Genomic DNA, 50,584 nt, shown 5'->3' on the forward strand with positions numbered 1-50,584 from the left:
GGGGGGGGCTGGCGCCGGGGCGTTGAGCCGTCGGGGAACTTGCTGGCCGGGGCGCCATGCCGTCGTGCGGCTCTTGTCGCCGGGGCGCCGGGTTGCCGGGGTATTGAGCCGTCAGGGCGCTGCGTTGTTGTGTTGCCGTGCCGTCCTTTTTGTCGGGTAGCTGCGCAGCCGGGATCTTCCCTCCGGGCAAAAAAAGAGAGCCGCGGCAGGGTGACGCAACTCTTTTCTCGCTTGAAATTACTCGCAATGAAGAAAATCCTGTCGGGCTCTTTTGGGGGTCGGATCGGAATCCGCAGGGCGGTCGCAGCAGCCGTCCTCTCTTATTTCTTGTTGAAGAAGTTCATCGTCATGGCGCATCCCTGCGTGGCAAACGAGCGGATGGCGTCGACGAAGACCTTCAGCCGTTCGGGCATGGCCGTCCGTTCCTCTTCGGTCCACTCGCCCAGGACGTAGTCCACCTGGTGCCCCTTCGGGAAATCGCCCCCGATGCCGAAGCGCATCCGGGCATACTCCTCGGTGCCGAGCAGTTCGGCAATGTTTTTCAGCCCGTTGTGGCCGCCGGCACTCCCTTTCGGACGGAGCCGCAGCGTGCCGAACGGCAGGGCGATATCGTCCGAGATGACCAGCAGATTTTCGCGGTCGATCTTCTCGGCATCCAGCCAGTAGCGCACGGCCTTTCCCGAGAGATTCATGTAGGTCGAGGGCTTCAGCAACAGCAGCATGCGCCCCTTGTAGCGGACCTCGGCCACATCGCCGTAGCGGGCTGTGGTAAAAACAGCGTTGGACGCCTCTGCAAGGGCGTCCAACACTTTGAAACCGATGTTGTGACGGGTATTGGCGTACTCGGCGCCGATATTCCCGAGCCCAACAATGAGGTATTTCATGACGGGTCAGCGACTATTTGACTGCGGCTGCATCGGCGCCACGCGAAGCACGCGTTACGCGGACTGCGCAGACGGCCGTCGTTGCGGGCGTCACGAACTTCAGGTTCTCGAACTTCAGGTCGCCGACGAAGATCGTCTTGCCTACACCGAGGTTCGTCACGTCCACGACGATCTCGTCGGGCAGATTCTCAACCAGGGCGCTTACGGTCAGCTTGCGGGCCGACAGGACGAGCTTGCCGCCGATCTTCACACCTTCGGCGTTGCCGGTCAGGCGCACCGGAATGGCGATCGATACGGGTTTGCCCTCGGCGATGCGGTAGAAATCCATGTGGAGGATCTCCTCGCGGACGGGGTGGAACTGGGCCTCACGCAGTACGGCGAGCTCCTTCTTGCCCTCGAAATCGAACTCGACGATGTAGGAGTTCGGGGTGTAGATCAGGGGCTTGATCTCGCGGGGATCCACGGAGAACATCTCCGTCTCACCGTTGCCGCACAGTACGCAGGGTATCAGACCCTCGCGGCGTACGCTCTTGGCGGCCTTCTTGCCGAAGTCGGCACGTTTTACGGCCTTTACCGAAATGGTTTTCATCTTGTTTGTGTTTTTAAGTGTTACCTGCGGCGGTTCTCAACACGGTCTCTGCGGGCCGCATCCCAGTTCCGCCTGTTTGGGGGTGCAAATTTAGGCAAATCCTTTCAAAAAAGAAAATTTTGTGGCAAAAACCTGCTGCGGAGGATGTTGGACGGCGAGTTTCCGGATAAAAAAAGGGGCGGAGATCCGGTCGATCTCCGTCCCTCTCGTTGCGGAATCCTTGCATGGGGCGCACCTGCAGTCTCCCTGTTTGCCTCCCTGTTTGCGGAGTGGGCGACGTCGGCTCCGTCTTCTCCGTTTGCGGCGCCGCCGGCTCCGGCTTTTCCGTCCGGAGTGCCGCCGGCTCCGGCTCCCGGCCCCTGTGCCCCACCCGGCGCTATTTCATGCCGCGCAGGTGCTTCTCCCAGGCCCAGGCCGAGGCGAGCGTCTGGTCGAGCGTACGCTCGGCCTTCCAACCCAGTTCGGTATTGGCCAGCGTCGGGTCGGCCCAGATGGCGATGATGTCGCCCTCACGCCGCGGCGCAATCTTGTAGTTGAGCTTCAGGTGGTTGACCTCCTCGAACTTGTGAACCAGCTCCAGCACCGAGACGCCGCGTCCCGTGCCGATGTTGAAGATCTCGTAGGTCTCCTTGTTCTTGTCCTCGATCATGCGGCGGATGGCGGCCACGTGAGCCTTGGCCAGGTCAACGACGTCGATGTAGTCGCGGATGCACGAACCGTCGGGCGTCGGATAGTCGTCGCCGAAGACCGAGAGGCATTCGCGGATGCCGGCGGCCGTCTGCGTGATGTAGGGCACGAGGTTCTGCGGCACGCCGCGCGGCAGCTCGCCGATCAGGGCCGACGGATGGGCGCCGATCGGGTTGAAGTAGCGCAGCGCGATGCCCTTCAGTCCGGCATAGGCCGTCACCGAATCGCGCAGGATGTCCTCGCACATCTGCTTCGTATTGCCGTAGGGCGAGGTGGCCGGCTTGCGGGGCGTCTGCTCCGTGACGGGCTGCTTCTCGGGCTCGCCGTAGACGGTGCACGACGACGAGAAGACGATGTTCTGCCGCCCGAACTCACGCATCAGTGTGATGACGTTCATGAACGACGTGAGGTTGTTGCGGTAGTACTCCAGCGGTTTCTGGACCGATTCGCCGACGGCTTTCGAGGCCGCGAAGTGGATCACCGAGTCGAACTCGTACTGCTCGAAGACCTTGCGGAAACCCTCCAGATCGCAGCAGTCGACCTTCACGAAGGGAATATCGACGCCCGTGATCTGCCGTACGCCCTCGACGGCCTTCATGTCGCTGTTCGAGAGGTTGTCGACGATCACCACGTCGTATCCGGCGTTGATAAGTTCCACGGTGGTGTGCGAACCGATGTAACCGGCTCCGCCGCTCACCAAGACACACGATTTTTTCATAGGATGCGGTTTGTTGTTTTGAGTAACAAAGATAGCTATTTTTTCGGAACATGCGGGGACGCCCGCGGAAAAATTGCGCTTCCCGGGCTGTGGCGAAAACTCTGCCGCCACACCCGGTGACGACGGAGTCGGTCTGTGAATTGCGGGGCGTCGTTCCGTTGTTTTCCGTGGCTGTCAGCTGGAGGGTCTGCTTGCCCGACCGGCCTCGTTGAGGCGTGACCGTCAGCCGGTCGCCCCGTTCGAACGTCAGCTCGGGTTCCGGTGCCGGAGCAACGGTCGAATCATGCTTGCTGCATCCTGCGGCTGCCAACAGCAGCGGGAGAATCGATAATAACACTTATTTCATGGAAAAAATAATTTAGGGCGTGCCCCTGGAAATCTCCGTATATTATAAAACCATTTTCTGGATTTTTGTTTTGTAAACCGGTCCGTCCATCCCGTCCCGATCCGGAGATTCGGAATGTGTTTGCGGCATGGAACTGACGATTCGTAACCCCGGACGTGAAAAATAAGCGCCGGCGAGTGCCTGTTTTCGGAAAAGTTTCCTATATTTGTAACAGTTTGATACCGCAACAGCGAATTTTCATCAAAAAATTAACACGATATGTACGGAAAAATGAAGGAGTACCTGCAACATGAACTCGCCGAAATCGAGGCTGCAGGGCTCTACAAGCACGAACGAGTCATCTGCTCGCCCCAACGCGCCGAGATCGAAGTTGCAGGTCGGAAGGTCCTGAACTTCTGTGCCAACAACTACCTCGGACTTTCGGACAACCCCCGTCTGATCGAGGCCGCCAAGCGCGCCATGGATGCCCGCGGCTACGGCATGTCCTCGGTCCGCTTCATCTGCGGCTGCCAGGACATTCACAAGGAGCTCGAGAAGGCCATTTCGGACTACTTCGGCACCGAGGATACGATCCTCTATGCCGCCTGCTTCGACGCCAACGGCGGTGTCTTCGAGCCCCTCTTCACGCAGGAGGACGCCATCATCTCCGATGCGCTGAACCACGCCTCGATCATCGACGGCGTACGCCTCTGCAAGGCCGTGCGCTACCGCTACGCCAACGCCGACATGGCCGAACTCGAAGAGTGCCTCAAGAAGGCTCAGGCCCAGCGCTTCCGCATCATCTGCACCGACGGCGTCTTCTCGATGGACGGCAACGCCGCTCCGCTCGACAAGATCTGCGCCCTGGCCGAGAAGTACGACGCCCTGGTGATGGTCGACGAGTGCCACTCGGCCGGCGTCCTGGGCAAGACCGGCCGCGGCATCACCGAACTCTTCAACCTGCGCGGACAGGTCGATATCCTCACCGGTACACTGGGCAAGGCCTTCGGCGGCGCCGTGGGCGGTTTCACGACCGGCCGCAAGGAGATCATCGACATGCTGCGCCAGCGTTCGCGTCCCTACCTCTTCTCCAACTCGCTGCCCCCTGCCGTCGTCGGCGCCGGAATCGAGATGTTCCGCATGCTCGCCGAGAGCAACGAACTCCACGACCGGCTGGTGGCCAACGTCGAGCACTTCCGCAAGGGGATGATGGCCGCCGGTTTCGACATCAAACCCACGCAGTCGGCCATCTGCGCCGTGATGCTCTACGACGCCAAGCTCTCGCAGGACTTCGCCGCCCGGCTGCAGGATGAGGGGATCTTCGTCACGGGATTCTACTATCCGGTCGTCCCGAAGGGGCAGGCCCGCATCCGCGTACAGGTGTCGGCCGGCCACACCTTCGAACAGCTGGATCGTTGCATCGCCGCCTTTACGAAGATCGGCAAGGAGCTCAATGTCCTCAAATAAAACCGATTTGTAAACCGTTAAATCTGTTCAAGCCATGGCTAAAACCGCGTTGGACGCGATTGACCGCAAGATTCTGAAGTACCTCATCAAGAATGCGCGCATGCCGTTTCTGGAGATCGCCCGTGAGTGCGGTATCTCGGGTGCGGCCATTCACCAGCGGATCCGCAAGCTCGACGAAGCGGGTGTAATCCGCGGCAGCCGGCTGATCGTTGACCCCAAGGTGATGGGATTCGACGTCTGCGCCTATATCAGCATCCTGCTCAAGGATCCGCAGCTGCAGGCCCATACGGTCGAGGAACTGAAGAAGGTCGACGAGATCGTCGAGTGTCACTACATTACCGGCAAGGGCAACATCCTCGTGAAGCTCTACTGTGTGGACAACGAGCACCTCATGCATACGATCTTCGACGGGATCCTGCGCATCCAGGGCATCGCTACCACCGAGACCAATATCTCGCTGCAGGAGGTTTTCCAGCGCGAGGTCAACATCGATTTCATCGAGGAGTAGCCGCCTCGCACGGCGGGATTCCCGAACGGATCGGAGCGGTGGTTTTCCACCGCTCCTTTTTTTGTGGGTGCCTTTCGGGGGGCGTTTGTTGGCCTCTTTCGGGGACGCGGCGGGTGCGGCGGCAGGGGTGGCGGTCAGTGTTTCGGGCTGAAGATCTCGCGGCGATACTCCGAGGGGGTGATGCCGCGCAACTGCTTGAAGGTCCGCGAGAGGTTCTTGATGTCGGAGAAGCCCAGCTCGATGGCCGCTTCGGAGACGCTCTTGCCGTCGCACAGCAACTGCGCGACCTTCTCGATACGGATCTGGAGGATGTAGTCGTAGATCGACGTCCCCATGCTCTTTTTGAACCGGGTCTCAAGCAGCCGCCGCGAGAGGGGCACCAGCCGGACCAGTTCGTCGACGGAGAGCTTCCGGCTGATATGCTCGTGGATGTATTTCAGGACCTTGGCGATATGCTGGTCGTTGTTGGCGTAGATGTCCGTTGACTGGCGGGTGATGATGTGCGTCGGCAGCACCTCAACATCCTCGCGGGGGGTGGCTGGGTCGTGGAGGATGCGGTCGATGAGCTGGGCGACGTCGTAGCCGCCCTGTTCGATGTTCTGGTTGAGCGACGAGAGGTTGGGGGTCGAGAGCCGGCAGATGGTCTCGTCGTTGTCCACGCCGAGGACCGCGATGCGGTCCGGGATGCGGAGGTCGCCGCTGCCGCCACCCCCCCCCTCGCTCTGCTGGCAGGCTTCGGTGATGTGGTAGGCGTGGTTGTCGTCGCAGGCCATGATGGCGACGGGTTTCGGAAGCGACTGGAGCCACGTCACCAGCTGGTGCGAGTCGTAGTCCCAGAGGGCGTTCTCGGCGGCCTTGCAGAGTGCCGAGAAGGTGTAGTCCGCGTCGGCCTGGCGGATGGTATCGCGGAAACCCTGCAGGCGTTCGTCGGACCAGACGACGTCGCGCGTGCCGTAGAAGGCGAAGTGGCGGAATCCCTTCTTGATGAAGTACTCCGCGCCCATCTTCCCGGCCAGGGTGTGCGGGCCGGTGATGTTGGGGATGGTCGTGAAGCGGGTCTTGAAGTCCTGGGCGATGGTGATGATGCCCTCGCGGGCGAAGAGCTCGACGTTGTCCGTGTTGTAAAACTGGCCGATGACGGCATCGGCGCGCGTCTTCCGGGCGAGGTCGAGGACGGCCTCGATGCCGAACTTGTCGCGGATCGACAGCGGCAGCCGGCAAAGGCTCCAGGCCTGCCCGACGGTGTGTGCGTAGCGGGCGATGCCGAGCAGCAGGTTGCGGGCATAGGCTTCCGAAAAGTCGGTCAGAAAGAGGATGCGTGCCATTTCGGGGGGGCTTTGTCGAGATAAAGGTAACTCTTTTTTCGGTAAAAACGGCTCGTTCCGGACAATTTTCCCCGCTCTTTTTGTCGCATGGTCCGGTCCCGGGCTGCGATGCAGGGGTGTGATCTGCGTGATTTGAGGAGCTAAAGACGCAAATCGCCACGGCTCTCCGGAGCATCTTTATTATTTTTGTAAAATCTGAAACCAACCGATCTTGTCCATAATGAAGCGAACCTTGGCTTTTGTCCTGCTGGCCGCTGCCGGTGTAGCCTGTGCGGAGAGTTCCGATCCGCTTGCGTATGTCGATCCTTTTGTCGGAACGGGATTCCACGGGCACACCTATCCCGGGGCTACAACCCCCTACGGCATGGTGCAGCTCAGCCCCGACACACGGTCAGGCGACTGGGATGCCTGCGCCGGCTATTACTACGAGGATACGACCCTCGACGGCTTTTCGCATACCCACCTCAGCGGGACGGGGTGCGCCGACCTGGCTGATGTGCTTTTCCGCCCGACGATGCGCCGGGCGGTGACCGGCGAGGGGGTGTATGCTCCCGAACCGTATCGTTTTTCCCACGACCGGGAGCGTGCGTCGTGTGGCTACTATGCGGTGACGCTGCCCGACGAGGGGATCGACGTCGAATTGACGGCTGCACCCCGCACGGGAGTCCACCGCTACCGCTTCTACGGCGAAGGGGAGCGCCGCGTGGAGATCGACCTGACCCATACGGTGGGCGAGGAGCGGATCGACCGCAGCGAACTGACTCCCTGCGGCCCGACGGAGCTCTGCGGCATGCGTCTGACGCAGGGCTGGACACCGGATCATCATGTCTTCTTCTCGGCGGAGTTCTCCGCCCCGTATGCCGACGCCGAGGTGCTCGACGGCCGGGTGGCCGTGCTGACCTTCTCGCCGGAGGTCGATACGCTGACCGTGGCCGTGGGGCTTTCGTCGGTGAGTTGTGAGAATGCCCGCGAGAACCGCCTCGCGGAGGTGCCGGAGCTCGATTTCGATGCCGTTCGGGCCCGGGCCGAAGCGCTGTGGCGCGAGGCGCTGGGCGGGGTGACGGTCACGGGCGGCAGCCGCGACGAACGCACGAACTTCTATACGGCACTCTACCATACGAAACTGACCCCCAACCTGATGAGCGACGTCAACGGGGAGTATCGGCGTCAGGACCAGACGATCGGACGCCTCCCGGCCGGCCGGCGCTACTATTCGACCCTTTCGCTGTGGGACACCTTCCGGGCCTGGCATCCGCTGCAGACGCTCGTCGACACCTGTTTGGTCAACGACATGGTGCGCAGCATGCTCGACATGTACGACTGCACGGGCGAGTTGCCGATCTGGCCCCTGGCTTCGGGCGAAACGCGGACGATGATCGGCTACCATGCCGTTTCGGTCATTGCCGATGCCTGGCTGAAGGGGATCCGCGGTTACGACGGCGGGAAGGCGCTTGAGGCGATGGTCCGCTCGTCGGAGGTCAACGCCAAGGGGGCGGACCTCTATGCGGCGCGGGGCTATATCCCCTCGGAGCTGCGCAACGAATCGGTCTCCTGTACGCTGGAGTACGCCTACGATGATTGGACCATCGCCCGCATGGCCGAGGCGCTGGACAACGACGACGTGGCCCGCACCTACCGGGAACGGGCCATGAACTACGTGAACCTCTTCGACGGCTCGACGGGCTTCTTCCGCGGGCGTCGCAGCGACGGCGGCTGGACCGTGCCGTTCGAGCCCTTCGCCACGGGGCGCGACTATACCGAGGCGACGCCGTGGCACTACCGCTTTTTCGTGCCGCATGATGTGAACGGGCTTATCCAGCTGCTGGGCGGCCGCGAGGAGTTCCTCCGGCAGCTCGACCGACTCTTCACGCTCGAATCGGAGGAGATGCGTCTCGATGTCTCCGACGTGACGGGGCTCATGGGGCAGTATGCCCACGGCAACGAGCCGAGCCACCATATGGCCTATCTCTACAGCTATGCCGGCCAGCCGTGGAAGACCCAGGAGCTGACCCGCCGCCTGCTTGACGAGATGTATGCCCCGACGCCCGGCGGCATCATCGGCAACGAGGACTGCGGGCAGATGTCGGCCTGGTACCTGCTCTCGTCGCTGGGCCTCTATGCCGTCTGCCCGGGCTCGAACGAGTTCGTGCTGACCACGCCGCTCTTCGAGCGGGCCGAGGTCCGGCTGGCCAACGGTCGTGTGTTGACCGTGACGGCCAACGACCCCGCGCACAACCGCTACATCCGCTCGGTGACGCTCAACGGCGAGCCCGTTGCGGAGAACTTCATCCCCTACGACCGCCTGATGGAGGGCGGGGAGCTCTCGTTCGAACTGACGCGAAGGCCCGATCCGGTACGGGGTACGGAACCCGGTACGGAGCCCTACTCGCTCACCCGCGGAGAACGGGTCTCGATCCCCTATACGACGAGCGATGTTCATCTCTTCCCCGGGATGGTCGATGTGGACTTGGCCACGACGACCCCCGGGGCCCGGATCCACTATACGCTCGACGGTTCGGAACCGACCGAATCCTCGCCGCTCTATACGGGGCCGGTGCGGGTGGACCGTTCGCTGACGCTGCGCGCCCGGGGGTTCCGTGACGGCACCGAGCCGAGCCGCGAATTAGTGCTCCGTGCCGTGAAGGCCGCCTTCCGGCCGGGGCTGCAGGTGGCCGGGACCCGCCCCGGCGTCGCATACCGCTACTACGAGGGGACCTTCTCGCGGGTAGCCGACCTTGAGGGGCAGCCGGTGGTCGAACGGGGAATCCTCCCGGAGGTGACGATCGGCGGGGCCCGGCAGCGCGACCACTTCGGATACTGCTTCGAGGGGTTGATCCGCGTCCCGGAACGGGGCGTCTGGGAGTTCCGCCTGCAGAGCGACGACGGCAGCGTGCTGGAGATCGGCGGCGAGCGGGTTGTCGACAACGACGGTTCGCATGCGGCCGTGGCGGCCACCGGGCGGGTGGCGCTGGATGCCGGCCTGCACCCCTTCCGGCTGCTTTATTTCGAGGATTACGAGGGGGAGGAGCTCTCGTGGAGCTGGCGCCCCTCCGCAGAGGCGGAGTTCGTGCCCGTCCCGGGCGGGAACCTCCTCGTGGCTGATCCCGACTGAATACGAATCATGAACCGAAAACACGGATGACCATGAGAATGAATCGGATCCGGTGTGCCGTCTCGGCCGCGCTGCTCTTCCTGTCGGCGTGCGCCCCCGAACCGGCCCCCGAGTTGAACGTGATGACGTTCAACATGCGTTATGACAATCCCGAAGACGGGGAGAACAACTGGCGTTTCCGCCGCGAACGGGTGGCCCGGGCCATCGAGATGAACCGCGCCGATGTGTTCGGCGCCCAGGAACTGCTCCTCAACCAGCTCAACGACCTGAAGGAGCTCCTGCCCGGCTATGCCGAGGTGGGGGTTGGCCGCGAGGACGGCGCCGGAGCGGGCGAATTCAACCCGGTCTTCTACCGCACGGACCGTTTCGAACTGCTCGACTGGGGGACCTTCTGGCTGAGCGAGACCCCCGAGAAGGCCGGTTCGAAGGGGTGGGACGGCGCCTGCGAGCGGCTGGCCACCTGGACCGTGCTGCGTGACCGCGCCGGGCGCGAGATCTTCTTCATCAACACGCACCTCGACCATGTGGGCGAGGTGGCCCGCCGCGAAGGGGTTACGCTGCTGCTCCGGCGCATCGACTCGCTCTGCGGGGGGCGTCCCGTGGTGCTGACCGGCGATTTCAACGCCGAGCCCGAGTCGGAGGTCATCACCCATGTCGTCGGGAGCGGCCGTCTGCGCCACACCCGCGAGGCGGCTGCCGAGCGCTCCGGGACGGCGTGGAGCTTCTCCGACTTCGGGCAGATCCCCGAGGGAGAGCGGCAACTGATCGACTATGTTTTCGTGGACGACGGGTTCGACGTCCGTTCGTACCGGGTGCTGCCCGATACGCTCGACGGCGGGTTCCTTTCGGACCACGCCCCCGTCCTTGTCAAACTGCAATATTACGATACGAAACGATGAAACTCCGAATGTGGAAATGCGTCCTGCTGCTCCTGCTGGCGGCGGGCGCGGCAACTGCCCGGGCCGAACGGCCGATCCTGATCCATTCGCACAACGACTATGCGCGCTGTGTCCCCTTCTATCAGGCTTATGCCCAGCACGCGGCCTCGATCGAGGTCGACCTCTTCCTCCACGACGGGCAGCTGCTCGTCGGCCACGACGAGGAGGAGCTCTCGGCCGGCTTGTCGTTCGAGAAGCTCTATGTCGAGCCGCTGGTCGGGCTCTTCGCCCGCAACGGCGGCCGCGCCTGGCGTGACAGCGACGAGACGCTGCAGCTGATGATCGAACTCAAGTCGGAGACCGACCCGACGCTGCAGGCTGTGACGGCGCTGCTCGACCGCTGGCCCGAGGTCTTCGATGTGGCCCGCAACCCGCAGGCCGTGCGCATCGCCGTGACGGGGCGTGTCCCGGCCCCGGAGCATTTCTGCGACTACGCCCCCTACGTGCGTTTCGACGGCGCCTGGGATGCCGACTATACGCCCGACCAACTGGAGCGCGTGGCGCTGGTGAGCGCCAACTTCCGGGACTTCTCGCAGTGGAACGGCAAGGGCTCGATCATCCCGTCGGAGCTGGCCCGCCTCTGCAAGGTGATCGACCGGGCCCACGCCTGGGGAAAACCCGTCCGCTTCTGGAACGCCCCCGAGGGGACGACAACCTACTATACGTTCTACAACCTGGGAATCGACTACATCAATACCGACCGTCCGGAGAGTTGCGCAGCCTTCTTTTCCGATTTCGGCAACAAGAACTTCCGCATCGGCGACCGTCGCGCCGCCGAGGGAGGTGTCACCGGGACGAAGCGGCTCGACAAGACGACGCGCGACTTCGGCGGTTTCCAGAACGACAAGCTCCAGCTGTCGGAGGGAATCGATGTCTACGTGCCGACCTACCGCAACGACGGCGGTCGCGGGCGGGTCCGCAACGTGATCTTCCTGATCGGTGACGGCATGGGCCTCTCGCAGATCCTCGCCGCGGCCTATGCCAACCGGGGGCTGACGACCCTGCAGATGAAGCACATCGGGCTGCAGTTCAACAATGCGCTGGATGCCTTCACGACCGATTCGGCGGCCGGCGGCAGCGCCCTGGCCACGGGCGAACGCCACGCCAACCGCCACATTGCGATGAGCGTCGACGGGATTCCCTGTCCCTCGCTGAGCGACTATTTCCATGAGCAGGGGCGTGCGGTAGGGGTGCTCACCCTCGGCAACGTGGCAGATGCCACCCCGGCGGCCTTTTACGGCCATTCGGTCGAGCGGGACAACTCCGATGAGCTGACCCGGGCTCTGCTCGACGGCCGGATCGACCTGCTGTGCGGCAGCGGGATCCGCCAGTTCGAGGAGCGCCAGGACGGGATCGACCTGGTGGGCGAGTTGTCGAAGCGCTACGCCTTCGTCCGTTCGGTCGACGCGATCGGCGGTGACGGCCGCCCGGTCATCTGCATCGACGAGCGCATGGACGAGGCTGCCGAGGAGGCCAACCTCTCGCTGCTGGCCGACGCCACGCGTGCCTCGATTGAGAAGCTGCAGCAGCGCAGCCGGAAGGGCTTCTTCCTGATGGTCGAGGGGGCCAAGATCGACTATGCCGGCCATTCGTGCTGCCTGCCCGGCTCGGTGATCGAGATGCTGAGCTTCGATCTGGCCGTGGCCGAGGCGCTGAAGTTCGCCGATGCGAACGGCGAGACGCTGGTCGTCGTGACGGCCGACCACGAAACCGGCGGACTCGTGCTGCTCGACGGCGACGAGCAGTCGGGCCGCATCCTGGGCATCTACACGAGCGACGACCATACGCCCGCCATGCTCCCCGTCTTCGCCTACGGGCCCGGTGCCGACCGCTTTTGCGGCACCTATCTCAATACGGAGATCGCCCGCCGGATCCGTGAACTGACCCGCTGAACCATGAAAAGAACCGAGATGAAACGAAGGACAATTGCGGCGGCGCTGGCCTGTCTGGCCCTGCCGGCCGCAGCCCAGGGGCTGAAATCGGGCCCCTACGAGCTCCCCTACAAGAATACCTATGTCAAGGAGGTCTTCGTCGCCGAGAACGAGTTCCGCACGGCCGAGCCCGTGACGCGTATGCCGGGATCATTCGACGAGGCCCGGCAGGTACTCCCCGAACCCTACTGGGAGGGGCACGATGCGGAGATCGAGATGTACTGGCACGCCTGGCGCATCGCCGTGGGGAACATCCGCCAGCCGCAGGAGGGCTCGGGGTTCGTGGCCCCGTACCTCGACATCGCCTACAACGGCAACATCTTCATGTGGGACATGTCGTTCATGATGATGTTCGCGCGCTACGGCTACCGGTTCTTCCCGTTCCAGTCGTCGCTCGACAACTTCTACGCCAAACAGCACCCCGACGGCTTCATCTGCCGCGAGATCCGGGCAGACGGGTCGGACTGCTTCGAGCGTTACGACCCCACGTCGACGGGCCCCAACCTGCTGCCCTGGGTCGAACTGGTCTACTACCGGCAGTTCGGGGACCTCGACCGCCTGCACCGGGTCTTTCCGGTGCTGTGCGCCTATGCGAAGTGGTGGCGGCTGAACCGCACGTGGCCCGACGGCTCCTACTGGTCGAGCGGCTGGGGCACGGGTATGGACAACATGCCGCGCGTGAAGGAGGAGTACAACCCGATCTACTCGCACGGCCACATGTCGTGGCTCGACACGAACCTGCAGCAATACCTGGTCGACGCCTCGCTGCTGCAGATCGGTTTCTACATCGAACGGTGGCAGGAGATCGAGGAACTGGAGGACGAGATGAAGTTCCTGAAGGGCTACCTCAACGAACGGATGTGGGATGACAGGCGGGGCTTCCTCTGCGACCGATATGCCGACGGGACTCTGTGCTCGACGCTCGGGATCGGAGCCTACTGGGCGCTGCAGACCGACGTGCTCGACAGCGTGCGCCTCGCGCGCCTGGTTTCGCACCTGCGCGATACGGCGGAGTTCAACCGCCCGCACCGGGTCCCTTCGCTGGCTGCCGACCACCCGAAATACAACCCCAACGGGCGCTACTGGCAGGGCGGCGTGTGGCCCGGGACGAACTACATGCTTATCGACGGGCTCCGGCAGCAGGGCTATGGAGAGCTGGCGCACGAGATTGCCGAAAACCACTACCGTGCGGTCTTCGAGGTGTGGAAGAAGACCGGGACCTTCTGGGAGTACTATGCCCCGGAGCGGATCGAACCGGGCTTCATGGCACGCAAGGATTTCGTCGGATGGACGGGGCTTCCGCCCATCGCGGTCTTCATCGAATACATCCTGGGCATCCGCTCGGACTATTCGGAACGTTCCATCGAATGGGACCTCACGAAGACCGAGGCGCACGGTATCTCGCGCTATCCCTTCGGGCCCGAGGGGGTTGTCAGCCTGCGCGTCGGGCGCCGGAAGAGCGTCACGGAGCGCCCCGTGATCCGGGTCGAGTGCGAGGAGCCCTTCGACCTGACGGTCCGCTGGGGCGGGAGCGAGTGCCGCACGGTCCACGTGACCCAAAGCGGAGAAGTCAAACTGAATTGAAAAAACAGGACCAATCATGAAGAGAGTGATCGCATGGAGCTTTCTGCTGCTCCTGAGTCTGAATACGTCGGCGGCGCGGCCGCAAGGGCTTCGTTTCGCGGCCGACGGCACGTTCCGCATCGTACAGTTCACCGACACGCACCTCGACCCGCAGACTCCGGAACGGCAGGCTGAAGCGGAGAAGACCTTCGCGCGCATCGACCGGATCATCCGCACGGAGCATCCCGACCTGCTGGTCTTCACGGGCGACGTGGTAACGGGCAGCCCGGCTGCGGGGATGTGGCAGCGGCTGCTCGATACGCTCTTCCGGCGGGGCGTCCCCTACTGCGTGGTGCTGGGCAACCACGATGCCGAGCAGGATCTGTCGCGCCGGGAGATTGCACGGCTGGTGACCTCCGCCCCGGGGAGCCTCAATACGCTCGACGCGGCGGGCGAATTGGCCGATGTCGAGCTGACGGTCGGCGGTTCGGCCTCGGAGCGGGTGGCGGCAGCGCTCTACTGCCTCGATTCGCACGACTATTCGACCGTCGAGGGGGTAGAGGGTTACGGCTGGTTCGACCGCGGGCAGATCGACTGGCTGCGGGGCTGCTGTGACCGCCGCACGCGGGAGAACGGCGGCGAGCCGCTTCCGGCGCTGGCCTTCTTCCACATTGCGCTGCCCGAATATGTTGCGGCGTGGCGCAATCCCGACAATCCCCGCATCGGACGGGCTGCCGAGGAGGAGTGTCCCGGCGCATTGAATTCCGGCATGTTTGCCGCCCTGGTCGAGAGCCGGAGTGTCATGGGTACCTTCGTGGGTCACGACCACGACATCGACTATCTGGTGGTCGAAAAGGGGATCTGTCTCGGTTACGGCCGCTATTCGGGCGACAACACCACCTACAACAACCTGCGGCCCGGAGTCCGCATGATCGAGCTGCACGAGGGAGACCATGGATTCGTGAGCTGGATCCGCGAGGATGACGGCCGGGTGGTCGACCGCGTTCGGGTAGTGGAAGGCAAAATCGTGAAAACCAGATAAAAACAATTGTTCGGAAATGAGAATAGGAGTTGATTTGGGCGGCACGAACGTTCGTGTCGGATTGGTCGACGAAGGCCGCATCGTGCGGCTGATCTCGGAGCCCTGCAAGTCGGACCGCCCGGAGGGGGAGGTCGTGGCACATATCGTTTCGCTCATCGAACAAGTGATCGTCCCCCGTGTGACGCACATCGGCATCGGGGTCCCCTCGGTCGTGGATGCGGCCCGGGGGATCGTCTACAACGTCACGGGAATTCCCTCGTGGCAGGAAGTGCACCTCAAGGAGATGCTCGAAGCGCATTTCGGGATTCCGGTACACGTGAACAACGACTGCAACTGCTTTGCCATGGGGGTTTGCCGCTACGGCGAGGCCCAGGGGTTCCGCGACGTGGTGTGCGTGGCCCTCGGTACGGGAGTCGGGGCCGGAGTGGTGATCGGCAACAAACTCTACTGCGGCTGCAACACGGGGGCGGGTGAGATCGGCAGCATCCCCTATCTGGACCGCGACTACGAATACTACTGCAGCAGCCGTTTCTTCGTGGGGCGCGGTACGACCGGCAAGGAGGCTTTCGAACGGGCCGTGGCGGGCGATCCGGATGCGCTGAAACTCTGGGAGGAATTCGGCCGGCACGTCGGGCGTCTGGTCATGCTGATCCTCTACGCCTACGACCCCGAGGCGATCGTCTTCGGCGGGAGCATTTCGCACGCCTTCGACTTCTTCAGCGAAGCGATGCACGCCGAGTTGGCGAAATTTCCCTATGCCAGGACCGTCGAACGGGTGCGGATCCGCTGTTCGAAAATCGAAAACATCGGGCTTCTGGGAGCTTCGGCCTGTCATGAATAGCGAGGTGTTCAGATCGCCGGGAATGGCGCGGGGACGGAGTGCCGGCGGGCGGGATTTCAGTGCGCGGGGTACTCTGTTGGGCGGAGTGCTCCTTGTGGCTGCGGCCCTCCTGGCTTCGGGATGCGGCCGCGTGATCCGCGCGGAACGCCCCGTGCAGGTGACGCCGCGCCCCGTAGAGGTGGTCGAAGGCGAGGGTGTTTTCCGGCTTACGGCCCGGGTGCCCTACTGGATGCCCGGGGAGGAGCCTGGTGGAGAGACCGGTGAAGGGACGGTTGCGGGGATGAAAGCCGTAGGCGAGGCGTTCGTCGAACTCCTGACGCCTTGCTTCGGGCAGCCGCCGGTCCGGGCCGAACGCCTCCCGGAACGGGGCGGTATCCGGTTCGAGATCTGCGATACGCTGGATGCCGGGGCCTATTGCCTTGAGGTGACGCGCGAGGGGATCGGAATCCGCTCGGGTGATGCCGCCGGGGCGTTCTATGCCGTGCAGACGCTGCGTCAGCTGCTGCCGCCCGCGGCGTTCAGCCCCGGCGGGCCGGTACGGGCCGTCGAGATCCCCGAGGTGCGTATTGTCGACCGACCCTGCATGGCCTATCGGGGGCTTATGCTCGATGTGGCCCGCCACTTCTTCACGGTCGACGAGGTGAAGCGCACGATCGACCTGATGGCCCTCCACAAGATGAACGTCTTCCACTGGCATCTGACCGACGACCAGGGCTGGCGCATTGAGATCCGCCGCTATCCCGAACTGACACGGGTCGGGTCGGTGCGACGCCGGACGCTGATCGGCAAGGATCCCGGCGGCGAATACGACGAGTCGTGCCGCTACGACGAGACCCCCTATGGCGGCTATTATACACAGGAGCAGATCCGCGAGGTGGTGGACTATGCCGCCCGGCGCTTCATTACGGTGATCCCCGAGATCGAATTCCCGGGGCATGCCGTGGCGGCCCTGGCCTCGTATCCCTGGCTGAGCTGTACGGGCGAGCTTTACGAGGTGCGCCAGACGTGGGACATCGACGACCGGGTCTTCTGCCCGGGGCGCGAGTCGACCTTCGAATTCATCGAGGGGGTCCTCTCCGAGGTGCTGGAACTCTTCCCGTCGGAATATATCCACATCGGCGGGGACGAGTGCCCGACGAAGATGTGGGCCCGCTGTGGACACTGTCAGGCCCGGATGAGGACGGAGGGTATTGACGACCTGCGGGGGCTTCAGGGCTATGCCACGGCCCGGGTCGAACGCTTCCTGCAGGCGCACGGCCGGCAACTGATCGGCTGGGACGAGATTCTCGAAAGTGGGGTGACCCCGACCGCCGTCGTGATGTCCTGGCGTGGTACCGAAGGGGGCGTCCGTGCCGCCCGGCAGGGTAACCGGGTGGTCATGTCGCCCTCGACCTATTGTTACTTCGACTATTACCAGACGGAGGATACCGCCTCCGAACCCTTGGCCTGGGGCGGCTGCCTCCCGCTCGAAAAGGTCTATGCGTTCGATCCGTATGAAGGGCTCGACGAACGGGAGCGGGCCTGCGTCCTGGGGGTTCAGGCCAATCTCTGGACCGAATACATCCCTGATTTCGGGCAGGCACAGTACATGCTGCTGCCGCGGTTGAGCGCCCTGGCCGAGGTCGGGTGGAGCCTCGACCGCAAGGATCCGGCCGATTACCGGAGGCGTCTCGCCCGGCTGGCCCGCTGCTACGATGCCGCCGGTTTCCACTATGCACGGCACGGTTTCGGGGAGTGATTCCCGCCGTTCCGACCCGGCCGGTGTGCAGATCTGCGTAATATGAGGACTATATTACGCGAAATGCGTCCATTTCCTTTGTAAGAGTTTATAAATTTGAATATCGGAAAGTGTAAACTGATCCCGACAGGGCATATTATGTGCTTTTGTTTGGGGTATTATTAAAAAAATAATTAAAAACATTAAAAATTTTTTTTTGAAAAACGATCTCTTCCCAAGATCTCTTCCCAAGATCTCTTCCCAAGATCTCTTCCCAAGACTTCTCTAATTAACTATTAACCTTAACACTATGGAAATGAATTCGACACTTTCGGAGAAGAAGTGGAGATTCCTCCGCGTTCTTCTGATGAGCCTGCTGTTGGGCATGCTCATGCTTCCTGTTGAGGCCCAGAACCAGGTGACGGTTTCGGGACGCTTGACCGATACGGGCCAGAACCCGTTGATTGGCGCCTCGATCATCGAACAGAGGACGACCAACGGCGTCACGACCGATGCCGACGGCCGTTATACGATTTCGGTGAAGGCCGACGCCGTGCTGGAATTCTCGTTCATCGGCTATAAGACGCAGGCCATCCAGGTGATGAACCGCACGCAGATTGATGTGGTCATGGAGGATGACGCCATGATGATCGGCGAGGTCGTGGCCATCGGCTACGGCTCGCAGCGCAAGGAGGACCTCTCGATGGCCGTGACCACCGTCAAGGTCGACGATGCCGCCCGCAGCCGCGCCTCCGACCTCGGTACCCTCCTCCAGGGCCGCATGCCGGGTGTCACGATCATGCAGTCCGGCGACCCGATGCAGAAGGCTTCGTTCTCCATCCGCGGCCGCGGCTCGAAGGGCAACGACCAGGGCACCGAGCGCGGTAACGACGGTCCTACCTCGGGTGACGGCGTGCTGGTGGTTGTCGACGGCGTGCCCAACGCCCCCTACATGGTTGAGGACATCGAGACCATCACCGTCCTGAAGGATGCCGCCTCGGCCGCCATCTACGGTGCATCAGTCGGATCGAGCGGCGTCGTGCTCATTACGACCCGCCAGGCCGAGGCCGGCAAGACGCGCGTCAATGTCAACGTCTCGCTCGGTTTCGAACGCTCGATGAACCTCCCCACGATGCTCAATGCCCAGCAGTTCTGCGACATATGGGCCAAGGCCGTGTCGAATTCGGCCAACGGCTCGCTGCCGAACCTGGCCAACCCCGAAGTCTATGCCGGTGCCAACGTGACGCGCACCGACTGGCTCGACGAGATCTTCCGGACCGGCCTCACCCAGCACTACGGGGTCTCGATCAGCGGCGGCACCGAGAAACTGCAGTCGATCCTCTCAGTCACCTACGACGACAAGGAGGGTACGCTGCTCAATACCTGGAGCCAGACCCTCGGCGCCAAACTCCATACGACGTTCAAGCCTGTCAAGTGGCTGAAGCTCTCCGAGCGCGTCTCGTTCGAGTACTCCAACGGCCAGGGCAACGTCAATACGTCGCACACCGGCCCGATCCTCGGTGCCATGTGGTTCCCTGCCTCGGCCTCGGTCTATGACCGCGATGCTGACGGCAACATCATCTACGACAGCTACGGCAAACCCAAGTACGGCGGCATCGCCTCGTCGGCCGACATGGCCGCCGGCGTCACCGGCCCGAACATCGTCAACCCGGTAGCCCAGCTTGAGACCATGCGCCGCCGCTATCCCCGCACGAAGGTCTTCTCGACCACCTCGCTGGAGATCAAGCCCATCACCGAGCTGACCATCAAGTCGGAGTTCACGGCCGACCTCGATACGCGCGAGGAGGACGAATTCTCGCCCGCCATCGACGTGCCGGGCGGCTCGACTACCGGTACGCGCGACCAGTACTACTTCAACAACTTCCACACGCTGTGGGAGACCACCGCCACCTATGCCCAGGTCTTCGGACGCCACCACATCAGCGCCATGGCCGGCTTCACGACCGACTACCAGAAGAACCACTACCGCGAATACCGCACCAAGGGGTATATCGACGCCACGGACAACAACATGGTCTGGGACTCGGCCGACGAATGGGCCAGCAACCCCTCGGAGACGCTGCGTGACTACGCGATGGTTTCGGTTCTGGGCCGTATCGGTTATTCGTTCGACGACCGCTACTTCCTGGTCGGCAGCATCCGCCGCGACGCCTCGTCGAAACTCCCCTCCGCGAAGAACTACGACTGGTTCCCCTCGGTGTCGGGCTCGTGGAAAATCTCCTCGGAGAAGTTCTTCCGGAACTCCTCGCTCACGAAGGTCTTCGACCTGGTCAAGCTGCGCGCCGGTTGGGGTAAGGTCGGCAACGTGACCCTCTACTCGCTGCCCAACCCCACGCAGATCCCGCTGCTGACCTACACGGACGGCTCACTCATCGGCGGAAATACCGTCTACGGTACCTATCTGGAGACGATCGCCAACACCAACGCCACGTGGGAGACCACCGTACAGACCAGCGCCGGTCTCGACCTGACGATGTTCCAGAACAAACTCGAGTTCAGCGCCGACTATTATTATAAGGAGACGCGCGACCTGATCGACTACATCCCGACGCCTTCGCAGATCGGTGTGGAGAACCCGCCCCTGGGCAACATGGGCAAGGTGATCAACCGCGGTTGGGAGTTCTCGGCCTCGTACAGGAACAGCGTGGCCGACGGCAAGTTCAACTACAACGTCTGGGGCACCTTCTCGGTCAACAAGGGCTGGGTCGATGACTACGGAGCCCAGAAGATCGTGCAGCACAACAACCCGAACATCAACAGTACGCCGATCCTCTACTCGGCCGCCGGCTACCCGTGGTACTCCTACTACATCTACCGTACCGACGGCATCTTCCGCTCGCAGGAGGAGATCGACCGCTACGTGAGCAAGAACGCCGAGACGGGTGAGGTGACCCAGGTGCAGCCCAACGCCAAGGTCGGTGACCTGAAGTTCGTCGATACGAACGGCGACGGCGTGATTACGGACGACGACAAGGTGCTGACGGGCTGCTACACCCCCAAACAGACCTATTCGTTCGGCGGTTCGTTCGACTGGAAGGGTTTCGACTTCAGCATCATGTTCCAGGGCGTGGCCGGCAACTACATCTACAACGGTACGAAGCAGATGGCCATGAACGGCCGTCAGGACATGGGCAACCTGATCTCCGATGTCTTCAACACGTGGGATTTCAACCCCTCGGGCAGCAAGTACCCGCGTCTGGGCATCGTCGAGGATGACAACGGCAACTACGTGAAGTTCTCGGACGTCTTCCTTGAGAAGGGCGACTACCTGCGACTGAAGAACATTACGCTGGGTTATACGCTCCCGAAACACATCTCCCGCCACATCGGCCTCGAAAAGGGCTCGCTGCGTATCTACATGAGCATCGACAATGTGGCTACGATCACCGGTTATTCGGGCATCGACCCCGAAGTCGGGAACTACGGTGTCGACGCCGGTGTCTATCCCGTATCGCGTTTCTTTAACTTTGGTGTAAACGTCAACTTCTAAACTACAAATCGACCATGAAAAAGATATTGTTAAGTATTTGTCTGGCCGTCAGCGTATTCGCTCTTTCGGGCTGCGCCGACTTCCTCGAGCGTGAGCCTTATGGCCGCGACACGTCGTGGAAAACCGACGAAGATGTCATGAAGGCCGTCTATGCGCTCTACTATTTCGTGTCGCCGCACTGGAGCGAGGAGATCTGCGGCCGCGGGCACATGTGGTTCGAGTGTGCGAGCGACAACGTGCTGATCGGTCGTGACCGCCCGGCCGTGGACGAGATCCGCGAATTCCGCATGTCGCCCTCCAATGACCAGGATGTCAAGAATGTCTGGGGTGTCATGTACCAGAACGTCGCCAAGGCCAACAACATCATCAAGCTGGTTCCCGACTTGAACATCACCGAGTCGGTGAAGAAACTGGCACTCGGTACGGCCTACTTCTTCCGCGGCTTCTCGATGCTGTGGATGGTCCCCTACTACGGTGACGACACGAACGGCGGTATCCCCATCATCCTCGACACGACGCCGATGGACGAGATGGACTCCCCGCGTCCGGACCATGTGCTGAAGAACTATGACCAGATCATCGCTGACTTCCGCCGTGCCGCCGAGGAACTTCCTTACTTCTCCGAGCTTTCGACCTCGCAGTACGGCCTGCCTCACAAGGCGGCCGCCTGGGCCTTTGCCGCCCGTGCCGCCCTCTATGCCGCACAGTATGACGCCTCGTACTACAACACGGTCATCGAGATGTGCGACCTGGTCATGGGAATGACCGGCGCCGACAAGCGCTCGCTCTACATCGACCCGAACAACAAGTCGAAATCCTTCGCCAACCTCTGGCGCAAGGAGCAGAACCACAGTTCGGAGTATATTTTCTCGCTGGAGGGCGATGCCACCAACGGCGCCCGCTACCACGGTGTGACGTTCGTGAATGCCGGCTGGGGCCTCTACAACACGTGGGGATACTACACACCGAGCCTGGAGCTTTGGAATGCCTTCGAGGAGGGTGACCAGCGCCGCGAGGCCACGATCCTCTACCCGGGCAACCACGTGAAGTTCATGGGCCGCGACATCACCTTCGGCGGCTATTGTACGGACGGTTCGATCTCCTCCTACACCACCAGCCACGTGTCGGCCGGACTCATCAACCAGAAGTTTATCTCGCCCTGGGAGACGGGCAGCTACACGGAGGTGTCAAGCCAGCGCGACAAACTCTGGAATACGCTCAACGTCTGCCTGATGCGTTATGCCGACGTGCTGCTGATGAAGGCCGAGGCGCTGATCTGGACCCAGGGTGAGGGCAACGGCGAGGCCAAGGAGCTGCTTGGCGACATCCGCGAGCGTGCCGGGCTGTCCCGTGAGAATGCGGCCACGAAGGCCGAGCTGCAGAACCAGCGCCGTTGCGAGCTGGCCTTCGAGTTCCAGCCCAGCCGCCATATCGACGTGATCCGCTGGGGCCTGGCCCAGGAGTACTATGCGAAACCGCTGCACAGCGTGGTTTCGAAGATGGTCGACGGCCAGATCAAGACCGAAGAGGTGGAGGTCTATCCGGGCCGTACCTTCAATCCGACCTACAACAAGGTGTTCCCCATTCCGGAAACGGCTTTCAACGGAACGGTGAACCTCAAGCAGAACAAGGGCTATTAACCGATTGATAAATAGAGACAGTCATGAAAATCAACAAGATATTGGGGGCGATGCTCCTCCTGGGGGCGATGCTCCCGCTGGCAGGGGCCCAGGCCCAGACCTTGCAGCTGAAATGTATGTCGTGGAACGTCAAGGCTCTGGAGCTGAAGGACAATACCAATGTGTCGCGCGACATCACGCGCTTTGTGGATGCCATCCGGCGGGAGAATCCCGACATCGTATGTTTCAACGAGTTCGAGACCGCCAGCGGTCTGATGAGCTCGAAGGAGAAACTGACCGAATTTGCCCGGGAGCTCGGCATGTTCCCCTTCTTCATCTGGTCCTATGACAAGGACAACGGCTACTACGGGAACGGCATCCTGTCGAAGTACCCGATCGTCAACTCGAAATCGGTCCTGCTCGGCATGTACACGGGTGAAGACCAGCGTTCGGTGGGTTGGGCCGACATCCTGGTGCCGACGGATGCCAACCCCGACGGGGTGAAGGTCCGGGTCATCTGTACCCACCTCGACGCCTTCGGCGGCAACGAGACCTGTTTCGAGCAGGCCAAGGAGGTGATTGCCGATGCAGTGGTCCCCGCTACGCAGGCCGGCATCCCGTCGGTGCTCATGGGTGACATGAACTGCGGCCCGTCGACGGAAGCCATCAAGGAGTATCAGAAATACGGTACGAAGCTCTGCAACAACGACACCACCTTCAGCGGGGGCAGCAAACTCGACTATTTCCTCTCCTTCCCGGCCGGCGAATGGAGCTGCACGGATTTCAAGGTGCTCAATACCGGCGATTATCCCGCACTCTCGGACCACTATCCCATTATCGGTACGGCCGTATTGAAATAACTAACCGAAACAGACTGAAACGATGAAAAACGTTAAGAAATACCTCTCGACCATGCTGGCCCTGGCCTTGGCTCTGCCGATGTTCACGGGCTGCAACAACGGGTTGGACGAGTACCCCTCGGATGCGCAGATCCCGGCTCCGTCGGACAAGTTCACCACCGACATCCAGTTCGTATCGCGCCTGAGCGACGCGGCGCTCTGCACCAGCGAGGAGGAGTGCCGGGCCGTGCACGACTACATCGTCACGACGCTCAACGGAAAGAACGGCTCCTGGCTGACGATCCTCGACCGGGCCGACAATGGCAAACTGTCGGAGATGCTCGGCACGGCGTTCGATTCCTACCGCTGGACGACCTTCGCCTTCAACCGGATCGTCGACAAGACCTCCTATCAGGGCAGCATGCTCTATGTGAACCAGTGCCTGACCGAGTCGAAGGGGGTTCCCTGCGGCGCAGGGTGCTACGTGACGGGGCTGACCACCGGGATGACCGGTGTGCGCACCGACAGGAACGATCTGGGTGAGGTGACCGGTACGACGGCCGTTTCGTTCGACGTGAACGTCGTGACGGCCCGTTTCGACACGGCGGACCAGATTGCGGCCTTCGGCGGCAGCGAAGGGGTGCTCCGTTCGTTCTACAACGACAACATGCCCTTCCTGATGATCGGAACGGTGAAGAACGACCTGTTCGGGTCGCTGCAGGGAATAGGCCAGAGCGTGGGGACAAGCTACGGCTTCAATGTCTTCGAGGTGGCAAAGGGGGCGCAATATACGATCTTCCTGCTGACCGAGGAGCGTTTCTGGGGGCTGAACGATGTCCAGAAGGAGACCCTGGCCGACGGCATCGAGAGCTATGCCATCAAGGTGATGTGGTAGCTCCCCGGCCGGAACGGCAAGAGGCGGAACCGCAAAGGTTCCGCCTCTTTTTTGTCTGGCATCATGACCGACTTGTTCGGGACTTTTTTCGTATGGCGTGCTGCCGCCGGGCGGTTGCCCGCTCCTCCCCCCCCCCCCTCCCTGGCGGGGAGGCCGCGGGGTCAGCGCGAGGCGACGAGCGACGACGGTGTGACGCCCATCGAGTCGCGCGCCCAGTCGCCGTGGGCCCGGAGCACCTGTTCGATGATGTCGCGCACGGCCCCTTCGCCCCCTTTGAACTCCGAGACATAGCGCGAAGTCTCGATCACCTCGGCGGCGGCATCCGCCGGGCAGACCGGAATCCCCACTTCGCGCATACACTCCAGATCGGGGATGTCGTCGCCCATGTAGATCACGTCGGAGGGCGCCACTCCCTCGTTCCGGAGGTATTCGTGCAGCGCCGCGATCTTGTCCATGCAGTCGACGTAGTAGTGGCGGATCCCGAGCATCCGGAGCCGGTGCTCGAGCGTCTTGCCGCGTCCTCCGGTGATGATGCAGACCCGGTAGCCCAGTTTGATGGCGTAGGCCAGCGCATAGCCGTCCTTGGCGTTGTAGCGGCGGATGAAGTCACCGTCGACGGTCGGGATGATCCCGCCGTCGGTCATCACGCCGTCGACATCGAAGATGAAGGTCCGGCAGCGTGCTATTGATTCCTTGAAGTTTTCCATATGTTTTCGCTGATTTGGGTATAGATCTCCTGAAGGGTCGGGTTGCCGTCGAGCAGGGCGAGGTGCCGCTCCTGCGTGGCGGTGTCGTTGCGTACGGCGGGGCCGGTCTGCACGTCGCGTGGCGAGCGGGCGTCGCAGGCCTTGGCGGCGGTTTCGGCGATCAGCGGCTTGAGTACCGCAAAGTCGAGCCCGGCGCTGTGGACCACCGCCTCGCCCAGGGCGTACATGTGGTTGGCGAAGTTGCAGGCGAAGACCGCGGCAAGGTGGACCTTGCCCCGCTGTGCGGAGTCGGCCCAGAGCACCGTCCGGGAGAGCGTGCGGGCAAAGGCTTCGAGTTCGGCCCGGAATCCGGGGTCCGAAGTTTCGAGGAAGACCGGGATTTCCGAAAAATCGACCCGGCGGCCCTTGGTGAAGGTCTGCATCGGGTAGAAGACCGCACGGCGCGCAAATCGCTTCGGAAGAGCCTCCAGCGGGACGCTGCCGGCCGTATGGGCCACGACCGCCCCCTCGGGGATGGGCAGCTGCGAGGCCACCTCGCCCACGGCGCGGTCGCTCACGGCGATCAGATAGAGGTCGGCGTCGCGGCGGAGCGCTTCGGGGTCGGAGCTCCAGCTGCATCCGGCCAGGGCGGCGACGGTACGGCCCCGTTCCGGATTGCGGGCGAAGAGCTGGAGGAGTTCCAGACCGCTTCCGGCGATGGCCAGGGCCAGGGCTTCTGCCAGGTTTCCGCTTCCGATAATGACGACTCGTTTCATCTCTTTTATTCCTGATTTACAGCAGGTCTGTCAATCGCACGTTGTTCGGCGAGTGGAGGACCTCCTCCTTGAGTGTCTCCACTTCGCGGTTCATGCGGGCCAATTCGGGGGTTTGTTCCAGGTCGAGGGTGGTCTGTCCGGTGCATTCGACGGCTTCGAGGATGCCGTAGACGGTGATCGACGAGAGGTCGTGGGCCGGGGCGAAGGCCACTTCGCGTTCGCCGTCGCCGCTGCGCACGGCGATCAGTTGTCCGGCCTGCACGAGCTGGAAGAGAATGTCGTTGACGATTCGGGTCGGGAGCTCGAGGCGTTTGCGGATCTCGTCGGTCGGGAGCGTTCCGCCGTGGTCGCGGAAGTTACGTGCTACGAGAATCATCACCGCGAGGAGCACCTTGCGGCGCTGGTCGTAGCTGATGCGCAGCGATTCGCGCTCCTCGGCGAAGCGGCTGATGTTCTGGTAGGCGAACGAAAGCTCGCCGCCGAAGAGAAGGATCTCCCAGGAGGTCTGCATCCAGATGAGGAAGAGCGGCAGGGCGGCGAAACTGCCGTAGACGGCGTTGTAGGAGGTCATCCAGCGCTGGACGTAGACGTAGCCCCACTGGAAGAGCAGGAAGATGGTCCCGGCGACGATTCCGGCCATCAGGGCGCTCTGGAACCGCACCCGGGCGTTGGGGATGATCAGGTAGAGCAGGGTGAACATCGTCCAGATGACGACCATCGAGGCCAGGCGGGAGAGGGTCGTGAAGTACCACTTGTCGTAGAGGCCCAGGACTTGCTCGATGTAGTTGCCGACAGCATTGGCGAGGATCCAGAGCACGGGGACGATCATCACCACGGCGATGTAGTCGGTCCACTGACGGGCGATGCTTCGTTCGACCTTGACCTCCCAGATGTTGTTAAAGGCGTTTTCGATCGACCCAAAGACGCGGATCACGGCCCAGAAGAGCATCACCAGACCCACGGCGGCCACGACGCCGCCCTGGGTTCGGGCCAGGGCGTTTTCGGCGAATCCGACGATGTAGTCGACGGTTTCGGGGTGTTGAGGGAAGAGCTCGTAGAGGTTTTCGACGAGTCCGTCGGCGAGGCCGAATCCCTTGACCACGGCGAAGACCAGGGCCAGGAGCGGCACGAGCGACATGAGCGTGTAGAAGGTGAGCGCCGCGGAGCGGACCAGCGTTCCGTGCTCGACCAGCCCGCGGGCCGTGTAGAAGAGTAGCCGGTATTGCTGTACGAGCCACCGCACGACGGGATTGCGCCATTCGTTGATGTCCTCCCGGAAGATCGTATCGGTAAAGTAGGTGAAGAGTTTTCGGAGTATCATGGGCTCGGTCCGCCATCGCGGTGCTATTTGACAAAGATAGCTATTTTAGGCGGATCGCCCAAAAATCGTTCCCGATTTTCGTGAAGGCTATCCGCAGGTCGGCGCCGGGACGGGTGCCGAGGCGCCGCATGAGCTCCTCGGCCGGGAGCGGGAAGTCGCGTTTGAGGAGTTCGAGGCCGCGGCCTTTCAGTTCTCGCTTCAGCCGCTTCGGGTCGTAGGGCTCGATCCGCTCGACGGGCAGTATGCGCCCGATGATGCCGTGCGGCTCCTCTTCGGCGAATCCGAATCCGAGGTCGCTCCAGCAGTCGGCCTTCCCGGCCAGATGGAGGCGCGTGAGGCGGGCTTTCTGGAGGGCGACGTCCGGGACCACCAACCAGTGGTAACGCGCCGGATCGAATGCCGGGGCTTCGGGCGCGGCGGCTCCGGGCCGGGCCGAGAAGCTCCCTGTACCGAGCGCCGTGGCCGTAACGAGCGGTCCCGAGCCGTCGGCATAGACCACGACCTCCTTGCACTCGTCGCCCGACGAGACGACCTCCACGCGGCTTCCGGGGAAGAGCCGCAGGGCCTCGTCCACATCGAACAGCGGGGAGTTTTTCAGGCAGAGCCGCGGCGCGATCCGGTCGATCGCCGGTTTCAGGGCCACGATGTCGGGCGAGCAGGCTTCGAGCCGCACCTGCTTGCGTCCTTCGGCCGAACGGCGGTCGGGATCGGCATAAACCCAGTCGAAATGCAACCCTTCGCGGCCGAGAAACTCCTCGGCCGAACTGTTTACGACCTCGATATTCGCAACTCCCATTCTCGAAAGGTTGTCGGCGGTGATGCGGGCCAGCAGCGGGTCGCGTTCGAGAGCCACGACGCGGCGGAAATGCCGGGCGAGATAGAGCGCATCGACCCCCAGCCCGCAGGTGAGGTCCAGCACCGTGTCGCCCGCGATGCGTTTGTGGGCGGCCGCGGCCTCGCTCGAGGCCTGCTCGAAGGCCCGCGGAGGCAGGATGCACTGCGCGGCGGCATACGTCGGGAGTTTGCGTTCGGCGCGTGCGAGGTACTTGACCTGCGTGGCGACAAGCCGGGCATGGGGAACCGTCCGGTCGAGCGCCACCTCCAGCGGGTCGCGGCCCCGGGCGGCGGCAATCGCTTGCCGGAGCTCGTCGCTACGGAGCAGGTCGTATTCCTCGGCGGTGATCATGGGTCGAAAGCGTTTGTTTTACGGACGCAAAGGTAGGCTTTTTTTCGGTTCCCGGCACCCTGCGGCGAGCGTTGCAAGGAGGAAAACCGCATAGAGGAGTATGGTGGGAGCCTTTTCGAGCGTATAGTCGGTTGTGCCTCCGGGCAGTGCGGCGGTCGCCCGGGCCAGGAAGTTGACCGCTTCGGCGGCCTTGCCCGTCACCAGCCCGAAGAGCGGCGCAAGCCATCCGACGGGCAGGAGCATCCAGAGCGCACCGCCGAATACCACGACCCCGGCCAGCAGGATGGCCACCGGATTGACGACCAGCCCGGCCAGGGGAACTATGCCGAAGGTGTGCGAGACGAGCGGAGCCGTAGCCAGTGTGGCCGTCAACCCGATCACGTAGGCGTCGCTCACGGCATTCAGCCATCGGTGGCGGGTCCGGCACCTGCGGCAGAGGGGCACACCCCAGAGGAGAATCCCTGCGACGGCGAGGAACGAGAGCAGGAAACTCAGGTCGCCGATCCAATTGGGATTCCAGAGCAGCATCCCGAAGGCCGCCAGGGCCAGGGCATTCATTCCGACATACTCCGACGCGGAGGCGAGTGCGGCCTGGAGGAAGGTGCACATCACGGCGGCCCGTATGGCGCTGGGCGGGAATCCGGCCGCGGCGACAAAGAGCCAGATGGCCGCCGCTGCGAGAAGGTTCTTCCAGAGGTGCCCGCGCCGCAGCAGGGGCAGCCACCAAAGCAGGGCGTTCACCACGACGAAGACAATCCCCGTATGGAGCCCCGATACGGCCAGCAGGTGCGAAAAACCGCTTCGGGAGTAGACAGTGCGGAGTTCGGCGGGAATTCCGCGCCGTTCGCCCGCAGCCATCGCCTCGACGACGGCCCGGGCTTCGGGAGCCATCGGCAGACGGTCGAGACGTTCGACAGCCCGGCGGTGCAGGGAGGCACCCCGGGGCTCCTCCCGGTCGAGGACCGCCCGTTCTCCGATCCACAGCGTTCCGGCATAACCCCTCCGTTCCATCAGCTGCCGGTAGCTCTCGGCTCCGCCCTGGAACGGCCTCACACAACCCCGGCAGCGGATCCGCTCTCCGTCCCGAAGCCGGATCAACGAATCGGCATAGAGCCGGATCCGGCTCTCCGAAGCGTGCCAATGGCCATTCGCCGGGTCGCGCCAGGCCGTGACTGCGGCATCGGCGACCGAATAGCGCTCCCGTTCGACGGGAAATCCCTCCACGACGACTTCGTAGAGGGTGTACACCTCCCGGGGGACCGAAATTTCGGGAGTCCGGAGTTGTGCCGCGGCGAATCCCGACGTGAGGAGCATCGCCACGGCGGCCGCTCCCGAACGGAAGAGGAGAGCCACGATGCCCGTACAGACGAAAGCCCCTGCGAGAAACCACAGGGGCAGTTCGTACACTCCGGCCAAGGCAATCCCCGCGGCGAAGGGTGCGAGGAGCTTGACCATCGGCATCCGATTGAGCCGATCCAGCAGGCAGGCGATTTTCATACCTGCAAGATAATCAAAACAGACGAAAAAAAGTCATTCGGGTGACAGAAAAAGCTCCCATCCGTCGGCCACCTGCCGTATGTCGGCCGGAGCCCCGTTCTCCACGCGCGAGATGGCCGCCGCCAGCGGGATCATCGTTCCGGCGTCGCGCGTGTCGAGCGGCTCATCGGGGTCGATGCCCGTATCGGCGGCCACGGCGCGGATGTAGACCTCGGTATGATTCTCCGAGGGCGGGGCCCAGCGGGAGATCATCCCGCGGATGGTGTCGAGCCCGTAGCGGACGCGGTAGGTGTCCAGCAGGACGAAGATGGCCCGATAGCCCCAGGCCAGCGTTTCGAACTGCTTGAAGTCGGGGTCGCGCGAGGGGCGCACCTCGCCCCGGTAGCGGACCTTCGAACGGCGGATATTGCCGGGATTGCGGTTATCGAGTCCTCGTGCCATCCTCTTTTTCGTCGATTTGCAGTTCTTTCTCCATCCGGCGTCTGGCATAGCGGCGCAGCCGGCGGAAGAGCGGTGCTTCGGAGAGCTGGGCGGCATTCTCGAGGAACGACCACAACTCTACGCCGCAGGTGAATCCCGTGAAGAGCTTGGCCAGATTGAGCTGCATGAAGTCCAGCACGCAGCGATCTATCAGCCAGGCCATGACGATGGCCGTCAGGACGAGAGCCGTCTTGAGGACCGTGCGCCAGGCCTTGCAGCTTTCAAAATACCATTTCCGACCTTCGCGCCGGGCGGCGGCCCGGTCGGCGAAGACCCCCGAGAGGAAATCCACGCCGATGAAGAGCATCGTCGTGATGACCAGCGGCTGGATCGGGGCGAACAGCGCGGCAATTCCAGCCGCGATGCCGCTAACGAATCTGTACAAAGCCTCCATCGGTCGTGCAGCGTTTCAGGATGTTCCGCTCGGGGCGGTATTCGGGGAACTCTTCGCGGTGGCGGTCGAGGTACCTGACGGCCCGGTGCAGCAGCGAACGGGCTTCGGCACGCAGCGCCCGGCACTGGCGGCGCCGGGCCTCTTCGTCGGCAGGCTGGCCCCAGGAGCTTTTCGGGGCCGAGGTGCCGCACTGCCCGGTGCGGATGTCGAGCCGCGGTTGGAGCATCAGCCGCGTGAAGAGGGCCAGCGGCCGTGCGAGGTAGCTGTCGCGCAGGTCGGCATAGTCGCCGGCGAGGAGCCGCTCGTGGAGTGCCGGGCCGATTACGGGGAGAAGATACCGCTCTTCGGCGGCGGCGATGTCGGCCTCGGAGAAGGTGTCGGGCGGCAGGTATTCGCCGCTTCCGAAGGCCTGTTGCAGGAGTTGGGTGGTGGTGATGAGGGTATTCATGGCGTGAAGGGGTGTTTGCGGTGCGGGGGAGCGGGTGACGGCCGCCGGTTGAAACCGGCAGCCACCGCCCGGCAATCCGTCAGCCGATGCTGGTGACGTTGTATTTGGTGATTTCGGAGAGGTAGTACTGCTGTCGGGGATCCTCCGGGTCGTAGTCCAGACCGTCGGCCTTGCGGGCCTCCCAGACCTTCATGTAGATGGGCTTCGAGCGGGTCGGCGGGCGGTTGACGATCTGCAGCGACGAGGTGTCTGCCCCCAGAATCGTGCCGATGACGCTGCGGATCGGCTCGGTGAGTTCGGCCTGCTCGGCCAGAATCACCGTGTTGAGGGCCACTTCGTACTCGTGGAGGATGCGTTCGGCGTTGAATCCTGAGGCGTAGTCCAGTCCGCTCAGGGTGCGGAACCAGGAGTGGGCCACGACGATGTCGCCGACGGCCTGTTCGTGCAGTGCCTGCCAGTCGCCCTCGTTCTGTGAGGTGATGGGGATGAATCGCGAGTTGTCGTCGTCGCCTCCGTCGCGGATGACAAACATCACCTGTCCGGGATTCCCGGCGAACTTGCGCTCGGCCATGCGGACGATGCGTTCGGCCTCGGCCTCGTTGTCGACCGTCGAGTCGAGCATCATGACGCCCGACAACTGGAACGAGTTGTCGAGCCGCGAGATGTTCCATCGGTCGGTCTTGTAGGCGATGGCCGAGACGCCGAATCCGGCGATGTAGGGCGGCACGCCGTAGTGTTCGAACGTGGGTTCGTAGTCCTTGTAGTGGATCATGGCGCGCAGGGTTCCGTCCTGCTGGGGTTCGAACGTCGGGTAGAGGGGCAGGGAACGTGCCTCGGCGGGTTTGAAGGCGGCCCAGTTGTGGTGGAGGAGGATGTGCTGCGAGTCGCGGGCGACGCGGCAGCGCGAGGCGTCCTGGTGGTAGAGCGAGAGGAACGAGTGGTCGGCATCGGTGACCACCTCGAGGAAGGCGTTTCCGAACAACGCCTTGTCGAAGGCCAGTTTGTTGAGGATCTGCCGCAGGGTTTCGCCCGAGCCGTTGACGCGGCCGATGAACTCCGCCAGGGCGGGCTGGCGGGCTTCGTCGCAGATGACGCCCTTGCCGGAGATGTAGTCGGCCTTGTCGTTGATGATTCGGCGGTGGGTGGTCGATCGGCGGGCCATCAGGGCCAGGGCCTGTGGGAAGAGGTTGTCGTCGCCCCAACGCCAGAAGTGGTCGTTTTCGACGCGCGTCGACCCCAGCACGGTGTAGGGATCCGTCCGGTTGGCGACGCCCACGGCGGTTTTGAAGTGTTTCGGTTTGCTCATGACGTATTTGCGGATTTCGGAGGGGCTCCCCGTCCCGGCGGGTCCGGCGGCGGGGAGGCTCCGTGTGGGTTGTTACTGTTTGTAGGCGTAGCCGATCAGCTTCTCGTCGAGGAGCAGGCAGCCGGCCATGAAGACCGCGCGCTGACGGTTCTCCATCTCGTCGGGGTTGTACCACATGCGCACCTCGTTTCCGGGCATGTCGGCCGTATTGACGGCCATGACCAGGTTGCGGCGGTCGGTGAGCAGGGCGAACGACTGGTGGAGCGACGTTTCGGCCAGATAGCTGTCCATTCTCACGTCGATGACCGGGATGCCGTGGTAGGCCAGTTGCGGACGGCCGTTCACGGAGTCGATGTAGGCGGCATCGACGCCCTTCTCGTCGAGATACTTCTCGTAGAGGTAGCAGAGGTCCGAGGAGACGAAGTAGGCCAGCTGACCGTCGGCCTTGAGGTCGCGGATGCGGGGATCGGCGCTGTTCCAGAGCTGGTCGAAGATTTCGGTGACGTAGCTGTTCTGGGCGAGGTTCTCCTCCGAGTAGGTGAAGTCCTCGATCGATCCGGAGGTGGCGCCGTCCTGGACGAGTTTGAGGAATCCGTCGAAGGTGTTGTAGCCATCGTCGGCCGAGGAGTCCCCGGCCCACATCGTGGCGCGGATGTTTTCGGCCAGGGCCTGGCGGAAGAGTTCGGTTTCGGCCTGCTCGAGGATCGTTCCGGAGAGGTCCTCCATGTTGACGTCGACGATCGACGAGATCTTCTCGTAGACCATCGAGAAGTAGTCGGCGGCCGAGAATCCGAGTTCGGCCTTCACGCGCTTCATGTCGATGGCCTTTTCGGTTCGGGTCGGTGCGGTGCTGCCGCTCCAGCCGGCCGAGGTGAACTTCTGGAGGATGTTCCGCTGGCCGTCCCAGAGCTGGACGTGGGCGTTGTGCGGCATGTTGTAGAGGACGCGTACGCCCAACTCCTTGGCCGACTGCCCGGTCAGAATCGGGCGGAAGAAGATGTTCTCGAGATCGGTACCGGTGTACTGCTTCGAATTTTCAAGATAGGTCATGGTGTTTGTTTGTTTTTGAGGGTTTATGATTCGGTTGCGGGCGCAGGACCCGTTTTTTTGCAATTTCGCGGGGCGGTGCCGGGGTCAGTTCCGGAAACATCGGGCATCCTCGGCATAGGCGCGTTCGTTGGCCGAGCGGATTGTGTCGCCGAACGAGGGGTCTTCGACCGGCAGTACGCGGGTCGGACCGATCCGGCGGCGGGTCTCCTCGGCGGCGATCGACGAACGGCGGTGCAGCTCCTGGAGTTCGGCCTGCGAGTGGAGGATGTTTCGGTCGGCGACGCGTTTCGGTGCTGATCGGACGCCCAGTTCGGAGAGCAGCCGCTGCCAGCCCCGCGAGAGGTTCTGCGCCAGGGAGGAGCCCGTCCGGGCGGGTTCGATCACCCGGTCGGCCAGCCCTGCGGCGATCGCCTCCTCGGGCGAGAGCCAGCGTCCGTTTCCGTTGTTTTCGCCCATCAGCGCGAGGAACTCCTCGGCCGGGCGTCCCGATCGCGAGGCGTAGACGGCGGCGATGCGGGCGTCGGTCTGCTGGAGCAGCTCGACCTCGGAGGCGATTTCGGCGGCGTTGCCCTCGGTCGAGCAGATTGCGTTGTGGATCAGGTAGAGGGCATTCTCCGAGATTTCGCGGCACCCCTCCGAGGCGGCCTGGGCGATGATCGTGGCAGCCGAGGCGGTGTATCCGTAGCAGCGGGTGACGATGCGTGCGGAGAGCTGGCGCAGGGCGTCGAGGATCAGCAGGGCATCGTTGACGTCGCCGCCCGTCGAGCGGATGTTGACGATGACCTGCGGGGCGTCGATTTCGGTGATGCGCCGCAGGGCGTCGCGGAATCGTTCATAGGTGGCGACCCGTGCGTCGGGATCTTCGAACTGCCACTCTTCGGGGATGCCGATCGTGCCCTCGATGTCGATTTGGCACACGTCGGCGGCGTTGTTGATTTGGATTTCCGATTTCATGATTTTCAGTGTTTGGAAAGGAGGTAAAAGGCGTTTCGAGCTTTTTCGTAGGAGCAGCAGAAGCGGTCGGCTGCCACCTCGAAGGCTTCGCAGCGGGGCATGCCCTGCCGTTCGAGCCGTTCGATTTCGTCGCGGATGGCGCGGCGTTCGCAGGCGCGGCGGTCGATCATCCCGCTTTCGAAGAGCGCGAGGACGGCCTGGCGGGGAGTCAGGCCGCGCACCTGGCGCAGGAGGTCCTCGCAGAGTTGTTCGTCGAGACGTGTCATAACTGGTCGATGCGTTCGAAGGTGCAGCGGGTCGAGGCTTTTCGGGGGTCGTACTCGTCGATTTGTCGGAGAATGGCGCGGACGATGCCCTTGCCGGTGTCGATGCGGAAGATGGATCGGATGTCGGGTCCGCCGACTCCGGGCGAGAACAGCTCCTCGAATTCATGGGGTTCGATGTGAATCCAGAGCGAGACGCGTTCGCCGATGGCCTCTCTCTGGAGCTGCCGGTCGTAGTACCGGTGGAGGCCTTCGGCTCCGTCGCGGTCTTCGAATCCGAGGGTGAAAGGTTCGGTCGATTCGTCGCCGGGGTAGAGGAATGCCGCCAGCGGATATTCGTTGCGTCCGGAGGGGTATCCCCATCGTTCGTCCTCGGGCAGGGGGATGACGCCGGCGTAGCGGACGATACGCGGGGTGAAGTTCGTGCCGTCGTCTTCGGCATCGTCGCGGTCCCCGACCTGGAGCAGCCGGGCCGAGGGGGCGTTCAGGTAGTGTCCCGTCGAGCTGAGCGTCGGGGCGAAGAGCGGGTTGCGGAGAGTCTTCTCGCCCATCATCGTGGCGCACGAGGGGGATGCGTAGCTCCAGGCGCCGAGTGTGGTCTGCTCTTCGGAGTTGAACCGGGAGACGGCGCCGTCGCCTTCGAGGAATTTCCAGGTCCGTTTTTCGTGGACCGAGGGGGCGATCTGCTCGCGGACGACGGGGCGTGAGAAGTCGGTGCGGCGGCTCCAGTCGATCTCCGGCGCGGCGCCGTAGAAGTCGACCTCGGGTTCGATCCATACGGTGCGGGTCTCCTCTTCGGTGTAACAGCGCAGGTTGAAGAGGTGGAAGAGGCTCTCGAGCAGTTCGGACTGGCGGATGTTGTGGCGGGCGACATCCGTGAAGTCGATCGAGGAGCCGAACGCCGGTCCGGGTTGAAAGACGGGCCTCAGCGAACACTCCTTGTGCAGGGTCAGCTTCATCTCCTCTTCGGCTCCGCCGAAGTAGATGAGGTTGAAATACTTGGGAGAAGTCGGCGATACCTGTTCCGGAGAGCTTCGGAGCCGGACTTCGACGGTTGTTGTGCCGTATTCGCCGATGTATCCGTTGTAGAGAGCCCAGTCTCCGGTGTAGGGGACCCACTGTCCATTTTCGTAGACGGACAGTTTGAGGTTGGATAGCTGTCCCGTCGCGGGGCTGTTGATTACGACCGTTCGTGCGGAGAAGGTGGTCCAGAGGGTGTCCTGAGCGACGCCCCGATTCAGGGTCAACCGGTATTGGGCACCATCCTTGTGGTCGAAGACGATTACCCGGTAGGTGATGTTCCTGGCGATATTGTCGCGTTGGTCTTGGTATCGGTTTGCCAGCGTGAACTGGAATTCGGATCCGGATCCGAGGTAGATGGTGTTGAAACCGATGAGGCGATCCCGGGAGAGGATTCGGTGATAGGTGGTATATTTGAGGTAGTACTCGAATCCGACGGTGATTTCGGAAGGGGGTGTGAAGCAGATCTTGCCGTCGACCGTCGAGAAGCAGTTTCCGTTGTTGTAGAGGCCGCTGATGGCTTGGCCGTCGTCGTCGATGCTCTGCGGGGTGGCCGTATCGACGATATTGCCGAGGGTGTTGGCGATGGCGTCGGGGTTTGCCACGACGCGTCCTACCTCGTTGGCCTCGGCGGTGACGGGACCGAGTCTTCGGGCGGCGAACCCCATGCGGTTGACGGCGGCGGTGGTGTCCCGGGTGGCGTAGGCGCCGCTCATGTAGAGCGAGCGGAAGAGGTCGGACTCCAGGAACCGGCTTTTGACCTGATAGCCGGACTGGGCGAAGATCTCGTCGACGAGCGATGCGACGTGGAGGAAGGGGTGGTAATCCTCCACGGCAAGGAAGCGTTCGGCGGGGAGCAGGTCGGTGGAGCTGTTCTGCTGCTCGTACTGGTCGTGGTGGACGGGGAAGAACTTGACGGGCGAGTCGTTCGTCCAGCTCTGGCAGATCATCGTGGGGGTCAGTTGGGCTTTCCAGTCGATTGGCAGGTCGTCCAGCTGGCGCCAGGAGGCCTGTGAGGCCCAGTCGGCGCCTCCGCTGCGGATTTCGATTTCGTAGCTGTCGTCTTCGACGGAGAGGAGTCGGACCGCCCCTTCGATCAGCCGGGCCCCCTCGTAGGAGAGTTCGGCGGAGTGGGTCGTGTCGTTGAACCGGAAGGCGGTCTGCGCATCGTCGGCCCAACCGAGCAGGGAGTTGTTGCGGGGAGAGAAGGGTATTTTGAGCGTCAGAGAGCGCCCTTCGCGGGCGGCCTCGATGGATTCGGCCTCCGTGGCCGCATATCCGGGGACGGCGATCGGGTCGGTTCCCGGATCACAGATCTGTCCGTCGATTTTCAGTTCCATGACGAGGCGGTTTTGGGACGAAAGGCCAGCTCCAGGGCGCAGAGTGTACCGTGCTGTTGGATGACGACCTCATCGGTCAGGATGTCGATCGGGGTGTAGATGTCCCTCTTCAGGGCCCAGACGTTGCGGGCCGAGGTGAGTTCGGCAAGGGGTTCCAGCACTTCGGGGCGTTCGAAGGCCGAGACGATGGTTGTCTTGCGGAGGGTTTCGGCGGCGGTGACCAGATACCCTTCGGGGGATTCGGTGCGGAGTTTTTCGACGAGCAGCGAGGTCTGGCGGACCGTGGGAAAGGAGTAGTGTTCGATTGCTCCGGTGTGGGATTCCCAGGCGAGTCTGACGGCGTTCTGTGAGGCGGGGATCACCGTGTAGACGATGCTCTCACCGATGCCCGTGTCGACCGTGATGGTATCGCAGTCGGGGAAATCGGCCGTGTTGAGTCGGAAGACCTGCCATCCGTATTGCGAAGATTCGAACTGTTCGGCGACGGTCGAGTCGCGTCCGGATCCCGAGACGAGGAGGGTGCAGCCGTTGTTGTTGAAGAGGGAGATTTCGTCGGCTTCGCCGGCCGGGATGAGCCGGTTGAGGGGCATTGCGGTTCGCAGTCCGGAGGATTGGGTGCTTTGATCGCCGGGGATGAAGGTCCGGGTCTCGGAGGTGAGTTCGATGGTCTCGCTGCCGGGGTGCAGGGCCTCGACACAGGCCCGGATGAGGCGGCCGTCCGTTGATTTGAAGCCGGTTTTGCCGGTTGAGGGGGTGAATGCCATGACGGACCGGATCCGTGCGGCGACGTCGATGTCGGCCCGGGAGACATTGACGAAGCGTTTTCCGCCCAGGAGTCGGTTGGACTCCGTTTTGCGGATGCGGAGGTCGATGTTGTCCGGCGCATCGAGTTGAAGCCCGAAAATGGCCGGTATCCCGGCTCCAACGGGCGCGTACGCGTCTGGATACTTGTAGAATTGCATGGATGAAGGTTTTAGAGGAGTGGTTCGGAATTGTCTGGGACGGTTGAGGGTTCTGAGGGGCTTCCGGATACGGATCGGGAGTGGCTGGAAGTCCGGGCGGTACGATGTCCGGATGGAGTCTCGGCGGGTTGGAAATTCGGCTTGGCGGAGGGCAGCGGACAGTATGTCCGGGGGCACCGGAGCGAACGACGGCCTTTGTGTTGACAACCTGTCGATAAGTTGTCTACAATTTGTTCATGATTTGGAATAACTTGCGGCAAGTATCTCGCGGATTGCGGATTGACACATGTTTATAACTTGCCGACTGAAGGTCTCAGCCTGTGAATTGCAGGACAAATATACGACACCGGCCACCCCCTTGTCAAGAGGAGAACGCACTTTTTCCAAAAAATATGGAAAAATTTCCGGAATTTTATCGTACCTTTGTTTCACGAACCAACATTATATACCTTATGGATGATGGTCACAGTTCCGCGTATAGCCGTTGTGTCGTGCCTGAGCACGACGCCATTCATTTATGGTATCCGACACGAGGGTAACCTTCGTGCGGAATTGTTGCTGTCTACCCCTTCCGAATCCCTCCAACGTTTCGTCGACCGCCAGGCCGACATCGCCCTGATCCCCGCTGCGGCCTACCCGACGCTGAAAAGCGCGCGTCTGGTTACGGAGTATTGTGTCGGCGGAGTTCCGGCGTCGCTCGATGCCCTGCTCGGAAGCGACGATCCGCTCGTCGAGGCGTGGAAACCCTACGCGCATCTTCCGATGGCCTTTGCACTGTGGGTGGCCCATCCGGAGGTGGAGCCCGAGACGGTCGAGGCGCTGCAGTATGCGCTGACCTACGGTCTGGAGCGGGGTTATGAGGCCATTCTCGAATCGCCCTATGCCGATGATGCGGGGGGTGCCTACGAAGGGCTGGCCCATTTCGACTACATTTTTGACAATCAGAAAGACAAGGCGCTCAAGAAGTTCTGGGACTCGGGCCTGAAGGTGGCCCCGAGGACCAATCCGGGCTGAAGAGGTTAGCGCGGGCCACGGGGTCCGCCTCTCTGTCCAGGGATTCACGAACTGTCAACGATTAGAGAGCCTTACATGATAACCATCTACCTCAAACAATACAACAAGATCATCCGGAATGCGGATACGAAGCTCTTCGACGAGTTGGGTTACGACGACATTCTGTGGATCGACATGTTGTCTCCCACGATCAAGGAGCAGAAGGCGGTCGAGAATTTCATGGAGATCAGCCTTCAGACCAAGCAGCAGGTCGAGGAGATCGAGTCGACGTCGAAATACTCGGAGAACGAGAATTCGATCGTCTCGAATGCGAACTTCTTCATCCCGACGGGTGATTCGTTTATCGTCGAACCGGTTTCGTTCATCATCTCGAACGAGGGTGTGCTGGTTTCGGTGCGCAATGCGGAGTTCCGGACCTTCCGCGAGACGGAGAAGCGGCTTCAGATGAACTACCGGAGCTACTCGACGGGCTATCATCTGTTCATCTCGCTGCTGGAGGTGCGCATCGACTTTGATGCCGACCTGGTGGAGCTGATTGCCAAACAGGTTGCGGCGCTTTCGAAGGACATCAACTCGGAGGATTCGATCGACAAGGAGGTACTGCACCGCATCAGTGCCCTTCAGGAGAGTACGATGTCGTTGCGCGAGAACATCTTCGACCGGCAGCGGGTGCTGTCGGGCATTCTGCGTTCGGAGCGTTTTCCGAACGATATCTACCCGCGTCTGCAGCTGATGATCAAGGACGTGAATTCGCTGATCAACCATGCGGACTTCAGTTTCCAGCGTTTGGACTACATCCAGGATGCGGCGCTGGGTCTGATCAACATCGAGCAGAACGGCATTGTGAAGATCTTCTCGGTGGCTGCGGTGATCTTCATGCCGGCGACGCTCATCGCGTCGATCTACGGCATGAACTTCAAGACGATGCCCGAGCTGGAGTGGACGTGGACGCTTTCGAACGGCTGGGTCATTCCGCTGGGTTACCTTTTTGCCATCGCGCTGATGATCATCGCGTCGATCCTGACGATCTGGTTCTTCCGCTACAAGAAGTGGCTCTGAGGAGTTGCGTGTAAGGCGTTTTCTTACGGGCGACGTTGCCGGATCGGGCGACGTCGCATGCCTTTGCCGGCGGTGCTGACCCCTGCCCCGGTTTTCTCTCCGGTTTCTCCTTGGGCCCTCGCCGTCTTCTGTACCCGGTCTTTTTACCCTCCTTCCCCTCGGCCCGCATTCAGTCCGTCCTGTTGCCATACGTCCGGTCTTCATGCAGTCCGGTTCCGGTTCGCTCCTCCCCGACTCATCTCTTTCGTCTGCAGGCCGTTGTGCGGCGCTGTGCGGTGTGCTTCCGGTGCTGTTCCGGACGGTGGTGGCCCGATTGTGCCCCTCTTTCCATGAAAGAGGGGTGAAATGATGCGGGCAATCCGGTTAAAATTTGTATCTTTGCTGCCTATATAGCCTCAGTATGCTCGAAAAACTGGCCAAACAGACTGCCGTCTACGGCATCAGCACCATCGTGGTGCGCTTCCTGAGCTACCTGCTCACGCCCTACTATACGCGGGTGTTCGGACAGGAGACCTACGGAATCGTCACCGACGTCTACGCGCTGATTCCGCTGGCGCTGACGCTGCTGACGATGGGCATGGAGTCGAGCTACTTCCGCTTTTCGGCCAAGGCCGAGGAGGCGGGGGGTGACGTGGCGGGGGCCAAACGGCGTCTTTTCGCCACGACATGGGGCATCACGTCGCTGGCTGCGGCGGTCTTCTTCCTTCTGATGACGCTCTTCCGCGGAGGGGTTGCCTCGCTCATGGGCGAGGCCTACGTGGCCCATCCGGAGTATGTCGTCTGGGTGGCGCTGATCATCCTCTTCGACGTGTGGGGCTGCATTCCCTTCTCGCGGCTGCGCGAGCAGGGGCGGGCGATGACCTTCGTGGGGCTGAAGGCGCTGAACGTGGTGCTGAACGTGGTGCTGGCCTTCGGATTCGGAGCGGCGGGGCTTTTCCGGACGGATTTCGGCGTGGGATGGGTTTTCGTGGCCAATCTGGCGGCGAGCGTAGTGACGTGGCTGGCGATCCTGACGACCACGAACCGCACCGTTCCGCGGATCAACTGGACGCTTCTGGCGGCGGTTTTCGCCTATTCGCTGCCGCTGCTGGTCGGGGGGCTGGCCGGCACGGCCAACGAGTTCATCGACCGCCAGCTGATCAAATACCTCGTTCCGGAGGGCTCGATGGCCCAGCTGGGGGTCTACGGCGCCATCACGAAGATCGCCGTGGTGATGATGCTCTTCTACCAGATGTACCGGCTGGCGGCGGAGCCCTTCTTCCTGTCGAACTTCAAGAAATCGGACTTCGTGGCGATGAACGCCGCGGCGCTGAAATACTACGTCATGGTCTCGATGGTGATCTTTCTGGGCATCGCGCTCTTCCGCGACCTCTTTGCGCTGATCGTGGGGCGGGATTTCCGCGAAGGGATCTTCATCCTGCCGGTGGTGCTGGGGGCCAATGTGCTGACGGGCGTGTGGCTGAACCTCTCGTTCTGGTACAAACGCGAGGAGCGGACGTCGCTGGCCATTGTGGTGACGGGTTCGGGACTGGTTGCCATGACGCTCTTCGGCTTCGGCCTGATCCCGCGATGGGGTTACTACGGTGCGGCCTGGGCGCGTCTGGCCAGTGAATCGGTGATGGTTGCCGTGAGCTGGTGGCTCAACCGCCGCTACTTCCCGACGCCCTATCCGTGGGGACGGATCTGGGAGTATGTCGTCGTGGCCCTGGCGGCCTTTGCGCTGTGCGAGACGATGTCGCGCCTTGTGGACAATATGTTTGCGGGCTATGCGTTTAATATAGTGATCTTTGTGGTGTACGGGCTCTACCTGATCCGTCGCGAGCGGATCGACGTGGGGGCCATGCTCCGCGCGGTACTGAAACGGGGTTAAGGGATGCGCTTTGCGGATATCATCGGACAGGAGGATCTGAAACGGCATCTGACCCGCTCGGTTGATGCCGGACGGGTGAGCCATGCGCAGCTCTTCACCGGGGCCTCGGGCTACGGGACGCTGGCTTTGGCGGTGGCCTACGTGCAGTACCTCTGCTGCCGCCACCGCCACGACGGGGACTCGTGCGGCGAATGCCCGGACTGCCGGCAGATCGAGGCGCTGGCCCATCCGGATCTGCACCTGGTCTTTCCGGTCAACCGGCAGGGCAAGAAGTCGGGCGAGGCGATGCTGAGCGACGAGTTTCTGCCGCAGTTCCGCGAGCTGTTCGCCGAACGGCGGGGTTACTTTTCGCCGCAGGAGTGGTACGACCGGCTGGATCTGGGCAAGACGCTCAAGGGGATGATCTCGGCGCGTGAGGCGGACGAAATCATCCGCAAGCTGTCGTTCAAGAGCTTCGAGTCGGACTACAAGACGATGCTGGTCTGGCTGCCGGAGACGATGAACGAGGAGGCGGCGAACAAGATTCTGAAGATTCTGGAGGAGCCTTGGGAGCGGACGCTCTTCATTCTGGTGAGCGAACGTCCCGACCGGCTGCTTCCGACGATTCTCTCGCGGACGCAGGAGGTGTCCGTGCCGCGCATCACGCCGGAGGTGCTCGAGGCCGAGGCTCGGCGGCGGGGGGTGAGCGATCCGCAGCAGGCGCACAATATGGCGCGGCTGGCGGGGGGCGACGTGCTCGAACTGGGGCACCTGGTGGCGGGCGAGAACGACGCGCTGCGCAAGGAGTATTTCGATCTCTTCTGCAGTCTGATGCGTCTGAGCTATAACGACAAACACCTCGAACTGATCGGCTGGGCCGAGGAGGTGGCGCAGCTCTCGCGCGAGCAGCAGCAGGGCTTTCTGCGCAATGCGGCGCGGCTGCTGCGGGAGAGTTTCATGCTCCATGCGGGGATTCCTCAGATCGGCTACCTGTGGGGCGAGGAGCTGGCCTTCTGCTCGAAATTTGCGCCGTTCGTCGGGACGCAGAACATCGAGCCGCTGATTGCGGAGATCGAGCGGGCGGGGGTGCAGATCGCGCAGAACGGGAATCCGACGATCGTATTCACACATTTTGCACTCACGGTGAGCAAGATGATAAAACATTTGTAGCTTTGTAACGGTATGGCACGAGTGGCATTGTTAATGGGCGGCAACCTGGGGGACGTGAAGCGGACCCTCCAAACGGCACAACAGTTGATCAATTCGCGGGTAGGCGCGGTTCTGCGCTGTTCGCACCGTTACGAGAGCGAGGCGTGGGGCTTCCGGAGCTCGACGCGCTTCTCGAACCAGGCGCTGGAGGTCTCGACCGACCTCACGCCGCACGAGGTGCTGGACGCCTGCCAGGCGATCGAACGGGACCTGGGGCGCAACCGGGCCGCGGAGGCCATCGAGAAGGCGACGTCGGGTGCAGCCTACTGTTCGCGGCCGATCGACATCGACGTGATCTTCTACGACGACGTGGTGCTGTCGGACGAACGGTTGACGCTGCCCCACCCGCGGCTTGCCGAACGGGAGTTTGCGCTGGTTCCGCTGAACGAGATCATGCACCAGCGGCGGCATCCGGTGACGGGGCTGACCGTGGGAGAGATGTTGGAACGGCTTCGCAACGAAGAGAAACGATAACACGCCGGATGAAACGCATCGGGTACATACTGCTGACGGGACTTGGGCTGCTGGCGTCGGGGTGTTTCAAGGACACCTCGATCCGGACGAACTATATCCTCAAGCCGCTGTCCCAGGCCCTTTCGACGGATCCCTACACGCCGTTCGAGGGGCTGAAGGCCTACTCCTTCGACGCCGATACGGCGCTCTATACGGTGTCGAGCTACGAGGATGCGCTCAACGGCGTCATCAGCCTGAAGGGGCGGCCCTCGGAGCGGATCACGACGCCCGTGTCGACGTCGGCGCCCTACGAGCGGGAGGGGACGACAGGGTGGGTGAGCCTCGAGCTGCGGTCTCCGACGCAGATGGTCGTGGCGGTGGATCCGGTCCACCGGCTCTACGCCTATACGCAGCAGGAGGTGGAGGTGAATCTGCCGAACCTCTACGTGGCTCTGACCTTCCGGACGTGGAAGGAGGGCAACTCCTACAAGGACGGCAACTGGAGCTATTACAACGAATTCTATGCGCCGCCGGTCTACCGCGACTGCTACGTGGACGCGAAGGCGCAGCTGAGCGAGGGGGCCGCCGAGACGGCCATCTCGAAGATGGAGGTCTACGCCTATGCGGCCGATACGACGGCGTGGTATATCGCCTCGTACGACGATGCGGTGAGCGGTCGGATCACCTCGAAGGCCGACACGACCGACACGCGGACGATCCCGAGTTTCCGGGGCTACGCCGACAGCGGCACGGGCCTTTACAAGATGTCGGTCAGTGCCGGGAGTCTGATGGTGGTGGTAGCGGACCGCAGCGACCGGATGTACGCCTATACGCAGCAGACGGTGGATCTCACGCAGACGGATGCGCTGACCTTCCCGGCGCTGGTGTTCCGGCCGTGGCGGGGGCTGTGGCACGATGCGACGGATACGAACGGCTGGCTGGTGGTCAATCCGACCTATGATCCGGAGGCCGAAAAGCAAAACCAACAACCATGATGAGACGGGAGACACCCCATAGCGCCGGGAAGATGAATTTTCTGCGAGCGGTCGTGTTTTTGCTCTTTGCCACGGCCTTTCTGAGCCGCTGTGCGAGCACGATGACGCCGACGGGGGGTCCTCGGGACTCGCTGCCGCCGGTGATCGTGACGATGCTTCCGGACAACTTCACGACGAACGTCCCGACGGTGAACTACGGGAAGATCTACATCGAGTTCAACGAGTTCGTGCAGATCAAGGACCAGCAGAAGGAGTTCTTCACCTCGCCGCAGATGAAGAAGAAGCCGACGATCACGATGCGTGGCCGCGGCATCGTGATCCAGATGCGGGACACGCTTCGTCCGAACACGACCTATGCGCTGAATTTCGGCAGTGCGATCCGTGACAATAACGAGGGCAATCCGCTCTATTCGATGCGTTACGTCTTTTCGACGGGCCCGGAGATCGACTCGATGGTCATGTCGGGCTATACGGCCGACGGTTACCGGGCCGATTCGGTTTCGAAGTCGTTCATCTGGTTCTACCCTGCCGATTCGGTGAAGGATGTGGCGGAGTATGACTCGACGCTCTTCAACTACCAGCCGGCGGTGATCGGGCGGGCGGAGAACAACGGCATCTTCATTGCGCAGAACCTCAAGCCGATCCCCTACCGGATCTACGCCGTGGAGGACAAGAACGACAACCAGATGTACGATCCGGGAACCGACCAGGTGGGCTTCATCGACGGGGTGTGGAATCCGGCCGAGATGCCCGACTTTGCGATGTGGTACGATTCGATCCGGCAGTACGTCTCGGCCGAGCCGCAGCTTTACTTCCGGATGTTCACCGACCAGGCCTTCAAGCGTCAGGTGCTGTCGGAGAGCCAGCGTCCGAAGCAGCACCAGGCGATGCTCTACTTTTCGGCGGCGCATCCGGTGATCCGGTCGCTGCGATTCGACAGCATTCCGGAGGATCGGGTGATCGTCGATCCGCAGACCGTCGGCAAGGATACCATCGCGCTGTGGTTCAACGTTCCGTCGGCCGAGCTTCCGGATACGATCAAGGGTCAGCTCGTCTATCTGAAACACGATACGCTGAACCGCCTGCAGCCCGACACGACGCAACTGAAGCTTTCGTGGCGGCTGATCGAGACCAAGGAGCAGGAGCGTGCGCGGGAGAAGATCGAGCGAGCCCGGAAGAAGGCCGAGACGGCGGGCGAGGAGTTTGTGGAGCCGAAGCAGGAGAATCCCTTCGTCTTCAACATGCCGACGTCCGGGGATCTGAATCCGGAGAACCACCTGACGATCGACTTCGACTACCCGCTGGTCGAGGCCGACACGTCGCGGATGCTGCTGACGCGGCAGCTGGAGGACAATACGATCGAGGATGTCCCGATCCACATGGTCCACGACACGGCGATGCTGAGGCGGTGGTACCTGCGTGCGGATTGGGTTCCGGGGGGGCAGTATACGCTGACGATCCCGGACAGTGTTTTCCGCGACGTGGCGGGCTACGCCAACGACTCGATCGTGGGGAAATATACGGTCTACGATCCGGAGAAGTTCGCCACGGTGAAGATCCACGTTGCGGCCCGGGATCCGCAAATGCGCTACATCGTGCAGCTGCTCGACGGGAGCGGGACGCTGAAACAGGAGCGGCGAGACGTTGTTGCGGGCGACATCCAGTTCAACTACGTGCCGGCCGGGGAGATCAAGTTCCGCATCATCGAGGACCGCAACGGCAACGGCAAGTGGGATACGGGCAATCTGGTCGAGCGTCGCCAGCCGGAGCGAGCCGAGATGTATGTCAACGCGGAGGGTGAGGATACCTTTGCGACGAAGACCAACTGGGAGATCGAGTTCACGATGGATATGGACCGGATCTTTGCTCCGGTGACGATGCAGTCGCTGTCGCGGATGCTCGACGAGCGGGAGCTCCAGCGCCTGCGCCGTGAGGCGGAGAAGCGGGCCAAGGAGGGTCCGAAGAAGAAGGAGCAGCCGCAGAATATGAACAACAGTAGCTTCGGTTCGGCCGGAAGCATGTTCAGCAATTTCAGATAACATGACAGGAAGACGACATATGCGGATATGGCTGCTGTCGGCGGCGGGACTGTTAGCCGTCGAAGCGGCCAGTTCGCAGCATACGCTGGGCGTCATCGGGGGCTACGGCATGGGCAACGGACGATTTGACCCGAAGCAGGAGACGCGGGCGCTCTGGGGTCTCTACAGCGGGGGTCTGACGTGGCGTTACTACGGTCATCAGCGTTTCGTGGGGGGCTTCGGCGTCGATCTGGAGTTCCAGCAGCAGGCCTATTCGTTTGCGACGAACGCCTCGCAGGTCGACGAGAAGGAGACGGCCAACTATCTCTACTATACGCGACGGATCAATTCGGTGGTTCTTCCGGTGGTGTGGCAGCCGCACGTCTATCTGCTTCGGAACCATGTCCGGGTCTATCTGGAGGCCGCGGCGACCTTCTTCTACAACTTCTCGTCGACGTGGGAGCAGGAGTATTTCATCGACACGCAGACGCGTGAGAAGGGGACCGAAGGGGGCACCTATACGTTCAAGGTGCCGCGCGACAACCGCTGGGGCTACGGTCTGGCGGGTGGCGGCGGCATCGCGTTTCTGATCCGGCGCTTCGAGCTGAACTTCCGGGTTCGCTACTACTTCGGCTATTCGGATATCGTGCGCAACCGCAACCGTTACTACGACAATGCCGACGACGGGCCGGAGAACCCCTTCTATACGACGCCGATGCGATCGCCGCTGGACAACCTGACGATCTCCGTCGGATTGAGCTACCGCTTCAACAAGGAGGGATTCGAGACGTGGAAGCCGCGGCCGAAACGCGAGAAGAACAAGGAGGTATTCAAGTTCGGACTGTAAAACGAGGAAATTATGGAAACAACGCGACAACAGAAAATCGCCAAACAGATCCAGAAGGATGTGGCGGATATCTTCCAGAAGGAGGGGGCCTCGCTGGTCCGCGGGGCCTTGGTCACGGTGACGGGCGTCCGGGTATCTCCGGATTTCAGCTATGCGAAGATCTACGTGAGCATCTTCCCCTTCGAGCAGAGCCAGGCGCTCATGGAGCGCTTCGAGCACCAGAGCTGGTTCATCCGTCGGGCCCTGGGGCAGCGGATCCGCAACCAGCTGAAGAACATCCCGGAGATCCAGTTCTTCCTGGACGACTCGCTCGAGTATATCGAGCACATCGAGAAGGCGTTGAAGGAGGACTGAGACACGGTCTGCCATGCTTTCCCGCTACATAGCCCGGCGATATTTCTTCTCACCCCGTTCACGTTCGGTCGTGAATCTGATTTCGGGGTTGAGCGTGGCTGCCGTGGCGATTCCCGTGGCGGCGATGGTGATCCTGCTGTCGGTCTTCAACGGATTCGAGACGCTGGTCAAGTCGATGTATTCGGCCTTTGATGCGGAGTTGACGCTAACGCCGCGGCGGGGTCAGACCTTCTCGGTGACGGATCTCGACACGGCGGCGCTGCGGCGGATTCCGGGGGTCGGTGCCCTGTCGCTCACGCTGGAACAGAGCGTGCTGCTCGAACACGGGGGGCGCCAGGCCACGGCGACGCTGCGGGGCGTGGATGACTCCTACGGCGAGGTCTTCGACCTGTCGGATGCCGTGGTGACGGGCCAGTGGCGGGTGCGCCTGGGCGATCTCGAGCGGCTGGTCATCGGACAGTCGATGGCGTGGATGCTGGGGATTCGCTCGCTGGCGGATGCCGACGTGACGATGTACGCCGTGCGCCGGGGGAGTTTCTCGACGCTGCTGCCGATGGACAACTATACGCGCCGCACGGAGCCCGTGGGGGGTGTCTACGTGCTGGACCTCGATACGGAACGGACCTACGTGCTGACCTCGCTGCGGCTGGCGCAGTCGCTCTTCGAGACGCCGGACCGGGTTTCGGCCGTCCAGATCCGGCTGACCCCGGGGGCCAGCCCCGAGCGGACGCGCGAAGCGGTCGCGGCATCGGCTGGCGACGGGTTCCAGGTCCGGACACGCGACGAACTGCGGGCATCGTTCTACCGGATCATGACCTATGAGAAGTGGGGCATCTTCTTCATTGCGCTGCTGGTTCTGGTTGTGGCCTCGTTTTCGGTGGTGGGGGCGCTGTCGATGCTCATCGTCGAGAAGCGCGGCGACGTGGAGACGCTGCGGGCGCTGGGAGCCGATACGGACCTGATCCGGTCGATCTTCCGCACCGAGGGGCTGCTGATCTGCGGCCTGGGGGGTGTGATCGGACTGGTCGTAGGGGTGACGTTGAGCCTTCTGCAGCAGCATCTGGGTCTGATCGAGATTCCGGCGGAGAGTTTCCTCACGAAGAGCTATCCGGTGGAGTTCCGCATGACGGATCTGGTGGTCGTTGCGGCGGCCTTTGCGGTGGTAGCGGCGCTGCTTGCGAACGTGACGGTCCGCAGCATGATAAAGAAAACAACCCGATGATGAAGATGAAACGATATCTGCTGTATGCGTTGACGGGCCTGCTTCTGGCGGGCTGCAACCGGCATACGATCATTCCGGACGACGAACTGGCGTTGATCTTCCACGATGCGTTCCTGACGAATGCCTACCTCAATGTGGAGAAGGTTCCGACGGATTCGCTGCGTCTGTACGAACCGATCTTTGCGCGCTACGGCTATACGACCGACGATGTCCACTATACGATCGGCAACTTTTCGAAACGCAAGAGTGCGCGTCTGGGCGATGTGGTGGAGCGTGCGATCGACCTGCTGGAGGCCGAAGGGAAGATCTACAACCGGGAGGTAGCCATTCTGGATACGATCGACAACGTGGCTCGGCGGACCTTTACGGAGACGCTTCGTTCGGATTCGCTGATTCGGGTTCGCTCGCTTCGGGATACCTCGCTGTTGAGTTTTACGGTGGATGTCGAGCCTGGCGAGTATGATCTGTCGCTGCGCTACGAGATTGATTCGTTGGACCGGAATCCGCGGGGTCTGAAGGCCCTGATGTGGCTGGAGCGTCGGGACAGCACACGGACGGGGACCTATACGACGATGCTCCGCCGCAACCGGGAGGAGCGTTTTACGCGGCAGTTTACGACCGACACGACGCATCGGCGGCTTCATGTCCATTTTCTGACCTTCGGCGAGAAGGCGCAGCGGCCCTCCGTCACGGTTCGGGATCTGAAGCTGACGCACACGCTTCCGGCGGCTCCGGCCGTAGATCGCCTCTACGAGCAACAGCTCAATATCCGTATATTTGCCGATGAATTCTTCCGCAAAGCCCTTCCGCCGCAGGATAGCCTCTAATCTGCTCTGGACGCCGCAGGGGGTGTTGCGCCAACCGTTGGTCACCTTTTATGCCGACGGGAGTTTTCTGGTGGAACAGTGTCCGATGCCCGACCGGCTGGCGGCGACGGAGTTTTATGCGGGGCTGCTGGTGGCGGACTTCCCGGCGGATTGCCGACCGGCCTTCGAACGGATGCGGGCGGAGGGGGGAGATCTTGCCGTACTGCTTCCGCGAATGGTGGCCGAAGGGGGTGTCTGGGTGGTGATCTCGGGGCTGGACTACGCGGCCCTGCGCCTTACGCCCCAGTCGCGGATCCGGCCGTTGTAACTGCGGATCGCCGGCTTTGCCCCGGCTCCGATCCGGTTTCGTCCCGTTTTGAGCCGTTTGGACCCAGCCCTGCTCCAGTTCCGGGCCGTCCCTCCTTTCCCTTTCGATTTTCCCGGCTCTTTCGGCCCTCCCTTTCCGCCTGTTTTTTCCGTCGTCTCTTGTTTTCTTCCATTCAGACGGGCAGATGCTCCTCGACGGTACGTCGCAGATGGCTGTTGTCGAGGTGGGTGTAGATT

The 50,584-nt window shown here is 62.4% G+C and carries 43 protein-coding genes; 25 read left to right on the forward strand and 18 right to left on the reverse strand.

Translation table 11 applies throughout. The annotated features are described in order from the left end of the window. Window positions 1-320: 320 nt before the first annotated feature. The 3 genes from pth to galE form a co-directional block, all read right to left on the reverse strand. Window positions 321-884 (reverse strand): aminoacyl-tRNA hydrolase, encoded by a 564-nt coding sequence (pth, locus tag B5E60_RS10805; RefSeq protein ID WP_087311510.1) that lies wholly within the window; start codon window positions 882-884, stop codon window positions 321-323. Between the two features lie 13 nt (window positions 885-897). Then, window positions 898-1,473: a 50S ribosomal protein L25/general stress protein Ctc gene (locus tag B5E60_RS10810; RefSeq protein WP_087311511.1), complete on the reverse strand. Its 576-nt coding sequence runs from the start codon at window positions 1,471-1,473 to the stop codon at window positions 898-900. Between the two features lie 376 nt (window positions 1,474-1,849). Next, complete coding sequence (gene galE / locus B5E60_RS10815) at window positions 1,850-2,878, reverse strand: UDP-glucose 4-epimerase GalE (RefSeq protein ID WP_087311512.1); 1,029 nt, start codon at window positions 2,876-2,878, stop codon at window positions 1,850-1,852. A 604-nt stretch (window positions 2,879-3,482) separates the two neighbouring features. Here galE and kbl point away from each other — a divergent pair. Next, window positions 3,483-4,670, forward strand: a complete 1,188-nt coding sequence (kbl, locus tag B5E60_RS10820) for a glycine C-acetyltransferase (RefSeq protein ID WP_087311513.1) — start codon at window positions 3,483-3,485, stop codon at window positions 4,668-4,670. Between the two features lie 34 nt (window positions 4,671-4,704). Beyond that, on the forward strand, window positions 4,705-5,178 hold the full coding sequence (locus B5E60_RS10825) for an Lrp/AsnC family transcriptional regulator (protein ID WP_087311514.1): 474 nt from the start codon (window positions 4,705-4,707) through the stop codon (window positions 5,176-5,178). A gap of 134 nt (window positions 5,179-5,312) precedes the next feature. Here B5E60_RS10825 and B5E60_RS10830 read toward each other — a convergent pair whose 3' ends face one another. Continuing rightward, on the reverse strand, window positions 5,313-6,503 hold the full coding sequence (locus tag B5E60_RS10830) for an AraC family transcriptional regulator (RefSeq protein WP_087311515.1): 1,191 nt from the start codon (window positions 6,501-6,503) through the stop codon (window positions 5,313-5,315). 220 nt (window positions 6,504-6,723) lie between these two features. On the opposite strand from B5E60_RS10830, the gene B5E60_RS10835 reads away from it, so the two are divergent. The 11 genes from B5E60_RS10835 to B5E60_RS10885 all read left to right on the forward strand — a co-directional run bounded on the left by B5E60_RS10835 (window position 6,724) and on the right by B5E60_RS10885 (window position 24,511). Further along, on the forward strand, window positions 6,724-9,615 hold the full coding sequence (locus B5E60_RS10835) for a GH92 family glycosyl hydrolase (RefSeq protein ID WP_087311516.1): 2,892 nt from the start codon (window positions 6,724-6,726) through the stop codon (window positions 9,613-9,615). A 38-nt stretch (window positions 9,616-9,653) separates the two neighbouring features. Next, complete coding sequence (locus B5E60_RS10840; RefSeq protein ID WP_087311517.1) at window positions 9,654-10,514, forward strand: endonuclease/exonuclease/phosphatase family protein; 861 nt, start codon at window positions 9,654-9,656, stop codon at window positions 10,512-10,514. Beyond that, the gene (locus B5E60_RS10845) at window positions 10,511-12,445 is read left to right on the forward strand and encodes an alkaline phosphatase (protein ID WP_087311518.1); all 1,935 of its coding nucleotides are present in this window, start codon (window positions 10,511-10,513) and stop codon (window positions 12,443-12,445) included. Before B5E60_RS10840 ends, B5E60_RS10845 begins: the two co-directional genes overlap by 4 nt. An 18-nt stretch (window positions 12,446-12,463) precedes the next feature. Beyond that, window positions 12,464-14,068 (forward strand): MGH1-like glycoside hydrolase domain-containing protein, encoded by a 1,605-nt coding sequence (locus tag B5E60_RS10850; protein WP_087311519.1) that lies wholly within the window; start codon window positions 12,464-12,466, stop codon window positions 14,066-14,068. 16 nt (window positions 14,069-14,084) lie between these two features. Further along, entirely contained in the window at window positions 14,085-15,089 is a 1,005-nt protein-coding gene (locus B5E60_RS10855; protein WP_087311520.1) for a metallophosphoesterase family protein, read from the forward strand. A 16-nt stretch (window positions 15,090-15,105) separates the two neighbouring features. After that, on the forward strand, window positions 15,106-15,930 hold the full coding sequence (locus B5E60_RS10860) for an ROK family protein (protein ID WP_087311521.1): 825 nt from the start codon (window positions 15,106-15,108) through the stop codon (window positions 15,928-15,930). Between the two features lie 22 nt (window positions 15,931-15,952). Beyond that, complete coding sequence (locus B5E60_RS10865; RefSeq protein ID WP_087311569.1) at window positions 15,953-17,668, forward strand: beta-N-acetylhexosaminidase; 1,716 nt, start codon at window positions 15,953-15,955, stop codon at window positions 17,666-17,668. Window positions 17,669-17,957: 289 nt separating this feature from the next. Then, window positions 17,958-21,158 (forward strand): SusC/RagA family TonB-linked outer membrane protein, encoded by a 3,201-nt coding sequence (locus B5E60_RS10870; protein WP_087311522.1) that lies wholly within the window; start codon window positions 17,958-17,960, stop codon window positions 21,156-21,158. Window positions 21,159-21,172: 14 nt separating this feature from the next. Further along, complete coding sequence (locus B5E60_RS10875) at window positions 21,173-22,798, forward strand: RagB/SusD family nutrient uptake outer membrane protein (protein WP_087311523.1); 1,626 nt, start codon at window positions 21,173-21,175, stop codon at window positions 22,796-22,798. Between the two features lie 23 nt (window positions 22,799-22,821). Continuing rightward, window positions 22,822-23,637: an endonuclease/exonuclease/phosphatase family protein gene (locus B5E60_RS10880; protein WP_087311524.1), complete on the forward strand. Its 816-nt coding sequence runs from the start codon at window positions 22,822-22,824 to the stop codon at window positions 23,635-23,637. Between the two features lie 22 nt (window positions 23,638-23,659). After that, window positions 23,660-24,511: a hypothetical protein gene (locus B5E60_RS10885; protein ID WP_087311525.1), complete on the forward strand. Its 852-nt coding sequence runs from the start codon at window positions 23,660-23,662 to the stop codon at window positions 24,509-24,511. Window positions 24,512-24,672: 161 nt separating this feature from the next. On the opposite strand, the gene B5E60_RS10890 is transcribed toward B5E60_RS10885, so the two are convergent. From B5E60_RS10890 to B5E60_RS10955, 14 genes are all read right to left on the reverse strand, one after another. Beyond that, on the reverse strand, window positions 24,673-25,218 hold the full coding sequence (locus B5E60_RS10890; protein ID WP_087311526.1) for a KdsC family phosphatase: 546 nt from the start codon (window positions 25,216-25,218) through the stop codon (window positions 24,673-24,675). Further along, the gene (locus tag B5E60_RS10895; RefSeq protein WP_087311527.1) at window positions 25,194-25,973 is read right to left on the reverse strand and encodes a Rossmann-like and DUF2520 domain-containing protein; all 780 of its coding nucleotides are present in this window, start codon (window positions 25,971-25,973) and stop codon (window positions 25,194-25,196) included. The genes B5E60_RS10890 and B5E60_RS10895 overlap by 25 nt, the downstream gene beginning before the upstream one ends. A 16-nt stretch (window positions 25,974-25,989) precedes the next feature. Next, window positions 25,990-27,294: a YhjD/YihY/BrkB family envelope integrity protein gene (locus B5E60_RS10900; protein ID WP_087311528.1), complete on the reverse strand. Its 1,305-nt coding sequence runs from the start codon at window positions 27,292-27,294 to the stop codon at window positions 25,990-25,992. Between the two features lie 40 nt (window positions 27,295-27,334). Next, window positions 27,335-28,480, reverse strand: a complete 1,146-nt coding sequence (locus B5E60_RS10905; protein WP_087311529.1) for a THUMP-like domain-containing protein — start codon at window positions 28,478-28,480, stop codon at window positions 27,335-27,337. Between the two features lie 18 nt (window positions 28,481-28,498). Next, complete coding sequence (locus B5E60_RS10910; protein ID WP_087311530.1) at window positions 28,499-29,977, reverse strand: ComEC/Rec2 family competence protein; 1,479 nt, start codon at window positions 29,975-29,977, stop codon at window positions 28,499-28,501. A gap of 33 nt (window positions 29,978-30,010) precedes the next feature. Then, a complete protein-coding gene (locus tag B5E60_RS10915; protein ID WP_087311531.1) occupies window positions 30,011-30,418 on the reverse strand; it encodes a structural protein P5 in 408 nt (135 codons plus the stop codon). After that, entirely contained in the window at window positions 30,399-30,851 is a 453-nt protein-coding gene (locus B5E60_RS10920; RefSeq protein WP_087311533.1) for a phage holin family protein, read from the reverse strand. The genes B5E60_RS10915 and B5E60_RS10920 overlap by 20 nt, the downstream gene beginning before the upstream one ends. Next, window positions 30,826-31,299: a DUF6712 family protein gene (locus B5E60_RS10925; RefSeq protein ID WP_087311535.1), complete on the reverse strand. Its 474-nt coding sequence runs from the start codon at window positions 31,297-31,299 to the stop codon at window positions 30,826-30,828. Before B5E60_RS10925 ends, B5E60_RS10920 begins: the two co-directional genes overlap by 26 nt. A 79-nt stretch (window positions 31,300-31,378) precedes the next feature. Further along, a complete protein-coding gene (locus tag B5E60_RS10930; RefSeq protein ID WP_087311537.1) occupies window positions 31,379-32,605 on the reverse strand; it encodes a phage portal protein in 1,227 nt (408 codons plus the stop codon). Window positions 32,606-32,677: 72 nt separating this feature from the next. Further along, a complete protein-coding gene (locus B5E60_RS10935) occupies window positions 32,678-33,655 on the reverse strand; it encodes a hypothetical protein (protein WP_087311539.1) in 978 nt (325 codons plus the stop codon). Between the two features lie 84 nt (window positions 33,656-33,739). Further along, window positions 33,740-34,609 carry a Clp protease ClpP gene (locus B5E60_RS10940; protein ID WP_087311541.1) on the reverse strand — a complete coding sequence of 290 codons (870 nt, stop codon included), beginning with the start codon at window positions 34,607-34,609 and terminating at the stop codon, window positions 33,740-33,742. A 5-nt stretch (window positions 34,610-34,614) separates the two neighbouring features. Continuing rightward, on the reverse strand, window positions 34,615-34,875 hold the full coding sequence (locus tag B5E60_RS10945; RefSeq protein ID WP_087311543.1) for a hypothetical protein: 261 nt from the start codon (window positions 34,873-34,875) through the stop codon (window positions 34,615-34,617). Next, complete coding sequence (locus B5E60_RS10950; protein WP_087311545.1) at window positions 34,872-37,232, reverse strand: hypothetical protein; 2,361 nt, start codon at window positions 37,230-37,232, stop codon at window positions 34,872-34,874. The genes B5E60_RS10945 and B5E60_RS10950 overlap by 4 nt, the downstream gene beginning before the upstream one ends. Further along, window positions 37,223-38,194 (reverse strand): hypothetical protein, encoded by a 972-nt coding sequence (locus B5E60_RS10955; RefSeq protein ID WP_087311547.1) that lies wholly within the window; start codon window positions 38,192-38,194, stop codon window positions 37,223-37,225. The genes B5E60_RS10950 and B5E60_RS10955 overlap by 10 nt, the downstream gene beginning before the upstream one ends. A 456-nt stretch (window positions 38,195-38,650) precedes the next feature. On the opposite strand from B5E60_RS10955, the gene B5E60_RS10960 reads away from it, so the two are divergent. The 12 genes from B5E60_RS10960 (at window position 38,651) to B5E60_RS11015 (ending at window position 50,348) form a co-directional block, all read left to right on the forward strand. Continuing rightward, window positions 38,651-39,208: an MqnA/MqnD/SBP family protein gene (locus B5E60_RS10960; protein WP_143260744.1), complete on the forward strand. Its 558-nt coding sequence runs from the start codon at window positions 38,651-38,653 to the stop codon at window positions 39,206-39,208. A gap of 75 nt (window positions 39,209-39,283) precedes the next feature. Next, window positions 39,284-40,267, forward strand: a complete 984-nt coding sequence (locus tag B5E60_RS10965; RefSeq protein ID WP_087311551.1) for a magnesium transporter CorA family protein — start codon at window positions 39,284-39,286, stop codon at window positions 40,265-40,267. 400 nt (window positions 40,268-40,667) lie between these two features. Continuing rightward, on the forward strand, window positions 40,668-42,137 hold the full coding sequence (locus B5E60_RS10970; protein ID WP_087311553.1) for an oligosaccharide flippase family protein: 1,470 nt from the start codon (window positions 40,668-40,670) through the stop codon (window positions 42,135-42,137). 3 nt (window positions 42,138-42,140) lie between these two features. After that, window positions 42,141-43,286, forward strand: coding sequence for a DNA polymerase III subunit (locus B5E60_RS10975; protein WP_087311555.1), 1,146 nt, complete (start codon window positions 42,141-42,143; stop codon window positions 43,284-43,286). Between the two features lie 12 nt (window positions 43,287-43,298). Further along, window positions 43,299-43,799 carry a 2-amino-4-hydroxy-6-hydroxymethyldihydropteridine diphosphokinase gene (gene folK, locus B5E60_RS10980; RefSeq protein WP_087311557.1) on the forward strand — a complete coding sequence of 167 codons (501 nt, stop codon included), beginning with the start codon at window positions 43,299-43,301 and terminating at the stop codon, window positions 43,797-43,799. Window positions 43,800-43,807: 8 nt separating this feature from the next. Next, window positions 43,808-44,773: a hypothetical protein gene (locus tag B5E60_RS10985; RefSeq protein WP_087311559.1), complete on the forward strand. Its 966-nt coding sequence runs from the start codon at window positions 43,808-43,810 to the stop codon at window positions 44,771-44,773. Window positions 44,774-44,805: 32 nt separating this feature from the next. Then, entirely contained in the window at window positions 44,806-46,812 is a 2,007-nt protein-coding gene (locus B5E60_RS10990) for an Ig-like domain-containing protein (protein WP_239403318.1), read from the forward strand. 1 nt (window position 46,813) lies between these two features. Continuing rightward, the gene (locus B5E60_RS10995; protein WP_087311561.1) at window positions 46,814-47,638 is read left to right on the forward strand and encodes an outer membrane beta-barrel protein; all 825 of its coding nucleotides are present in this window, start codon (window positions 46,814-46,816) and stop codon (window positions 47,636-47,638) included. 12 nt (window positions 47,639-47,650) lie between these two features. Further along, window positions 47,651-47,992 carry a 30S ribosome-binding factor RbfA gene (rbfA, locus tag B5E60_RS11000; protein WP_087311563.1) on the forward strand — a complete coding sequence of 114 codons (342 nt, stop codon included), beginning with the start codon at window positions 47,651-47,653 and terminating at the stop codon, window positions 47,990-47,992. Between the two features lie 13 nt (window positions 47,993-48,005). Beyond that, window positions 48,006-49,214, forward strand: coding sequence for an ABC transporter permease (locus B5E60_RS11005; protein ID WP_087311565.1), 1,209 nt, complete (start codon window positions 48,006-48,008; stop codon window positions 49,212-49,214). Beyond that, entirely contained in the window at window positions 49,214-50,041 is an 828-nt protein-coding gene (locus B5E60_RS11010) for a DUF4296 domain-containing protein (RefSeq protein WP_232009123.1), read from the forward strand. The genes B5E60_RS11005 and B5E60_RS11010 overlap by 1 nt, the downstream gene beginning before the upstream one ends. Then, window positions 49,998-50,348, forward strand: a complete 351-nt coding sequence (locus tag B5E60_RS11015) for a hypothetical protein (protein ID WP_087311567.1) — start codon at window positions 49,998-50,000, stop codon at window positions 50,346-50,348. Before B5E60_RS11010 ends, B5E60_RS11015 begins: the two co-directional genes overlap by 44 nt. Window positions 50,349-50,584 lie beyond the last annotated feature (236 nt).

This window comes from Alistipes sp. An116, from assembly GCF_002161005.1.
Classification (GTDB): domain Bacteria; phylum Bacteroidota; class Bacteroidia; order Bacteroidales; family Rikenellaceae; genus Alistipes; species Alistipes megaguti.

Bases quoted from the DNA above. Each gene is read 5' to 3' on its own strand.
- kbl (WP_087311513.1), top strand. From the start codon at position 3,483: ATGTACGGAAAAATGAAGGAGTACCTGCAACATGAACTCGCCGAAATC.
- B5E60_RS10840 (WP_087311517.1), top strand. From the start codon at position 9,654: ATGAATCGGATCCGGTGTGCCGTCTCGGCCGCGCTGCTCTTCCTGTCG.
- B5E60_RS10810 (WP_087311511.1), bottom strand. From the start codon at position 1,473: ATGAAAACCATTTCGGTAAAGGCCGTAAAACGTGCCGACTTCGGCAAG.
- B5E60_RS10985 (WP_087311559.1), top strand. From the start codon at position 43,808: ATGAAACGCATCGGGTACATACTGCTGACGGGACTTGGGCTGCTGGCG.
- B5E60_RS10930 (WP_087311537.1), bottom strand. From the start codon at position 32,605: ATGAGCAAACCGAAACACTTCAAAACCGCCGTGGGCGTCGCCAACCGG.
- B5E60_RS10855 (WP_087311520.1), top strand. From the start codon at position 14,085: ATGAAGAGAGTGATCGCATGGAGCTTTCTGCTGCTCCTGAGTCTGAAT.
- B5E60_RS11005 (WP_087311565.1), top strand. From the start codon at position 48,006: ATGCTTTCCCGCTACATAGCCCGGCGATATTTCTTCTCACCCCGTTCA.
- B5E60_RS10920 (WP_087311533.1), bottom strand. From the start codon at position 30,851: ATGGAGGCTTTGTACAGATTCGTTAGCGGCATCGCGGCTGGAATTGCC.
- B5E60_RS10965 (WP_087311551.1), top strand. From the start codon at position 39,284: ATGATAACCATCTACCTCAAACAATACAACAAGATCATCCGGAATGCG.
- B5E60_RS10880 (WP_087311524.1), top strand. From the start codon at position 22,822: ATGAAAATCAACAAGATATTGGGGGCGATGCTCCTCCTGGGGGCGATG.
- B5E60_RS10860 (WP_087311521.1), top strand. From the start codon at position 15,106: ATGAGAATAGGAGTTGATTTGGGCGGCACGAACGTTCGTGTCGGATTG.
- B5E60_RS10890 (WP_087311526.1), bottom strand. From the start codon at position 25,218: ATGGAAAACTTCAAGGAATCAATAGCACGCTGCCGGACCTTCATCTTC.
- B5E60_RS10995 (WP_087311561.1), top strand. From the start codon at position 46,814: ATGACAGGAAGACGACATATGCGGATATGGCTGCTGTCGGCGGCGGGA.
- B5E60_RS10865 (WP_087311569.1), top strand. From the start codon at position 15,953: ATGGCGCGGGGACGGAGTGCCGGCGGGCGGGATTTCAGTGCGCGGGGT.
- B5E60_RS10870 (WP_087311522.1), top strand. From the start codon at position 17,958: ATGGAAATGAATTCGACACTTTCGGAGAAGAAGTGGAGATTCCTCCGC.
- pth (WP_087311510.1), bottom strand. From the start codon at position 884: ATGAAATACCTCATTGTTGGGCTCGGGAATATCGGCGCCGAGTACGCC.
- B5E60_RS10970 (WP_087311553.1), top strand. From the start codon at position 40,668: ATGCTCGAAAAACTGGCCAAACAGACTGCCGTCTACGGCATCAGCACC.
- B5E60_RS11010 (WP_232009123.1), top strand. From the start codon at position 49,214: ATGAAGATGAAACGATATCTGCTGTATGCGTTGACGGGCCTGCTTCTG.
- B5E60_RS10960 (WP_143260744.1), top strand. From the start codon at position 38,651: ATGATGGTCACAGTTCCGCGTATAGCCGTTGTGTCGTGCCTGAGCACG.
- galE (WP_087311512.1), bottom strand. From the start codon at position 2,878: ATGAAAAAATCGTGTGTCTTGGTGAGCGGCGGAGCCGGTTACATCGGT.
- B5E60_RS10975 (WP_087311555.1), top strand. From the start codon at position 42,141: ATGCGCTTTGCGGATATCATCGGACAGGAGGATCTGAAACGGCATCTG.
- B5E60_RS10915 (WP_087311531.1), bottom strand. From the start codon at position 30,418: ATGGCACGAGGACTCGATAACCGCAATCCCGGCAATATCCGCCGTTCG.
- B5E60_RS10830 (WP_087311515.1), bottom strand. From the start codon at position 6,503: ATGGCACGCATCCTCTTTCTGACCGACTTTTCGGAAGCCTATGCCCGC.
- B5E60_RS10845 (WP_087311518.1), top strand. From the start codon at position 10,511: ATGAAACTCCGAATGTGGAAATGCGTCCTGCTGCTCCTGCTGGCGGCG.
- B5E60_RS10940 (WP_087311541.1), bottom strand. From the start codon at position 34,609: ATGAAATCGGAAATCCAAATCAACAACGCCGCCGACGTGTGCCAAATC.
- B5E60_RS10900 (WP_087311528.1), bottom strand. From the start codon at position 27,294: ATGATACTCCGAAAACTCTTCACCTACTTTACCGATACGATCTTCCGG.
- B5E60_RS10835 (WP_087311516.1), top strand. From the start codon at position 6,724: ATGAAGCGAACCTTGGCTTTTGTCCTGCTGGCCGCTGCCGGTGTAGCC.
- B5E60_RS10910 (WP_087311530.1), bottom strand. From the start codon at position 29,977: ATGAAAATCGCCTGCCTGCTGGATCGGCTCAATCGGATGCCGATGGTC.
- B5E60_RS10875 (WP_087311523.1), top strand. From the start codon at position 21,173: ATGAAAAAGATATTGTTAAGTATTTGTCTGGCCGTCAGCGTATTCGCT.
- rbfA (WP_087311563.1), top strand. From the start codon at position 47,651: ATGGAAACAACGCGACAACAGAAAATCGCCAAACAGATCCAGAAGGAT.
- B5E60_RS10895 (WP_087311527.1), bottom strand. From the start codon at position 25,973: ATGAAACGAGTCGTCATTATCGGAAGCGGAAACCTGGCAGAAGCCCTG.
- B5E60_RS10925 (WP_087311535.1), bottom strand. From the start codon at position 31,299: ATGAATACCCTCATCACCACCACCCAACTCCTGCAACAGGCCTTCGGA.
- B5E60_RS10990 (WP_239403318.1), top strand. From the start codon at position 44,806: ATGAATTTTCTGCGAGCGGTCGTGTTTTTGCTCTTTGCCACGGCCTTT.
- B5E60_RS10955 (WP_087311547.1), bottom strand. From the start codon at position 38,194: ATGCAATTCTACAAGTATCCAGACGCGTACGCGCCCGTTGGAGCCGGG.
- B5E60_RS10935 (WP_087311539.1), bottom strand. From the start codon at position 33,655: ATGACCTATCTTGAAAATTCGAAGCAGTACACCGGTACCGATCTCGAG.
- folK (WP_087311557.1), top strand. From the start codon at position 43,299: ATGGCACGAGTGGCATTGTTAATGGGCGGCAACCTGGGGGACGTGAAG.
- B5E60_RS10885 (WP_087311525.1), top strand. From the start codon at position 23,660: ATGAAAAACGTTAAGAAATACCTCTCGACCATGCTGGCCCTGGCCTTG.
- B5E60_RS10905 (WP_087311529.1), bottom strand. From the start codon at position 28,480: ATGATCACCGCCGAGGAATACGACCTGCTCCGTAGCGACGAGCTCCGG.
- B5E60_RS10945 (WP_087311543.1), bottom strand. From the start codon at position 34,875: ATGACACGTCTCGACGAACAACTCTGCGAGGACCTCCTGCGCCAGGTG.
- B5E60_RS10850 (WP_087311519.1), top strand. From the start codon at position 12,464: ATGAAACGAAGGACAATTGCGGCGGCGCTGGCCTGTCTGGCCCTGCCG.
- B5E60_RS11015 (WP_087311567.1), top strand. From the start codon at position 49,998: ATGAATTCTTCCGCAAAGCCCTTCCGCCGCAGGATAGCCTCTAATCTG.
- B5E60_RS10825 (WP_087311514.1), top strand. From the start codon at position 4,705: ATGGCTAAAACCGCGTTGGACGCGATTGACCGCAAGATTCTGAAGTAC.
- B5E60_RS10950 (WP_087311545.1), bottom strand. From the start codon at position 37,232: ATGGAACTGAAAATCGACGGACAGATCTGTGATCCGGGAACCGACCCG.